This window comes from Streptosporangium lutulentum (assembly GCF_030811455.1).
Taxonomy (GTDB): Bacteria; Actinomycetota; Actinomycetes; order Streptosporangiales; family Streptosporangiaceae; genus Streptosporangium; species Streptosporangium lutulentum.
Window position 1 is genome coordinate 6,073,472 of the sequence record NZ_JAUSQU010000001.1, and the last position, 57,671, is coordinate 6,131,142.

At 70.2% G+C, this 57,671-nt stretch carries 48 protein-coding genes (2 of these 48 running past the window's edge); 30 read left to right on the forward strand and 18 right to left on the reverse strand.

What is annotated here, in order from left to right; translation table 11 throughout:
• On the reverse strand, nt 1-1,190 hold the 5' portion of the coding sequence (locus J2853_RS26985; protein WP_307562696.1) for an N-acyl-D-amino-acid deacylase family protein. It extends 334 nt beyond the left edge of the window; 1,190 of the gene's 1,524 nt are visible here — the first part of the coding sequence; its start codon is at nt 1,188-1,190; its stop codon lies off the left edge, out of view.
• Between the two features lie 135 nt (nt 1,191-1,325).
• Here J2853_RS26985 and J2853_RS26990 point away from each other — a divergent pair, with 135 nt between their 5' ends.
• Nucleotides 1,326-3,014, forward strand: coding sequence for a glycosyl hydrolase family 8 (locus J2853_RS26990; protein ID WP_307562698.1), 1,689 nt, complete (start codon nt 1,326-1,328; stop codon nt 3,012-3,014).
• A 144-nt stretch (nt 3,015-3,158) separates the two neighbouring features.
• Here J2853_RS26990 and J2853_RS26995 read toward each other — a convergent pair whose 3' ends face one another.
• From J2853_RS26995 to J2853_RS27005, 3 genes are all read right to left on the reverse strand, one after another.
• Complete coding sequence (locus tag J2853_RS26995) at nt 3,159-4,187, reverse strand: hypothetical protein (RefSeq protein ID WP_307562700.1); 1,029 nt, start codon at nt 4,185-4,187, stop codon at nt 3,159-3,161.
• Nucleotides 4,188-4,287: 100 nt separating this feature from the next.
• Nucleotides 4,288-7,752, reverse strand: coding sequence for a DUF4153 domain-containing protein (locus J2853_RS27000; RefSeq protein WP_307562702.1), 3,465 nt, complete (start codon nt 7,750-7,752; stop codon nt 4,288-4,290).
• A gap of 45 nt (nt 7,753-7,797) precedes the next feature.
• Complete coding sequence (locus J2853_RS27005; RefSeq protein WP_307562704.1) at nt 7,798-8,487, reverse strand: response regulator transcription factor; 690 nt, start codon at nt 8,485-8,487, stop codon at nt 7,798-7,800.
• A 461-nt stretch (nt 8,488-8,948) separates the two neighbouring features.
• On the opposite strand from J2853_RS27005, the gene J2853_RS27010 reads away from it, so the two are divergent.
• The 4 genes from J2853_RS27010 (at nt 8,949) to J2853_RS27025 (ending at nt 15,389) form a co-directional block, all read left to right on the forward strand.
• Nucleotides 8,949-10,523 (forward strand): serine/threonine-protein kinase, encoded by a 1,575-nt coding sequence (locus tag J2853_RS27010; protein WP_307562706.1) that lies wholly within the window; start codon nt 8,949-8,951, stop codon nt 10,521-10,523.
• Nucleotides 10,520-12,421, forward strand: coding sequence for a protein kinase family protein (locus tag J2853_RS27015; protein WP_307562708.1), 1,902 nt, complete (start codon nt 10,520-10,522; stop codon nt 12,419-12,421). The genes J2853_RS27010 and J2853_RS27015 overlap by 4 nt, the downstream gene beginning before the upstream one ends.
• A complete protein-coding gene (locus J2853_RS27020) occupies nt 12,414-13,940 on the forward strand; it encodes a serine/threonine-protein kinase (RefSeq protein WP_307562711.1) in 1,527 nt (508 codons plus the stop codon). Before J2853_RS27015 ends, J2853_RS27020 begins: the two co-directional genes overlap by 8 nt.
• Nucleotides 13,941-14,033: 93 nt before the next feature.
• Nucleotides 14,034-15,389: a serine/threonine-protein kinase gene (locus tag J2853_RS27025; protein WP_307562713.1), complete on the forward strand. Its 1,356-nt coding sequence runs from the start codon at nt 14,034-14,036 to the stop codon at nt 15,387-15,389.
• Nucleotides 15,390-15,432: 43 nt separating this feature from the next.
• On the opposite strand, the gene J2853_RS27030 is transcribed toward J2853_RS27025, so the two are convergent.
• The gene (locus J2853_RS27030; RefSeq protein WP_307562715.1) at nt 15,433-16,377 is read right to left on the reverse strand and encodes a winged helix-turn-helix transcriptional regulator; all 945 of its coding nucleotides are present in this window, start codon (nt 16,375-16,377) and stop codon (nt 15,433-15,435) included.
• A 470-nt stretch (nt 16,378-16,847) separates the two neighbouring features.
• Between J2853_RS27030 and J2853_RS27035 the strand changes: the two genes are divergently transcribed.
• Entirely contained in the window at nt 16,848-17,039 is a 192-nt protein-coding gene (locus tag J2853_RS27035) for a tail-anchor membrane protein (protein ID WP_307562717.1), read from the forward strand.
• A gap of 256 nt (nt 17,040-17,295) precedes the next feature.
• Here the strand turns inward: J2853_RS27035 and J2853_RS27040 are convergent, their stop codons facing one another.
• Nucleotides 17,296-17,613, reverse strand: a complete 318-nt coding sequence (locus J2853_RS27040; RefSeq protein WP_307562719.1) for a DUF3817 domain-containing protein — start codon at nt 17,611-17,613, stop codon at nt 17,296-17,298.
• A gap of 46 nt (nt 17,614-17,659) precedes the next feature.
• Entirely contained in the window at nt 17,660-18,412 is a 753-nt protein-coding gene (locus J2853_RS27045) for an SURF1 family protein (protein ID WP_307562721.1), read from the reverse strand.
• A 145-nt stretch (nt 18,413-18,557) separates the two neighbouring features.
• Here J2853_RS27045 and J2853_RS27050 point away from each other — a divergent pair, with 145 nt between their 5' ends.
• Nucleotides 18,558-18,725, forward strand: coding sequence for a hypothetical protein (locus J2853_RS27050; RefSeq protein ID WP_307562722.1), 168 nt, complete (start codon nt 18,558-18,560; stop codon nt 18,723-18,725).
• 209 nt (nt 18,726-18,934) lie between these two features.
• On the opposite strand, the gene J2853_RS27055 is transcribed toward J2853_RS27050, so the two are convergent.
• Both J2853_RS27055 and J2853_RS27060 read right to left on the reverse strand, forming a co-directional pair.
• Nucleotides 18,935-20,683 (reverse strand): gamma-glutamyltransferase family protein, encoded by a 1,749-nt coding sequence (locus J2853_RS27055; protein WP_307562724.1) that lies wholly within the window; start codon nt 20,681-20,683, stop codon nt 18,935-18,937.
• A gap of 431 nt (nt 20,684-21,114) precedes the next feature.
• Nucleotides 21,115-22,308: an RNA-guided endonuclease InsQ/TnpB family protein gene (locus J2853_RS27060; protein WP_307562726.1), complete on the reverse strand. Its 1,194-nt coding sequence runs from the start codon at nt 22,306-22,308 to the stop codon at nt 21,115-21,117.
• A 119-nt stretch (nt 22,309-22,427) separates the two neighbouring features.
• Here J2853_RS27060 and J2853_RS27065 point away from each other — a divergent pair, with 119 nt between their 5' ends.
• From J2853_RS27065 to J2853_RS27075, 3 genes are all read left to right on the forward strand, one after another.
• The gene (locus J2853_RS27065; protein ID WP_307562728.1) at nt 22,428-22,898 is read left to right on the forward strand and encodes a Uma2 family endonuclease; all 471 of its coding nucleotides are present in this window, start codon (nt 22,428-22,430) and stop codon (nt 22,896-22,898) included.
• 124 nt (nt 22,899-23,022) lie between these two features.
• On the forward strand, nt 23,023-24,060 hold the full coding sequence (locus J2853_RS27070) for a sulfite exporter TauE/SafE family protein (RefSeq protein ID WP_307562731.1): 1,038 nt from the start codon (nt 23,023-23,025) through the stop codon (nt 24,058-24,060).
• 100 nt (nt 24,061-24,160) lie between these two features.
• The gene (locus tag J2853_RS27075) at nt 24,161-25,573 is read left to right on the forward strand and encodes a tetratricopeptide repeat protein (RefSeq protein WP_307562733.1); all 1,413 of its coding nucleotides are present in this window, start codon (nt 24,161-24,163) and stop codon (nt 25,571-25,573) included.
• A 178-nt stretch (nt 25,574-25,751) separates the two neighbouring features.
• On the opposite strand, the gene ald is transcribed toward J2853_RS27075, so the two are convergent.
• Both ald and J2853_RS27085 read right to left on the reverse strand, forming a co-directional pair.
• Nucleotides 25,752-26,867 carry an alanine dehydrogenase gene (gene ald / locus J2853_RS27080; RefSeq protein WP_307562735.1) on the reverse strand — a complete coding sequence of 372 codons (1,116 nt, stop codon included), beginning with the start codon at nt 26,865-26,867 and terminating at the stop codon, nt 25,752-25,754.
• Nucleotides 26,868-27,036: 169 nt separating this feature from the next.
• Nucleotides 27,037-28,428, reverse strand: a complete 1,392-nt coding sequence (locus tag J2853_RS27085) for an aspartate aminotransferase family protein (protein ID WP_307562737.1) — start codon at nt 28,426-28,428, stop codon at nt 27,037-27,039.
• Nucleotides 28,429-28,725: 297 nt separating this feature from the next.
• Between J2853_RS27085 and J2853_RS27090 the strand changes: the two genes are divergently transcribed.
• Nucleotides 28,726-30,072 carry a M20/M25/M40 family metallo-hydrolase gene (locus J2853_RS27090; protein WP_307562738.1) on the forward strand — a complete coding sequence of 449 codons (1,347 nt, stop codon included), beginning with the start codon at nt 28,726-28,728 and terminating at the stop codon, nt 30,070-30,072.
• Nucleotides 30,073-30,129: 57 nt separating this feature from the next.
• Here J2853_RS27090 and J2853_RS27095 read toward each other — a convergent pair whose 3' ends face one another.
• On the reverse strand, nt 30,130-30,945 hold the full coding sequence (locus J2853_RS27095; protein WP_307562740.1) for an ArsR/SmtB family transcription factor: 816 nt from the start codon (nt 30,943-30,945) through the stop codon (nt 30,130-30,132).
• 313 nt (nt 30,946-31,258) lie between these two features.
• Between J2853_RS27095 and J2853_RS27100 the strand changes: the two genes are divergently transcribed.
• From J2853_RS27100 to J2853_RS27115, 4 genes are all read left to right on the forward strand, one after another.
• Complete coding sequence (locus J2853_RS27100) at nt 31,259-31,417, forward strand: hypothetical protein (RefSeq protein ID WP_307562741.1); 159 nt, start codon at nt 31,259-31,261, stop codon at nt 31,415-31,417.
• Nucleotides 31,418-31,480: 63 nt separating this feature from the next.
• Nucleotides 31,481-33,304: a substrate-binding and VWA domain-containing protein gene (locus J2853_RS27105; protein WP_307562743.1), complete on the forward strand. Its 1,824-nt coding sequence runs from the start codon at nt 31,481-31,483 to the stop codon at nt 33,302-33,304.
• Entirely contained in the window at nt 33,304-34,038 is a 735-nt protein-coding gene (locus J2853_RS27110; protein WP_307562745.1) for a hypothetical protein, read from the forward strand. The genes J2853_RS27105 and J2853_RS27110 overlap by 1 nt, the downstream gene beginning before the upstream one ends.
• Before the next feature lie 9 nt (nt 34,039-34,047).
• Nucleotides 34,048-34,794: a PspA/IM30 family protein gene (locus J2853_RS27115; RefSeq protein WP_307562747.1), complete on the forward strand. Its 747-nt coding sequence runs from the start codon at nt 34,048-34,050 to the stop codon at nt 34,792-34,794.
• A gap of 223 nt (nt 34,795-35,017) precedes the next feature.
• Here J2853_RS27115 and J2853_RS27120 read toward each other — a convergent pair whose 3' ends face one another.
• Nucleotides 35,018-35,542: a cysteine dioxygenase family protein gene (locus tag J2853_RS27120; RefSeq protein WP_307562749.1), complete on the reverse strand. Its 525-nt coding sequence runs from the start codon at nt 35,540-35,542 to the stop codon at nt 35,018-35,020.
• 75 nt (nt 35,543-35,617) lie between these two features.
• Between J2853_RS27120 and J2853_RS27125 the strand changes: the two genes are divergently transcribed.
• The 6 genes from J2853_RS27125 (at nt 35,618) to J2853_RS27150 (ending at nt 40,434) form a co-directional block, all read left to right on the forward strand.
• Nucleotides 35,618-36,523 carry a LysR family transcriptional regulator gene (locus J2853_RS27125; RefSeq protein WP_307562751.1) on the forward strand — a complete coding sequence of 302 codons (906 nt, stop codon included), beginning with the start codon at nt 35,618-35,620 and terminating at the stop codon, nt 36,521-36,523.
• Nucleotides 36,524-36,649: 126 nt separating this feature from the next.
• Nucleotides 36,650-37,327, forward strand: coding sequence for an ABC transporter ATP-binding protein (locus J2853_RS27130; RefSeq protein ID WP_307562753.1), 678 nt, complete (start codon nt 36,650-36,652; stop codon nt 37,325-37,327).
• Nucleotides 37,324-38,811, forward strand: a complete 1,488-nt coding sequence (locus J2853_RS27135) for a DUF6297 family protein (RefSeq protein ID WP_307562755.1) — start codon at nt 37,324-37,326, stop codon at nt 38,809-38,811. The genes J2853_RS27130 and J2853_RS27135 overlap by 4 nt, the downstream gene beginning before the upstream one ends.
• A 122-nt stretch (nt 38,812-38,933) precedes the next feature.
• Nucleotides 38,934-39,578 carry a LysE family translocator gene (locus tag J2853_RS27140; protein WP_307562757.1) on the forward strand — a complete coding sequence of 215 codons (645 nt, stop codon included), beginning with the start codon at nt 38,934-38,936 and terminating at the stop codon, nt 39,576-39,578.
• Nucleotides 39,579-39,760: 182 nt separating this feature from the next.
• Complete coding sequence (locus J2853_RS27145; protein ID WP_307562759.1) at nt 39,761-40,003, forward strand: ribbon-helix-helix protein, CopG family; 243 nt, start codon at nt 39,761-39,763, stop codon at nt 40,001-40,003.
• On the forward strand, nt 40,000-40,434 hold the full coding sequence (locus J2853_RS27150; RefSeq protein ID WP_307562761.1) for a PIN domain-containing protein: 435 nt from the start codon (nt 40,000-40,002) through the stop codon (nt 40,432-40,434). The genes J2853_RS27145 and J2853_RS27150 overlap by 4 nt, the downstream gene beginning before the upstream one ends.
• 156 nt (nt 40,435-40,590) lie before the next feature.
• On the opposite strand, the gene J2853_RS27155 is transcribed toward J2853_RS27150, so the two are convergent.
• Nucleotides 40,591-41,544 (reverse strand): aldose epimerase family protein, encoded by a 954-nt coding sequence (locus J2853_RS27155; protein WP_307562762.1) that lies wholly within the window; start codon nt 41,542-41,544, stop codon nt 40,591-40,593.
• A complete protein-coding gene (locus J2853_RS27160) occupies nt 41,541-42,512 on the reverse strand; it encodes a LacI family DNA-binding transcriptional regulator (protein ID WP_307562764.1) in 972 nt (323 codons plus the stop codon). Before J2853_RS27160 ends, J2853_RS27155 begins: the two co-directional genes overlap by 4 nt.
• Before the next feature lie 245 nt (nt 42,513-42,757).
• Here J2853_RS27160 and J2853_RS27165 point away from each other — a divergent pair, with 245 nt between their 5' ends.
• The 8 genes from J2853_RS27165 to J2853_RS27200 all read left to right on the forward strand — a co-directional run bounded on the left by J2853_RS27165 (nt 42,758) and on the right by J2853_RS27200 (nt 52,325).
• A complete protein-coding gene (locus tag J2853_RS27165; protein WP_307562766.1) occupies nt 42,758-43,672 on the forward strand; it encodes a carbohydrate ABC transporter permease in 915 nt (304 codons plus the stop codon).
• Nucleotides 43,669-44,550 carry a carbohydrate ABC transporter permease gene (locus tag J2853_RS27170; protein ID WP_307562768.1) on the forward strand — a complete coding sequence of 294 codons (882 nt, stop codon included), beginning with the start codon at nt 43,669-43,671 and terminating at the stop codon, nt 44,548-44,550. The genes J2853_RS27165 and J2853_RS27170 overlap by 4 nt, the downstream gene beginning before the upstream one ends.
• Nucleotides 44,551-44,649: 99 nt before the next feature.
• Complete coding sequence (locus tag J2853_RS27175; RefSeq protein ID WP_307562770.1) at nt 44,650-45,534, forward strand: NAD-dependent epimerase/dehydratase family protein; 885 nt, start codon at nt 44,650-44,652, stop codon at nt 45,532-45,534.
• The gene (locus tag J2853_RS27180) at nt 45,534-46,406 is read left to right on the forward strand and encodes a 5-dehydro-4-deoxyglucarate dehydratase (protein WP_307562772.1); all 873 of its coding nucleotides are present in this window, start codon (nt 45,534-45,536) and stop codon (nt 46,404-46,406) included. Before J2853_RS27175 ends, J2853_RS27180 begins: the two co-directional genes overlap by 1 nt.
• Complete coding sequence (locus tag J2853_RS27185) at nt 46,406-47,485, forward strand: mandelate racemase/muconate lactonizing enzyme family protein (RefSeq protein ID WP_307562774.1); 1,080 nt, start codon at nt 46,406-46,408, stop codon at nt 47,483-47,485. The genes J2853_RS27180 and J2853_RS27185 overlap by 1 nt, the downstream gene beginning before the upstream one ends.
• Nucleotides 47,482-49,518 (forward strand): DUF6807 family protein, encoded by a 2,037-nt coding sequence (locus tag J2853_RS27190; RefSeq protein WP_307562776.1) that lies wholly within the window; start codon nt 47,482-47,484, stop codon nt 49,516-49,518. Before J2853_RS27185 ends, J2853_RS27190 begins: the two co-directional genes overlap by 4 nt.
• A gap of 79 nt (nt 49,519-49,597) precedes the next feature.
• Nucleotides 49,598-50,914, forward strand: a complete 1,317-nt coding sequence (locus J2853_RS27195; RefSeq protein ID WP_307562778.1) for an ABC transporter substrate-binding protein — start codon at nt 49,598-49,600, stop codon at nt 50,912-50,914.
• Nucleotides 50,915-51,035: 121 nt separating this feature from the next.
• Nucleotides 51,036-52,325 carry a pectate lyase family protein gene (locus tag J2853_RS27200; RefSeq protein WP_307562780.1) on the forward strand — a complete coding sequence of 430 codons (1,290 nt, stop codon included), beginning with the start codon at nt 51,036-51,038 and terminating at the stop codon, nt 52,323-52,325.
• 233 nt (nt 52,326-52,558) lie between these two features.
• Here J2853_RS27200 and J2853_RS27205 read toward each other — a convergent pair whose 3' ends face one another.
• Nucleotides 52,559-53,185 (reverse strand): TetR/AcrR family transcriptional regulator, encoded by a 627-nt coding sequence (locus J2853_RS27205; RefSeq protein ID WP_307562781.1) that lies wholly within the window; start codon nt 53,183-53,185, stop codon nt 52,559-52,561.
• 189 nt (nt 53,186-53,374) lie between these two features.
• Here J2853_RS27205 and J2853_RS27210 point away from each other — a divergent pair, with 189 nt between their 5' ends.
• A complete protein-coding gene (locus J2853_RS27210) occupies nt 53,375-53,965 on the forward strand; it encodes an FAD-dependent monooxygenase (protein ID WP_307562783.1) in 591 nt (196 codons plus the stop codon).
• A gap of 354 nt (nt 53,966-54,319) precedes the next feature.
• Here J2853_RS27210 and J2853_RS27215 read toward each other — a convergent pair whose 3' ends face one another.
• Both J2853_RS27215 and J2853_RS27220 read right to left on the reverse strand, forming a co-directional pair.
• A complete protein-coding gene (locus tag J2853_RS27215; protein WP_307562785.1) occupies nt 54,320-55,804 on the reverse strand; it encodes an aldehyde dehydrogenase (NADP(+)) in 1,485 nt (494 codons plus the stop codon).
• 131 nt (nt 55,805-55,935) lie between these two features.
• Nucleotides 55,936-57,671, reverse strand: partial view of a CHAT domain-containing tetratricopeptide repeat protein gene (locus J2853_RS27220; protein WP_307562787.1) — the 3' end only. Its footprint extends 2,590 nt past the window's final position; 1,736 of the gene's 4,326 nt are visible here — the last part of the coding sequence; its start codon lies off the right edge, out of view; it ends in the stop codon at nt 55,936-55,938.

Here is a 57,671-nt window from a genome sequence, read left to right on the forward strand (position 1 = left end):
ACGTAGATGCCGTCGGAGCCGCCCGTGTGACCCGGATGGCGCAGGATCGCGCGGACCGACTCCTCCGCCTCGGGACCCTCGTCCGGCCGGGCCATCACGCATCCGGCCTCAAGCCGGGTGTCGATCAGGATCCTCCGGCAGAACTCGCCCGGCTCGACCCCGGCCTCGGCGGCGGCCACCGGAAGCGACAGGCCCTCGGCCCACCCGGCGCCCGGCACGTGGGAGAGGGTGATCCTCGGCCAGAGCGACTCGTCCCACTCGACGGGGTGGGACTCCAGCAGCTCCAGCGTCCGGTCGGTGTCGGCGGCGGGGATCCACGACGGCAGCGCGAGCATGGCCAGGATCGTGCTTCCCCGCAGGTAGGGGTAGGTGTCGAAGGTGATGTCGAGCCCTTCGAGGCGTGCCTCGTCGATCATCGGCAGGAGTGTGGACGCCGGGCCGTGGTAGTGGGAGACGTGCACGGCGGCGCCCGACCGCCGGGCGATGTCGGTCACCTCGGCCATGCCCGTCGCGGCCTGCGCGCCGTACCCGCGCATGTGCGTGACGTACGGCAGGACGCCCAGCGGGGCGCAGAGCGCGGCGATCTCCGCGGCGTCGGCATAGCGCCCGGGGGCGTACTCCAGGCCGGTGGACAGCCCTGCCGCCCCCTCCGACAGGCCGCGCTCGACGTGGGCGAGCATGGTCGCCAGCTCGCCCGAGGACGCGGCCCGCTCGGCGGCGCCCATCACGTCGTAGCGGATCGTGCCGTGCGGCAGCAGGTAGGCGGTGTTCAGCGCGGTCGCCCTGTCGTAGCCCGCGAGCAGCTCCCCGACGCCGAGCGGCCCGTCGGCCGACGGATGGACCCCGTTGACGGCCGCGAAGTAGCGGGTGGCGTAGGCGAAGGTCTCCGGGGTGGACGCGGGCGCGTAGGACAGGCCGTCCTGGCCCAGGACGAACGTGGTCACCCCCTGCCGGAGCGCGGCGAGCTGCACCTCCCTGTCGAGGACGAGGGCGTCTCCGTGAGCGTGGCAGTCGATCAGGCCGGGCATGACGCGGCGGCCGGCGGCGTCGACGACGGTCGCGGCCTCCGCACCGTCCAGGCGGCCCACGGCGGCGATGCGGTCTCCGGTGACGCCGACGTCGGCCCGGTGGGCCGGGGAGCCCGTGCCGTCCAGCACCCAGCCGCCACTGATCAACACGTCGAATGCCATGACCGGATTCAATCATTTCGGAGTCGCGGAAATTTGGGCCCCCACAACCCTTGACCGCGACATGTCAGGAATGATGCCATCCTTTCTTAATTAGGAACCTTTCCTAACTAGACGATCGCAGGAAGGGCATCCGCCGTGCACGCGAGACCCCGTCTTCAACGCCCCACGACCATCCTCGTCCTGGCACTGGCTCTGGCACTGATCGCATCGGTGTTCACGCTGGTGGCGGCCCCACCCGGCTACGCGGCCGACTCCCTGCTGTCCCAGGGCCGACCGGCCGTCTCCTCCTCCGACGAGGACTCCACCCTGGTGGCGGCCAACGCCTTCGACGGCGACGCCTCCACCCGCTGGGCCTCCATGGAGGCCCACGACCCCGAGTGGATCCGCGTCGACCTCGGCCGGTCCGCCACGATCTCCCGGGTCAAGCTGACCTGGGAGGCCGCGTACGGCAGGGCATACAGGATCCAGACCTCGTCCGACGGCTCCGCCTGGACCGACGTCTACTCGACCACCGCCGGCAACGGCGCCACCGACGACCTGACCCTGTCCGGCGCCGGCCGCTACGTGCGGCTGTACGGCACGGCTCGCGGCACCGCCTACGGCTACTCGCTGTACGAGATGGAGGTCTACGGCGCCGGCGGCCCGACCACGCCTCCGACCCCGCCCACCGGTGGTCCTAGCGTCCCGTTCGGCTCCCACGCGATCCCCTACGCGGCGGGGATGCTGCGGCCGAGCGGCGCGCAGGCCACGCTCGACCAGAAGGTGGTCGACTACTACACCCGCTGGAAGGCCGCCTTCGTCAAGCAGAACTGCGGCAACGGCTGGTACCAGATCATCTCCCCCGACGCCGACCACCCGTACGTGGCCGAGGCGCAGGGCTACGGCATGGTCATCACCGCCACCATGGCCGGAGCCGACCCGGACGCCAAGAAGATCTTCGACGGCCTGGTGAAGTACGTCCTGGCCCACCCGTCGTCGATCACCCCCGGCCTGCTCGCCGCCGAGCAGAACGCCTCCTGCCAGAGCGTCAACGGCGGAGACTCCGCCACCGACGGCGACCTCGACGTGGCCTACGGCCTGCTCCTGGCCGACCGGCAGTGGGGCAGTGCGGGCACCTACAACTACAGGCAGCTCGCGATCAACCACATCAACGCGATCAAGGCCGGCGAGGTCAACCCGACCACCAAGCTGATGAAGCTCGGCGACTGGAGCAGCTCAGGCGACGAGTACTACTGGATCAGCCGCTCGTCGGACTGGATGATCGACCACTTCCGGGCGTTCCGCAAAGCCACCGGCGACACGACCTGGGACACCGTCCGCACCAACCACCAGAACCTGATCGCCTCCCAGCAGGCGGGCTACGCCCCGAACACGGGCCTGCTGGCCGACTTCGTGGTCACCACCAACACCACCCCGAAGCCCGCGCCGGGCGAGGTGCTGGAGGACGCCAACGACGGCAGGTTCTGGTGGAACGCCTGCCGTGATCCGTGGCGGATCGGCAACGACGCGGTGACCAGCGGCGACGCCAAGTCGCTCGCCGCCGCGCGCAAGCTGAACACCTGGATCAAGACCAAGACCGGCGGCGACCCGAACAAGATCGCCGTCGGCTACTCGCTCAACGGCACGCAGATCTCCAGCGGTAGTGAGCCGGCCTTCTTCGCCCCCTTCGCGGTGGCGGCGATGACCGACTCCGGCAGCCAGGCCTGGCTGGACGCCCTGTGGAACAAGATGCTCAGCACCCCGTTCACGTCCGGCGACTACTACTCGACCAGCATCCAGCTCCAGGTCATGATCACCGTGACCGGCAACCACTGGGTCCCCTGATGTGATCGCGGTACGGCTCCCGCGCGGGCGGGAGCCGTACCGCTCGATCTCCGCGTTGCACGAGGAAGGGCGAGCGGCCGTCCCGGATCGTCCCGGACGAGCCGCGGGAGGCGGATCGAGACGCGCGGCCGTCACCGCGCGTTCTCATACTCGGGGGATTCTCCAGCGGAAGACGGTGTCGCCTTCGGCGGTGAGCCAGGTGCCGTCGGCGAGCGGACGCGCCCAGCCGGTCATGGGCAGGGGGTAGCGCACGTCGCCGCGGGGGGTCCCCGTGCGGGAGTCGATCAGGATGTGCCGGGCGTCCTGCGGAGTCGTGGCGTACGTCGTCGCCGTGGCGAGCACGGTGCCGGCGTCGATGTAGCCGCCCCCCGCGTCCCAGTAAGGTTCGTCGTCGCCGGAGACCGGACCCCACGCGTCCGCGGCGGTGAGCGTACGGATGAGGGCCCCACCGGGGAAGGTGTGCCAGGCGATCTCGTCCGGTGGCGCGTAGGTGAGGAAGGACAGTCCGTCCGGATGGACATCGGTCAGGATGCGGTGGTCGTCGTCGTGCGTCCACACGCGCAGAGCGCCGTCTTCCAACCGGCCCCAGTACACATGCGCGCCGTCCTGGCCTTCCCCGACGCCCAGACCCATGTGCCGTCCATCAGGATGCGGCAGATGCTCACCACCGACGGCGGCGCAGTCCAGGGTCTCCCGCGACACCACGTGTCCGCTGTCGGCCTCCAGCACGAGCCACTCGTCGCCGAGGTAGAAGCCATCGCCGACCTCACCGACCAGCATCGCCCACACATGTCGCCCGTCGTCGGTGAACCGGCATGAGGACCGGTTCTCGTTCGGGCGGCGAAGGTCGCGGCCACGGTGCTCCCACAACACGGCGCCGGAGGAGGTGACCGCGCAGACGGCGTCGTCTCCGCAGAACACACCGACGTCGCCGTCGGGGCTCACCGCCGCCTCCCACGCGTGCCCATCCGGCCACGGCACCGTGAACGTACCGATCAATGAGGCTTCCGCGCCGAAGAACCTGTTCAGGTCGTGCAGCGTGAGGAGCGCGCCTTCTTGACGCAGCAGCCTCGGCGGCCGTCCCCGCCGGACCTCGACCGCCCACGGTCTTCCCATCCAGCGGGCCGCGTCCCGGATTCGTGCCTGACCGACCGGCGCCGCCCTGATCTCCATGGCGAGAAACTACAGGGGCGACCGGACGAGCCGCCCCTTCGGGTGAGCGGGGACCTGCCGTCGACGATCGCCCGCTGTCTGCGGATCGTGCCGCTGTCGCTCAGTCCCGGTAGGGAGCCTCCAGCCGGGAGAGCGTCTGCGGGCATGAGGCGTCCTTGAGCACCGGCCGCCGTTCCAGGACTTCCCTCGCCTGCCGTCTGGCGAGGTTCCAGCCGTTCCACGGGTCGGGCTCGGCGAGCTCGTTGGCCTCGACCACGTCCCGCAGCACGCAACTGCGGGACGGCTCCGGCAGCCGGTCCAGTGCGGGTACGGCCTCCGCCCCGAGGCCACCCAGGTACTCCAGGTCGATCCGGTCCACGCCGCGGACGCTGAGCTGGGTCTCCGCGACCCGGAGATCCGGATTCCACACCGCGAACGCCAGCAGGGCGGCACTCGTCATCACGACGGCGGTCCTGGGCAGCCATCTGGCGTTCCCGCGTCCGGTGAGCCGTACCGCACCGGCGATCAGGACCAGCACGAAGACCCCGCCCAGCCACCAGACCGTGGCCTCCACCGAGGCCCGCAGCCGGGAGAGCCCGTAGACCTCGGCGTACAGGTCCAGCCGGTGCAGCGCGGAGAACAGGATGACCATGGTCAGCGCGCAGAGCACGCCGAGCAGTCCGGCCATCAGCCAGCGGTCCAGGCCCCTGAGCTCGACCACTCCCGAGGCGACCGCCACGATGGCCAGCACGAACACGCTGACGACGACCAGCTGGAAGAACCCGGACCGCGCGTACTCGGCGTAGGTCAGCCCGGTGGCCGACGCCACCCAGTCGGTGCTGCCGAACAGCACGGTCAGCTGCATCCCCACGAAGGTGGCGAACAGCAGGTTGAGCGCGGTCAGCGGGGTCACCCAGAGGCCGCGGCTCACCGTGACCCGCAGGTTCGGCGTCTCGGGCTCGACGACGGGCCGCAGGCCGACCAGCACGGCGGAGGCGACCACGAGCCCGAAGACCACGAAGATCAGGATCCGCAGCGGCACCGTCCCCGCCCAGTCCTGCGCGCTGAACACCCGCTGGACGGCCTGGGCGAAGATCGCGTCCGCCGAGGCGAACAGCGCGCCGAACACCCCCACGAGCACGACGGTCAGCCCGCCCCCGATCAGAAGCGGCGTCAACCGCCTGCGGACCGCCATCCCCTTGACCTGCGGCCCCAGGAACCACGGCACCGGCACCAGTCCCAGGATCACCGACGCCCCGCCCCTGATCACACCGAGCCAGCCGCGCCCGGCCCCCGACAGGGCGAGCGCGGCCGTCAGGAATCCGGCCAGCAGGAGCAGTCCGACGAGCCAGTTCGCGTCCCTGAACATCGCCACCGCGACCATCCCGTACGCGATCGCCCCCATCGCCGCCGACCAGGGGGTGATCCTCCCGCGCACCGCGGGAAGTGCCGCCGCCCCCATGGCGACGGCCACGAGCACGAGTCCCAGCCCCGCCCTGCTGTACGGCACCGCGAACGCGGCCAGCAACCCGACGGCCGCGATCACCGGCAGCACCCACTTGGGAGTGTCCGGCAGGTCCGGCCGAGGAAAGATCGGCGGAGCCTCGTACCCTCCCGAACCGCCGGAGGTCCAGGGATCCCGGGGGCTTCTCAGCTCTCCGGTCCCTCCTGACGTCACGGGCGACGCCTCGGACATCACGGACTTCTCGGACGTCGCAGGCGTCCTCGACGCTCCAGGACCCGCCTGTCCGCCCATGCCTCCCGGCGGCTGTGCCGTCTCTCCCGCGGTCTCCCGGGGCGGCTCGCTCTCCGAACGCCTCGGACCCGGCCTCGGTACGGTGACCGTCGCGCCAGGTCCTCGCGCCGGAGGGCGGTGCGGGAGCGGCGTCTGATGACCGCTCCAGAATTCGGCGGCCGGGGTGGTGGCGCCGATGACCGTGCCGACGAACGCCCCGATCACAACGAGGGCGGAACCGGCCAGCAGGCCCGCCCTGAGGTCCAGCATCGCGAGGCCGAGACCCGCGACCCCACCGCACACCAGGCCGAAGACACCGCCGACGACGAGTCCGAGGAACGCTCCGAGCCAGTTTCGCACCCGCTCCTGCCGCGCGCCGCCGGGCCGGTGGGCGTCCCCGCCGGACATGAGGACCGGCGTGGGCGGAAACCTCGGCGGCGTCACCTGCCGCGTGGCAGGCGCCGCGGCTCCGTGCGCGGGGGGCCCGGGATCCGGGGAGGCGAACACGGGCTCGGACACCGCGCGGGTTCCGGGCCCCTCGGCGGTCGCCAGGGCCCCGTGAGACACGAACGCCTCACCGGCCTCGGCCGCTTCCCGCGGCCCGGACGGATGACCGGCCGCGAACACGTCACGAGGCTTGGACGCCCGGACCGCTCCGGCCGTTTCCCGGAGCTCGGACGGATGACCCGCTTCGCCCCCCGGCACGTCACGGGGCCCGGACGTCTCGGCGGCCTCGGGTGGCGTGCCCTCCGAGGCCGGCACGGAAGGCGCGGGGACCTCCGGGTCCTCGGAGGCGTGGTCCCCCGCCGGTGCGGGGGAACCCCTCCCCGTCGAGGCAGGGGAGGGCAGGGGGGTGTCCATCATGATCCTTCCTGGGAGGTCGGCCACGATCTGGCAACCGACACCGTCTTCGACGTGGATGGAGCCGCCGTGGAGTTCGACGATCTCCTTGGTGATGGCCAGGCCCAGCCCGGCGCCGCCGTCGTCGGCCGCCCGGCCCGCGTCCAGGCGGGAGAAGCGTTCGAACGCCCGCGCCCGGTCCTCGACCGGGATTCCCGGCCCCCGGTCGGTCACGCGCAGCCGTACGCCGTCTCCCTCGACGGCCGCGGCCAGCACCACGACCCCGCCCTCCGGGCTGTGCCGTACGGCGTTGTCCAGCAGGTTCGCCAGGACCTGCGCCAGCAGGTCGGAATCGGCGCGGAGGCTCAGCCCCTCGGGGACCTCGCAGCGGGCCGTGACCCCCTCCCTGGCCAGTACGGCCTCCCGCAGCGCCTGCTCGCACAGCGGCCGGAGCTCGACGTCGTCAAGCTCGATCAACCGGGACCCCGACTCCAGCCGGGACAGGTCGAGGAGCTGCGCGACCAGCCGGCCCAGCCGCTCGGTCTGGGCGAGGGCGGTGCCGAGCGTGACGGGATCGGGGTCGGAGACCCCGTCCACCACGTTCTCCAGCACCGCCCGGAGCGCGGTGATCGGCGTGCGGAGCTCGTGGCTGACGTTGGCCACCAGTTCCCGCCGCTGCCTGTCCACCTCTCCCAGGTCGGCCGCCATCGCGTTGAAGGCGCGGGCGAGCTCGCCGACCTCGTCACGGGAGGTCGCGGTGACCCGCAGGCCGTACCGGCCCTTGGCGATGGTCTGCGCGGCGGCGGCCATCTCGCGCAGCGGTTTGGTCATCCCCCGCGCGAGCAGTTGCATCATGATCAGGGCGAACACCACGGCCACCGCGACGCGCACGTTCCGCGAGTAGCCGGCGTTGATGCCGACCTCGTTGACGACGAACGCCGCCGCGACGGCGAGCAGGATCACCATCCCGAGCTTGACCTTGATCCGGCCCAGGAAATCGAGGGGTCTCAATAATCGACGCATCCCAGTCTTGGAGTAGGGGAAAGGGGGATCGGTTCACGGACGGACGAGGGCGTAGCCGACCCCGTGAACCGTCCGGACGATGCCGGTGCCGAGTTTCCGGCGCAGGGCCCGCACGTGGCTGTCGACCGTGCGGGTGGCCGCGGCCTCGGAGAAGCCCCAGATGTCGGCGAGCAGCCGTTCCCGCTCGAAGACCTGCCCGGGGCGCTCGGCGAGGCGGCAGAGCAGGTCGAACTCGGTCCTGGTCAGCTGCGCCTCCGCGCCTCGCACGTAGACCCGGCGCTCGGCGGTGTCTATCTCGATGTCGCCGACGCGGATGACCGTGTCGTCCACGGCCAGCTGGGAGGCCCGCTCGACCCTGCGCAGCAGGGCGTGCACCCGGGCGACCAGTTCGCGCATGCTGAACGGCTTGGCCATGTAGTCGTCGGCCCCGACCCCGAGCCCCACCAGCAGGTCGGTCTCCTCGCCGAGCGCGGTGAGCATGAGCACCGGCACCGGCCGGGCCGCCTGCATCCGGCGGCACACCTCAAGCCCGTCGAGTCCGGGCAGCAGTCTGTCGAGCACCACCACGTCGGGTCCGGTCTTCGCGTAGGCCGCGAGCGCGGCCTCCCCGTCCCCGGCGATCTGTACCTCGAAGCCCTCCGCGACCAGCCGGTGCCGTACGGCCCGCGCGATCGTCTGATCGTCCTCCACCACGAGGACGCGTCGTTGCTGGGGAGTCGCCATGCCGGGCAGCGTAGACCGGACCTGTGCAGATGACCCGAGGTGAATTGTGCAGGTTTTGCGCACCCCCGCCGGGTGGGGCCCCCGAGGGAGCGGGGACCCCACCCGGCTCAGGAGACGATCGGCCTATCGATGCCTTCATTTCTGCATCAACTGGATACTCTCCCGTCGTATCGTGACGAAGTGGTCGACGTCAGCGCCTACCCACACGGAGTCAGAGGTCAATGAGTCCATCGAGCACGGAAGCGGCCGCACCCGGCACCGTGGAACGTTCGAAAGCACCGGCCCGGCCTCCGGCGACCGCCTGAGATCCGGCGCCTGCCGCCCCACGGAGAAGCATCGAACGCCGAAGATGCCGGATCTAAGGGGCGTAAGAGACATAAGACCCATAAGAGGATCCCTCTTCATTGGTCCATATGCCGCTAAGTGACTATGTTGCTGTCCGCGATCAGATAGCGAACGGGGTGAGCGGGATCGACACTCGAGTGCTGGCAGGCCGCTACCGGCTGCTCAACCCCCTCGCCGAGGGCGGGACGGGCACCGTGTGGCTCGCCGCCGACGAGACGCTCGGCCGTGACGTGGCGGTCAAGGAGATACGGCTCCCGCCGGACCTCGGCCCCGTCCAACGGCAGGAGATCTACGTCGCCGCGCTCCGGGAGGCCAACCTGGCCGCCCGGCTCAAGCACCCGTCGATCGTCACCGTCCACGACGTGATCATCGAGCAGGATCGGCCCTGGCTCGTCATGGAGCGGCTGTCGGGCGCGACCCTGGAACAGACCGTCCGCGAACGACGGCCGCTGCCGGTCCACCAGGCGGCCAGGGTCGGCGTGGGTATCCTCAGCGCGCTCGCCGCCGCACATTCCGCCGGGCTGCTGCACCGCGACGTCAACCCGGGCAACGTCTTCCTCACCAGGGCGGGCAGGGCGATCCTCACCGACTTCGGCCTCGCCGTCGTCGACGGCGAGGCCACCTCCGGGCGCACCGGCCACCTGGTCGGCACACCCAACTACGTCGCCCCCGAACGCCTGCGCGGCGAGCGCGGCAGTCCCGCCTCCGACCTGTGGTCACTCGGCGCGACCCTCTACTTCGCCATCGAGGGCCTGCCGCCGCATCCGGCCGCGACCTCCATCGCGGTGATCAACCGGGTGCTCACCGAACCCGCCAGACCGCCCGAGCGAGCGGGCGCGCTGGGCCCGCTGCTCATGCTCATGCTCGACCCCCTGCCCGAGGCCCGGCCGTCCTTCGACACCGTGTCGCGCGTTCTGGGAGAGGTCGCCACCGGACACCCGGCCACCGCCCCCGCCCCCGCCCCCGCGTTCGTGCCCGCGCCGCACCGCCCGCAGCCGGCCCCCGCCCTCCGCGGCGTCGTCCAGCCCAGGGGCGCGGCGCTGTGGGCCGCCGTCGAGGTGGGAGTGGTCGCGGTGGTCATCGGGGCCACGATGGGCGTGGTCCATCTGTCCGCGGACCCGGCACCCGTCGAGAAGCCCGTCACGTTCAGCGAGAAACCGGGCGCCTTCACCACCCCTGTGGACATGTGCAAGCTGCTTCCCGTCGCCGACGTCAGGCAACTGCTCCCGGCGCTCACGTCCGAGGGAGAGCCGACCAGCACCGGTGGTTGCCAGTGGGTGATCAGCGGCATGGGACTGGAGATGAGCCCCTCGGGTCTGAACAAGCAGTGGGGCAAGAGCCCGCGCCAGGCTCACGAGCTGTTCGTGAACGAACGCAACAACGTTATCCCCAACGGCCAGGTCGCCTGGAGCTGGTCGGACATCGACGCCGGCATCCGCTCCGCCCGCTCCACGGGTCCGCTACCGGTCAAACCAGCCGGAAGCGAGGCTTTCGGCTATGACTTCTACGAAAACCGGAAGACCGGCAGGCTCGAACAGAGCCACGTGGTCTTTCGCGTCGACAACCTGGTCGTCGACGTCGCCTACACGGTGGTGGACGGCAGCAAGGACGGCCCCGCGGTCCAGGCGGGTGCCCACACCGCCGCCGTCTGGGTCGCGAACGCGCTGAACAAGCAGAAGGCTGGCGGATGAACCATCCAGACACCCCCCGATCGCAGGGCAGGCACGCCGGCGGTCCCACGGATCTCAGGCCCGAGGCCGGAGCGGAGGTCCCGTCGGTACTGGAGCAGGCCTCGCTGGAACAGCTGATCGGACGGCTCGGGCCGATGCCGCCGCAACGGGCCGCCGTGGTCGGCCTGGCCGTGCTGGACCAGCTTGTGGCCGTGCACAACCGCGGGATGCTCCACGGTGACGTACGGCCGGGCTCGGTGCTGCTCGGTCCCTACGACCAGATCATCCTCACCGGGCCGAACCTTCCCTCCCCGGCCTTCACCGCTCCCGAGGGGGTGACGAGCCCCGCCGCCGACCTGTGGTCACTCGGCGCGACCCTCTACACCGCCGTCGAGGGCCACCCGCCGGCACCCGGCGGCGCCCTGAACAACGCGGGCCCGATCGCCCCCATCCTGTTCGGCCTGCTGTCGGGAGATCCCACGCAACGGCCCGCTCCGGGGATCGTGCGCAGCACCCTGCTCGACATCGCGCACACCCGCGCCGAGCCCTCGCCCCTGTCGTCCTCCGTGGACTCGTTCCCTCCGCCGTTCGCGGAGCCGTTCACCTCGCCGCTCGCGGAGCCGCCCCCTTCGTTCGGGGAACCGTTCGCTCCGCCGTTCGGGGAGAGATCTCCCTCGCCGTTCGGGGAACCGTTCGCGCCCCCGTTCGGGGAGAGGTCCCCGTCGCCGCTGCCGGCTCCTCCGCTGCCCGGCCCCGCCGCGTTCCCCCCGCCCCCCAGGTCGTTCGGGTCCGAGGCGTCCGCTTCCGCGCCCTCCGGCCCCGAGACCACACCGCCTTCCGGCCCCGAGGCGTCCGGAGGCTTCGGTCCCGACACCGCGCCGTTCAACCTGAGGATCTCCGGCACGTCCGGCCCCTTCAACGGTGACGCGACGCCCTACGGCCTCAGAACCTCAGGCGCCTCCGAACCCCTCACTCCCCAGGCACCCGAGACGTCCGATCCCCTCGGCTCCGGCAGCGCGCCCGGAACGTCCGGACCCGGCGGCTCCGAGGCGACCGCGTCCATCTCGCCGGCCCTCCACGAGCAGACCTCCACCCTCCACAACCCGACGCTCCTCTCCGCTCTGCCCTCCCCCGGCGATTCGTCCCTCCCGGACGATCCCCCCTCACGTGAGCCGGCCCCGGGCACCGGCACAAGGCGTGACATCCCCCTCGCCTCCCCGTCGCCGACCGGCCCCACCGAACGCTCCGGTCTGCGCACCGGAGTGCTCGTGCCCCGCCCCATCGTGGCGCTGACCGGCGTCCTGCTCGTCGCCATGGCGGTCACCATCGGCATCCTGCTCCCCCAGACGCTCGGCGGCGCGGACGAGAACGACCCCGCCGCCGACGCGGCCGCTCCCGGGGCCAAGGGACTCTTCGCCGCCGCGCCCAGGGCGTGCAGCCTGCTCGACGACAAGCAGGCCGCCGAGGTCGTTCCGGGGTTCAAGAGCTCGGAGGTCGAGGTCTCCGAGTGCAACTGGCTCAACTCGCACGACTGGCGCAAGCCGAGCGTGGAGAAGTTCGACCTGCGCGTACGGCTGGTCGCCCAGAAGCAGGACGGCTCCGAGCTGGCGAGGGCCAAGGAGTATCTGTCCGGCAAGAAAAGCGACTTCGCGGAAAAGGTCGAGTTCACCACCCCGAAGCCCGCCCCGCCCAAGGACCTGAAGGGGATAGGCGAGGGGGCCTTCTCCTTCGGCAGCTACAACACGATCAATCTGTACGGAGGGTCCTACAAGGTGACCGTGGTCTTCCGGGTCAGCAACCTGGTCGCCGAGGTCGAGTACGAGCGGGGTGGCGTCAAGACGGACTCCAACGGCAGGATCGCGGCGAACGCGGAGAAGGTCGCCCGCTGGATCACCGAGTCCCTGAAAACCCATGGCTGACCCGTCACTCCCGGTGCTCGCGGGCCGATACCGCGCGCTCGAACGCCTCGGGGAGGGCGGGATGGGCGTGGTCTGGCAGGCTCGCGACGAGCTGCTCCACCGCGAGGTGGCGATCAAGGAGGTGCGGATCGACCCGCACCTGCCCGAGGCGCATCGCGTCGAGATGCGAGAGCGCACCCTCCGCGAGGCTCGCGCCGCCGCCCGGCTGAGCCATCCGTCCATCGTGGCCGTGCATGACGTCATCGCGCAGGACGGTCGCCCGTGGATCGTGATGGACCTGGTCAGGGGCCGGTCACTGGGCCAGGCGATGCGCGCGGACGGACCGCTCCCGCCCCGATGGGTGGCCGCGATCGGGCTGGCCGTGCTCGACGCGCTGGCCCTCGCGCACAGCCGGGGCATCGTGCACCGGGACGTGAAACCGGCCAACATCATGCTCGCCCAGGACGGCGGGGTGCTGCTGACCGACTTCGGCATCGCCACGCTTGAGGGCGAGGTCCAGCTCACCTCGCCGGACGCGCTGGTCGGCTCCCCCGGTTACATCGCCCCCGAACGGCTGCGCGGCACCGGCGACGGCCCGGCCGCCGACCTGTGGTCCCTGGGCGCCACCCTGTACGCGGCCGTCGAGGGCCGGGGCCCCTTCCAGCGGGACACCCCGGTGGCGACCCTCGGAGCGGTGCTCACCCAGGAGACCCCGTTCCCCTCCCGGGCGGCGACCCTGGCACCCGTGCTGCTCGCCGTACTGGCCAAGGACCCCAGACAGCGTCCCCGGGAGTCCTGGCTCCGCGCCGCCCTGCACCAGGTCGCCCAGGGGCTTCTCCCGGAGCCGCTGCCGACGACCGGGCCGCAGGAGGGAACGACCGCGCCGCACGCGCGGACCTCGCCACCGAGGCCACGCCGCACCGGGCTGATCGCCGGGGCCGCGCTGGCGGTGGTCGCGGCCGGGGCCGCCGGAGCCGTGCTTCTGTCGACCCTCGACGAGCCGGCGACGCCCACGGCCTCGCCGAGCGCCCCCGACCCCCGTGCCGGACGGTTCCCCACCGCTCCCGACCCGTGCACCCTGCTGACCAAGCCTCAGAGCCTGCTCGTGGTGCCGGACTCGTCCCCGATACTTATGGAGCCGGCCGACGGTGAACCGTACTGTTTCTGGGACAACGACAAGGCCGACAAGCGCACCCTCCGGATCGCCGTCGGTCACAAGGGCTCCGTACCGGGGAAGAGCGGCCCCGACGCGGCCCACACGTTCTTCATCGCCGAGCGCACCGCGATCGTCGCCGACGAGGGAACCGGCCTTCTCGGCTCGACCGGCCCGCTGAGGAACGTGGGCCGGGTCGGGGCGGAGTCGTTCTCCTACGACAGCGTCGCCCTGGACCAGGTCAACGCGATCATTCGTTTCCGGGTGAGCAACCTGCTGATCCAGGTCAACGTGTCGGAGAAGGGCGAACGGGCGAGCACCGAGCTACGCCGGCACGCCCTGCACGTCGCCCGTCAGGTCTCCGAGGAGCTGAACAGCCGTGACTGAGGACTCTCGCGTCACGCGAACCGCGACGGGACGACCGGCGGGGGCGAGCAGCCAGGCGGGGAGAGCACGACCGGCACGGGCGAGGCGACCGGTATGAGCGATTCCGGCCTCCTCGCCGGGCGGTACCGCATGCTGGAGCGCCGGGACCCCACCGGAACGAGCTGGCGCTCGCGTGACGAGCTGCTCCACCGCGACGTCACGATCTCCGAGGTACGGCTCCCGCCCCCGGGCCCGTACCGCGACCGGCTCCTCGGCCAGATCCGCGCCACGGCCGGTCTGCGGCATCCCGGCATCACCGCCCTCCACGACGTGGTCTCCACTCCCGACCGGATGTGGCTGGTCCTGGAGTCGGTCGAGGGCCGTTCACTGCTCCAGACGGTCCGCGCCGACGGCCCGTTCGCCCCGGAGCGCGCGGCCGAGATCGGCCTGCGCGTGCTGGACGCCCTGGCCGCCGCCCATGAGCGGGGCGTTCACCTCGCCGCCACCCCCGACGCCGTGCTGCTGACCCCCGGCGGCCGGGTCGTCCTGACCGGCATCGCCTCCCCCGTTCCCCCCGACGAGCTGCGCGACCTGGGCGTCACCCTGTTCGCCGCCGTCGAGGGCCGGATGCCGGACACCGGGCCCCACGCCGGTCTCCGCATGGCGGACGGAACCCCCCTGGCCGATCCCGTCACCGGATCGACCCGCTCGGGCCCGCTGACCCCGCTGCTGGACGAGCTGCTGGCCACAGAGCCCGTCCGCCACCCCGACGCCACCTCGGTCCGGCTGACGCTGGAGAGGATCGCTCCTCGCCCCGCCCGGCAGGGCCCCCGCCGCGGCCCCCTCGTCGTCGCCGCGGCCGTCACCGCCGTCCTGGTCCTGGGAGGCGCCACCTTCTGGCTCTGGCCCCGCTCAGCCGACCTCACGCTTCCGGCCATGGAGCCGACTCCAATGGCCGAGCCCGCATCGTTCCGTGCGATCCCGCGACCCTGCGGTCTGCTGTCGAAGGAGCAGCTGGAAAAGCTCTATCTCAAGACTGCCAACCCCTTCACCGAAACCTCCACCAAATGCGGCTGGGGAGCAGCTAACGATGGCCAGCCGGAGAATCTCAATCACCTGATCTCTTACGAGATCGCGATCTTTCCCACCCAGAATGACGAACCTGGAAGACAGAGGGCACACAAAGCCTTCACAGACCGTCTCGCGTCGGCGAGACTGTCCACCGGGACTGACACCGCGGGCGCTACCCGAACCCCGCCCGCCCCTGTCCGTGGAGTCGGTCAGGAGGCTTACACCGGAACGCTCGACACGAGCGAGGAACACGCCGTGGCGGTCGTCGTCCGGGTGAGTAATCTGCTGGTCTCGATTGAATATCAGCGTGGCGCGGGCCCGAACAGTTCGGGTCAGACGGAGAAAGGCGCGATCGACGCGGCGAAGTGGATCGCGGAAGCGCTGGCTCGCCAGAGGTGAGCAGACATCTCCTCGTCCAATAGAACAAGCTCACCGATGCTGATCACCGGGCTGTCTCCGCGGTTCCTTCTCCGGACAAAATGAAGCGGACCTCGTGGCGCCGGAGTGGCCGGACGCAGGCCGTGCACAGCAGGACGGGGTCGAACGCGGCGCCGCACGGCCTGTGGGTGATGGACAGGGCCGATCCCTCGGGGCCGGGAAGCTCGCCCTGGGCCCAGTCGACCAGGAAGGCGAAGACCTCGAAGAAGGCCAGGCCCTTGTCGGTGAGACCGTAGGAGCCGTCGGGGCGGGGGTCGAAGACGCCGAGCTCGACGAAGCGGCGCAGGCGGTCGGTGAGCACCGAGGGCGCGATGCCGAGCTCCGACTGGAAGTCGACGAAGCGGTGAGTGCCCAGGAAGGCCGCGGAGAGGATGCTCGTGCTCCAGCGGTCGCCGAGGATCTCCATCGAATCCGGGCAGTAGCCGATCAGATCGGACTCCGCGACGGGGTGGACCGTGCGGCGGTGGCGGCGGGACGGGCCGCTCCGGGAGAAGACGGCCCGCGGGCCGAACTCGGTCCGGGTGTCACGGGCGCTCATCGAGGCCAAACAGGAACCGCACCCGAGGTACGGGTTCGCGTCCTCGCCGCACAGGTCGTGGCGGAGCGGCTGCAGCTGCCTCCGGTTCGCCCAGACCCGCTCCCACGTGTGGATGGCCACCAGCAGCGCCCACAACCGCAGTCCCCGCCCGGTCAGCCGGTATTCGTAGCGGGTCCGGCCGTTCCGGTAGGCGGCCAGCTGGAAGATCCCGTGGCCGACCAGCTCCTTGAGCCTGGAGGCGAGCACCGACTCGGAGATGCCCAGCGCGTCCCGCCACGCGGCGAAGGTCCGGATCCGCAGGAGGAACGCCCGCTGCAGGATCAGCAGCACCCATCGATCCCCCAGGATCGCCAGCGCCTGCCCGATCGCACTGAGCTCGGCTCTCGCCGGCTCCTGCTCAGCGCCGTTCACAGCCTTTCCTCCCCATGGTCGCCGTGGTCGCCGGCGAAGCGCCAAACCAGCCAGTCCCGGTCGGCTTAGACAGCTTTCCTTACTCTTCCGTAAAACGATCACCGCGAAACGCCCATTGATGCGCTAACTTCTTTCCTCGCGGCCGTCGGCGTCTTCCGAAAACCCCCGGTGACAATGGGTGAATCGGACAGGCCGAATCCGTGCCCGCCGGATGTCCGCGCGCCGGCCCGAACCAAGATCATGGACCGGAGGTCCGCGGTCGCCCCGGGGACTCCGAGGGATCTCAACAGCGTCTTCCCTCAGGACGGACCGGCCTCGCGGCCGCCGGACGGCGTCACGCCCTCACGGCGACGATCGGATAATCACGATATATCTCGGCTGGAACCCTGGCGGTGGGCCCACACGTTGTACGGACGACGCACAATGAACAACAGATGGGGCGTCCGCCCCGCGTTCGGAGGATGTTGAGGATGTCGCCCATCCAGAAGTACGCGATCGGCGCCGGGGCCGTGGTGTTCCTGTCCTGGATCTTCCTGCCGGGTCTCGTGACCCTGCTGGTCGTCCTGGGCGTCATCGCCGCCCCGGTCATCGGATACATGATGCTCGACCCGTCCCAGCGCGAGCGGCTCAAGCGCGCTCGCAGGCGCGGCCTCGGCCGCTGAGCCGGCGCATGCCACACGCCCGTCCCTCACTCGGGGGGGCGGGCACCCGGCATGCCCTCACGAAGCCCGTAGCCCACGTCGAGGACGGGTGAGGCCCCAGATCAGATCGATCAGGGCCCGGGCCGCCCCGGAGCCGAACCGGTCAAGGGCTTCGGGCCGCCCGAAGGCCGGGCCGCGCAAAGGCCGGACCGCTCGAAGCCTGGGCCGCTCAAAGGCTGGGCCGTTCAGAGGCCCAGCCGGTCAGGCGACGCTCCGGTCAGGCCGGTGAGGCGGCGAGCTCGGTCTCCACGCGCCGGGTGACCTTCCGCTCGAACACGAACGACAGAAACGGCACGGTGCCCGCGAGCATCACGCCCACGATGTACTGCCACGACCAGCGGGACTTCATGCCCAGGTTCATCGTGGCCACCAGGTAGAGCATGTAGAGGAAGCCGTGGATCGGGGAAACGATCTTTGAGGGCTGGTCGATGCCGAAGCCGTACCTGAGCACGATGCAGGTGCACAGGACGAGCAGCATCGTGCCGACGATATACGCCAGGACGCGAAAGGGCTTGAGGGCGGATTCCACGGTCATCTACCTCGGTCTGGGAGTTCGGGCACGGTAACGATACGTCGGGGACTCACGCGGCGGCCGGTTCGGGCTTGCGATTCTGCTCGTCCGTACGGCCTTGCAGGGCGTCACGGACGAAGTGCCACCACATGAAGACCGCGAACAGCCCGAAGATCCACCACTGGGCGGCATAGGCGAGATTGCGCCAGGTGAACCCGCCGGGCTCTGTCGGGGCGGCCACGCTCACCGGCTTGACGGCGACGGCCGGAGCGGGGGACTGCCCGGTGGCCACCACATACCCGTTGCGCAGCTTCACGCCCCGCCACACGTTGATCAGTTCGCCCGACGACACGGTCATCACCTGCCCGGGAGGAAGCTGCCGGGGCCGGCTCACCACGGTGTCGAGGTTCTCCGAGGGCTGCAGCCGCCCGGTGACCGTCACCTTGCCCGACGGCACGGCGATGGCCGGATCGTCTGCCGTGGCCACCCACCCGCGCACGACGGGGATCGAGGTGCCGTCGCCGAGGTCGAGCGGGGCGAGCAGCCACAGACCGTTGTCGCGCTCGGCCACCAGGAGCTGCTTCGACGCGTCGAAGGTCCCCTCCGCCGTCACCTGACGGCTGACCGCGTCGGTCGTCATCTGCCTGCCGGGCACCGTGAGAGTGCCGACCGCCACCGGCGCGGGATCGAGCACCGCGTGAGGCTTACCGGAATCCTCGAAAACGCCGAGCTGCCAGCGGCCCAGCAGCCCGCACGCGACAAGCGCTCCTATCGCGATCAGGTGGAGCGCCACCACGCGCGGAGAGAAAAGGATCCGGAACATGACACCACGCTATCCGCCCTGCACCTCGGTCCTCTCCGCAGTACCGCACCTCAACCCTCCGCGAAGGCCTCACGGGGCATGAAGTATCCGCGAAAGTGTCACAAACTGGTGTTGAGAAGGCCCCTGATGTCGCTAAAGTCGACGCATGTCTGATCCTCAGATTGACCCAGCAGGTAACACCCAGGCGTTTCGTGCGTTCGCGCAGGGGAAGGAGGCGGAGGCCGTCCCCCAGAAGCGGTCGTACACCCTGCCGATAGTGGCGGTCGTCGCGGTGCTGGTCATCGTCGTCATCGCCGCGTACCTGCTGCTCTAACAGTCAAACAACCGACAGCGCCGACGGCACCGCCCTCGGCGCTTTTCGTGTTTCCCAGACCTGGCTTTTTGTGTTGCCCGGACCCGGCATGGAGTACGGCCTCCAGCGGATGACCGCTCCTGTCGTGCTCCCCCCGGCCCTCAAGGTTCCGGTCCGCACCGGCAGTGGTCGCCGCTGACCAGCGGATCCGCTGGTCAGCGGCGACGGCCCTACCTGCGCTCGCTCATCACCAGGGCGCTGCCGCCACCCCTCCTGACGGGTTCGGCCACCGCCTGGATCCTGCCGTGGCGAAGGAACTCGATGGCGGTGGCCGCACCGATCTCGGGGGTCGGCGCGAAACTGTGCCCCCTGAGCGTCAGCTCGGCCCCGTAGCGGTCGATGAAGCCCTGCTCGGCCTGGGTCTGGGCGGTGTTGCGCTGGCTGGCGCGAGGAGCGGCCAGCGCCTCGGGCAGGGACATGCCGAAGTCCCAGCGGTTGGCCAGGATCTGCAACACGGTCGTGATGATCGTGGCGCCACCGGGCGAACCCAGCGCGAGCAGCGGCTTGCCGTCCGCCAGGACGATCGTCGGGGCCATCGACGAGCGGGGCCGCTTACCGGGCGCGGGCAGGTTCGGGTCGCCGGGGGCGGGGCCGAAGGTGAAGTCGGTCAGCTCGTTGTTGAGCAGGAACCCCCGGCCGGGAACGACGATGCCGTTGCCGCCGGTCGACTCGATCGTGATGTTGTAGGCGACCACGTTGCCCCACCGGTCGGTCACGACCAGGTGGGTGGTCTCGGGGCCTTCGGCGGGCGTCTCGGTGGCCTTCACCGACGGCGCGGCCGGGCAGGGCCCGTACCTCCCGTCGGGGTCGCCCGGCGGGGCCGGGTTGGGCATCGCCCGCTCGCCGATCAGGCAGGAGCGCTCCTTGGCGAACCCGTCGGACAGCAGTTCCTTCAACGGCACCCCGGGGATGTCGCCGACGTACTTGCCCCGATCGGCGAAGGAGAGCCGGGACGCCTCCAGATACTCGTGCAGGCCGACCCTGGGCAGGGCTTCGAGGATGTTGAGCGCCTCGCCGACCGTCGAACCGCCCGAGGACGGGGGCGCCATGCCGTACACGTCCATGCCCTTGTAGGTCATCTTCGTGGGCGGCCGTTCGAGCGCGCGGTAGGCCCTCAGGTCGGACGCCTCCATCAGGCCCGGCCGCACCTTGCGGGTGGACCCGGGCGTGACCGGCGGAGTCTTCACCGTGGCCACGACCTCCGCGCCGAGAGACCCCTTGTACAGCCAGTCACCACCACGTTTGCCGAGCTGCCGGTAGGTCTCGGCCAGCTCGGGGTTGCGGAACGTGGACCCGACCGGCGGCGGGGCGCCACCGGGAAGGTAGAGCTTCGCGGTGGAGGTGAAGTCCTTGAACCGGGCGGCGTTGGAGGCGGTCTGGTCGTAGAAGGTCTGATCGATCTTGAACCCCTTCGAGGCGACCTCGATCGCGGGGTCGAGCGCCCTCTTCAACGAGAGCGTGCCGAACCTGCGCAGCGCCAGCTCCCACTGCGCCACACTGCCCGGCACTCCGGCGGACAGCCCGCTGGTCACGGCCTCCTCGAACGGGATGCCCTCCAAAGACGTCGGGCCCATCGCCCGCGGCGCCGTCTCACGGCCGTCGATCGTGTGGACCTTCTTGTTCCGCGCGTCGTAGTAGACGATGAACCCGCCCCCGGCCAACCCCGCAGAATAAGGTTCGGTCACACCGAGCGTGGCCGCCGCGGCGACCGCCGCGTCCATCGCGTTGCCGCCCTGGCGCAGCACGCCCAACGCGACCTTGCTCGCGTCCAGGTCGACGGTCGAAACCGCTCCGCCGTACCCTTCGGCGACGGGTTTCTTCTCCACCCCGGGTGGCGACGCCACCGCGGGTTGCACGAACAGGAAAGAGGTCCCGGCCAGGATTCCGGCAAGGGGAACGGCGATGCGATGAGTGATCATTAGGCCTCCCGCAGACAGCTTGACTCAGCCTGTCCGTCTTGTCAGCCCCTCTCTGACGATTCAGCCGCCTGACGTATCGACCGTTCCCCACGACCGGCGATGTAGTCTCCCCCGCCTCCCCCGTCTCCCCGGACGACGGCCGGGTCGATCCACCGGCATCCCGGCAAAAACCCTCGTACACCACCACCTCGAATGGGACACTCAACGTGTTCACCGGAACACGGAGGGGCATACGATCATGGTCATGACATCGCGACGGAGCCACGCGGTTCTGCGGCCTTCACCCGAGACCGAGTCCAAGCCCTTGCCGGGTACGGCGCGCGAGCTCTTCGACGCGCTTCCGCAGCTTCCCGGGCTGCGGACCGAAGTCATCGACGGGAGATTGATATTGACATCCTCCTCTGCCTGAAGGCAGAAGATTCCAACGGCACCTACCCCACCAGGAGAAGATCACGTTGAGGTTCGCGGTTCACCGGCCCGCCCAACGGCGAGCCTCCCCGCGCAGCCACCGCATATCCCTCGGCGGTATCTCGAAGGTTCTTCGCCGCGTTGACGTCAGCGTTGTCCCGATGCCCGCACGCCACGCACGAGAAAAGCGCTTGGCTCTCACGACTCTCCCGGGCGATGTGCTTGCAGGCGTTACAGGTCTGCGACGTATACCGCGGATCGATCTTCCACACCCGGCCCGGGGCCTTGTGCTCCAGCCGGACCGCCAACCGCCCCCACCCGCTGGCCAAAATGCCCCGGTTCAATCCCGCCTTCTGCCGCACCTTCCGGCCCGGCGCCTCCAGAGTGCCTTTCGCCGACCGGGTCATCGCGGAAATCTTCAGGTCCTCGACGCCGATCACGTCGAACCGGCGGGCCAGATCGGTGCTGGTCTGCTCCACCCAGTCCTTGCGCCGATCACCCTCCCGGGCTTTCAACCTCGCGATCGCGGTCTTGACCTTGGCGCGGCGCTTGGACCCGGGCTTGGCCCGAGCCAGGGCGCGCTGCAGTCGCAGCAGTCGCTTCTTCTGCCCTTGGCTCAAGGTGGGAACGGTCAGCGGCTCACCGGTGGACAACGTCGCCGACACCACCACACCCCGATCCACCCCAACGGCCGCACCCGTCCCCGGTCCGGGGACCGGCGCGGGAACGATCGCGAACGCCACATGCCAGCGCCCCGCCGCATCCCGGGTGACCCGGAAGGACTTGGCCTCCCCCACGGGGCGCGACCACCGGAACCGCACCCAGCCCACCTTGGGGATGCGCACCTGGCCGACCTTCCGGGAGAGGCGGCGCACATCACCCGGTTTGACCGCGACGATCCGAAACCCCTCACCACGACCGCGCCGACGCCACCTCGGCCGCCGGTGGGTTTTGCCGAAGAAGTTCGCCATGGCCTGGTGGAAGTCCTTCAGTGCCTGCTGCTGGACGATGATCGACCCGGCGGCCAGCCACGCGCAGGCGTCGCGGGCCTCGGTGAGCTGACGGCACTGCTCGGCGAACCCCGGCGCCGGCGCACGCCCGCCCCGCCAGTGGGCGTGCTGCTCCACCGCCAGATTCCACACATACCGGGCGTGCCCGCAGTGCTCCAGCAACGCCGCCTCCTGGGTGGGCGAGGGGTGCAGCCGGTAGCGGGACACACCGAGCAACCTACCGATTCTCACCGACAGAAACCGGAGACCACCATGGGTGACCGTTCCGCGTTTCCTGCCCGCCCTGAAGGACGAGACCTCCACGCTGCAAGTGCCCGGTGAGCCCGGTGGGCACCCCCGAGCACGCCAGAATCGCGATGCGCCTTTACAGCGCTCTCCTTCCGCTCATTGAGGAAAGGGGGTGGGACGGTTTCAGTGGCAACGTCGACGTCTGCATCGACGGGCCCCGCGATCCGGTCGAGCCCGACTTCGTCCTGGCTCCCGCCGACTGCCCGCGCGGGGGCACCCGCGAGCTGCTCTCCTCCGGCCTGCTCATGGTCGCCGAGATCGTGTCGCCCGGGAGCGTCGTCGACGACCGTGACCGCAAGCCCGGCATCTACGCCTCCGGGCTGGTCCCCGTGACGCTCCTCATCGACCCCGTGGCCGCGCCCGCCACCGTGACGGTCCTCAGCGACCCGAAGGAGGGGGAGTACCGGACTTCCACCCGCGTCGCGGTGGGCTCTCCGCTGCACATCCCCGATCCGGTCGGTTTCACCCTGGAGACGTCGGTCTTCGAGAAGGCCCTGGGCAAGGCGTGACGAGGTCCGTACGGCGCACACTGTGTCGAGGGGCGGCGCCTCGTGGCCGTACCGTCCGGGCAGCATGATCCAAGCACAAAGTGAATATATTGGTACTGTCGGTTCCCATCTGGCGTAGTTAGCTTTGGTCCGTGGGGATCTGGATCGCGACTCTGGCCGTCCGCTGAGCGCGGGCCCGGCCGCGCTGTTCGCCGGAGGACTCGCCGCCGGGCTGGTGGCCGGCACGGCCTCGTGTACGGCCGTGCAGGGGGGCCTGCTCGCCGGGCTCGTCTCCCGTGGAGGCCCGGCCTGCGACGGGAGCCGCCGCACGTCCCGGGAGCCGTCGGGTCCGGCGGCCGTCTCGCTGTTCCTCGCCGGGCGATCCGGCTCGCACCTGGTGGCCGGGGCGCTGCTCGGCCTGGCCGGCTCCGCCGTACAGCTGGGACCCGAGGTGAGGGCGGCGCTGCTCGTCGTGGCGGGGGTCGCGGTCATGGTCTTCGGGGTCCGCATGTTCGGTCGCGAGCCGGCCGGATGCGCCCCGCACCGGGCCGTCTCCCCCGTGACCGTCCCCGGTGGAAGAACGATCGCCTCCGGGGTCGGGGCGATCGTTCCCGGGGTCAGGGCCGTGCTGCTGGGGGCGGCGACGATCCTGCTGCCCTGCGGGGTCACGCTCAGCATGGAGGTGGTGGCGGTCTCCAGCGGATCCGCGCTGGGCGGGGCGGCGGTAATGGCCGGGTTCGTCGTGGGGACGGCTCCCGCGTTCGCGCTGCTCGGGCTGGCCCTGCGACGGGCCGCCACGACCAGGCTGGCGGCGCTGGCCGGGATCGTCGCGCTGGCCACCGGCATCTGGACGGTCACCTCCGGGCTGAGCCTGGGCGGCTGGCTCCCCGGCTCCGGCGGCTCTCCCTCGGCGGCGGCGGCCGTGCGCGCCGACGGCACCCAGCGGATCGACGTCTGGGCCACCGGCCGCGGTTACCGGCCGGGTGTGGTCACCGCCCGCGCGGGTGTGCCCGTCGAGATCGCATTCCACCTCGGGGACGCCCCCGGCTGCACCCGTACGCTCACGATCGACGGCCGCGACATGGCACTGCCCGCCACGGTACGGCTCGATCCGCGCCCTCCCGGATCGCTGCGCTATGTCTGTTCGATGGGAATGTACGTGGGCTTCGTCACCTTCCGCTGAGCGCGTCCGAGAACCGAAGTCGGTAATAACACTCCGCTGTCGCACGGTTACGTGTCAGTCTGTGCATTATCGGCTGTGCGCTGTCGGCGAGGAGGGCGACATGGGGTGGTGGCCTGACGATCGGGAGACGGCCGCGGCCTTGATCCCCAACCCCCGGAGCACCGAGCACGAGAACGACACGGACGGCGAGACCGCGTTGCTGCTCGCCGCACACGGCGGTGACGTGCAGGCCGCGCACCTGCTCGGGCGCCACTTCGCGCAGCACGGCGACCGCTCGGCGGCGCGGCACTGGTGGGAGCGGGCGGCGGTCGCGGGCAACATCGACAGCGCCTACAACCTCGGCGTCTGGCACGAGAAGCACGGCAGCCTGATGGAGGCCGTGCAGTGGTACGAACTGGCCGCGGACACCGGTGACGCCGAGGCGGCGACGAACCTGGCGACGCTCCTGCTCGAACAGCGCGGTGATCTGCCGTCCGCCCGGCGGTGGTTCGAGAAGGCGGCCGTGGCGGGCTCCCGGCCCGCGGCCCGGCGGCTCGCGCTGATCTGCGAGGACGGCGGCGAGACGAAGGCCGCCTGGGAGTGGCACCGCAGGGCGGCGATGGACGGCGACCTCGCCTCCGCCAACGACCTGGGATTCCTCGCCTACGCCTGCGGCGAGGAGGAGGAGACGCTGCGCTGGTGGGAACTGGCGGCCCGGGGCGGCCACGCCGACGCGGCCTACCACCTGGGCCTGTTCCTCCAGGCCAACCGAGACCCGGAGGGCGCCGAGGCGTTCTACCGGCTGGCCGCCAAGAACGAGCACCCCGGGGCCGCGTCCCAGCTCGGTGGGATCGCGCTGTCCCACGGGAACCTGCGCGCCGCTCGCGCCTGGTTCGAGCGGGCCGCCCACACCGGGCGGGTCGACGACCAGCGGATGGCCGGTTTCGTGTGCGTGGAGATGAGCGACTCGCAGGCGGCGGGCCATTGGTTCGGCCGGGCCGCGGCGGGCGGCGACCCGGAGGCGGCCTTCAACTTCGGCCTGCTGCTCATCGCCGAGCACAACGATTTTCAGGGCGGGCAGCACTGGTTCCGCCAGGCGGCCCGGGCCGGGCACCACCGGGCCGCGGTCGAGCTGGCCTCGCTGCTCTCGGCGGCCGGTTTCTCCCGTGAGGCCGAGCTCTGGCTGTCGGACCCGCCGTTCCCGATCTGGGACCGGACCACCGAACCCGAGCTGGTCGCCCGCGCCGAGCTGGCGGCGGCCTCGGTGTCCCGCCGGGGCGGCACCCCGCTGAAGATCGGTGACCTGACCGAGATCCTCGGCACCTGGGACCTCGTCACCCGGCCGTTGCGCGACCACACCGACGTCGTGACCTGGCTGATCGAGCAGAGCAGGCAGCCTCAGGGGGCGATCGAGCACCTGGCCCGGGTCCGGGCCACACTGCTGCGCCCCGGCAGCGCTCCCTGGCCGAGCCCCGCCGAGATCGGGCACGTCCTGGTCACCGCACGCGCCCTGCGTTCGGGTTTGGCGCCATAAGGCTGGTCCCTGCCCGTTCCTCCGGGCGTTGGAGATGCCCGCCCATCGCCGGGCACCGCCGAACGACCGGCCCTGTCACCCCCACGGGCAGCAGGCCGCAGGAAGGCTCGTCTGATGTCCGTACGGCCCGCGCTCCGCACTTCGGTGAGTGCCGGGCGCAGGCCGTACAGGTGCCTGATCAGGCGGCGATGACCTCGGAGACCGGCACGGCCGGCAGGTCGAGCGCGAGCGCGACCTGGTCGTTGGTGAGCAGGCCCGCGTGGGTGTTGAGGCCCAGCGCCAGGGCGGGGTCCTGCTGCAGCGCCGTCTTCCAGCCCAGGTCCGCCAGCTTGACGGCGTAGGGCAGCGTGGCGTTGGTCAGCGCGTAGGTGGAGGTGTTGGCCACCGAACCCGGCATGTTGGCCACGCAGTAGAAGATCGAGTTGTGGACCTGGTAGGTCGGCTCGGCGTGCGTGGTCGGGCGGGAGTCCTCGAAGCAGCCGCCCTGGTCGATGGCGATGTCGACGAGCACGGAGCCCGGCTTCATCCGGGAGACCAGCTCGTTGGAGACGAGGGTCGGGGCCTTGGCGCCCGGGATCAGCACCGCGCCGATGACCAGGTCGGCCTCGAGGACCTCCTGCTCGATCGCGTAGGAGGTCGAGACGAGGGTCTTCAGGCGGCCCTGGTAGATGGCGTCGATGAAGCGCAGCCGGTCGATGTTGAGGTCGAGGACGGTGACGTCCGCGCCCATGCCGACCGCGATCTGCGCCGCGTTGAGACCGGAGACACCGGCGCCGATGACGACGACCTTGGCGGGGGCCACGCCGGGCACGCCGCCGGGCAGCACGCCGCGGCCGCCGTTGAAACGCATCAGGTTGTAGGCGCCGACCTGCGGGGCCAGACGGCCCGCGACCTCGGACATGGGGGCCAGCAGCGGCAGGGTGTTGCCGACCTGGACGGTCTCGTAGGCGATGCCGGTGACCTGCTGCTTGAGCAGGGCGTCGGCGCACTCGCGGCCGGCCGCGAGGTGCAGGTAGGTGAAGAGCACCTGCCCGGCACGCATGCGGTGGTACTCCTCCGCGATCGGCTCCTTGACCTTGAGGATCATCTCGGTCTCGCCCCACACCTCGTCGGCGGTGTCGAGGATCTTGGCACCCGCGAAGAGGTAGTCCTCGTCGGGGAGGTGCGAACCGAGGCCCGCGCCGCGCTGGATGTAGACCTCGTGGCCGTGGCGGACCAGCTCGTGCACGCCCGCGGGGGTCGCGGCGACGCGGTACTCGTGGTTCTTGACCTCGGCAGGCACGCCGATCTTCATAACGTTTCCTTTCGGGATGTCAATTTCAAGATTTCACAGCGGACGCACCGCCTGGTTCGGCGGATACGGTCACGCCTCGGTGAGCCATGAGCCCCGTGTGCGTGGCTCGGCGGCCGTGAGACCGCCGGCCATGTACGCGGCTCGACGGCCGCGTACATGGCCGGCGTGCTCAGAGCCGGCTCCATGCCTCCGTCAGCACGGAGCGGAGGATCGACTCGATCTCGTCGAACTCCTGGGGACCGCAGATGAGCGGCGGGGCGAGCTGGATGACCGGGTCGCCCCGGTCGTCGGCGCGGCAGTACAGGCCCGCCTCGTAGAGAGCCGTGGAGAGGAACCCCCGGATGAGGCGCTCGGACTCCTCGACGTTGAAGGTCTGCTTGGAGGCCTTGTCCTTGACGAGCTCGATGCCCCAGAAGTAGCCGGAGCCGCGCACGTCGCCGACGATCGGCAGGTCGAGGAGACGCTCAAGGGTCGAGCGGAAGACCGGCTCGTTACGGGTCACGTGCCCGAGCAGGTCCTCCCGCTCGAACAGGTCGAGGTTGGCCAGGGCCACGGCCGAGGACACCGGGTGTCCGCCGAAGGTGTAGCCGTGGGCGAACATCTGGGTGCCGCTCTTGAACGGCTCGAAGAGGCGATCGGAGGCGATCATGGCGCCGATCGGTGAGTAGCCGCTGGTCATGCCCTTGGCGCAGGTGATCATGTCGGGGACGTAGTCGAACTTCTGCCCGCCGAACATGGTGCCGAGGCGGCCGAAGGCGCAGATGACCTCGTCGGAGACGAGCAGGACGTCGTACTCGTCGCAGATCTCGCGCAGGCGCTTGAAGTATCCGGGCGGCGGCGGGAAACAGCCGCCGGCGTTCTGCACCGGCTCGACGAAGACGGCGGCCACGGTGTCCGGGCCCTCCATCTCGATGGCACGGCCGACGCGCTCGGCGGCCCAGTAGCCGTACTGCTCCGGCGTCATCCCGGGCACGCCGGTGATCTCGTCGGCCCGGTAGTGGTTGGTGTTGGGCACCCTGATCGAGCCCGGGACCAGCGGCTCGAACATCTCCTTGAAGGCCGGGATACCGGTGATCGACAGAGCGCCGTGCGGGGTGCCGTGGTAGGCGATCTGGCGACTGATGACCTTGTGCTTGAGCGGCTTGCCGGTGACTTTGAAGTACTGCTTGGCGAGCTTCCACGCGGTCTCGACCGCCTCGCCGCCTCCGGTGGTGAAGAAGACGCGGTTGAGATCGCCGGGGGTCTCGGCGGCCAGGCGCTGCGCCAGTTCGACGGCCTTCGGGTGCGCGTACGACCACAGCGGGAAGAACGCCAGCTCCTGAGCCTGCTTGGCGGCCGCCTCGGCCAGCTCGCTACGGCCGTGCCCGGCCTGGACCACGAACAGCCCCGCGAGGCCGTCGAGGTAACGCTTACCGTGCACGTCGTAGATGTAGGAGCCTTCGCCCCGCACGATCATCGGCACCTCGGCGCCCGCGTAGGAGCTGTGCCGGGTGAAGTGCATCCACAGGTTGTCCTGCGCGGCTTGCATGAGCGAGGCCACGTCGTTTTCAGGGTGCGTCATCACAATCTTCCCTCGTTGAGCTGAGCTCCCAACAGTCTGCATGCCAAAACAGCCCTTGCCAAGTGAAAACGTGGCAGCAGAGTGCAAGAACTCCGGAATCCGCAAAACCCTCTTGTAACAACAACGAAATCCGCGACCAAATTTCAGGAGAGTCCAGAGCATATGCGACCCGGTTTCGCGTGATGGAATCGCGGTGTGCTGGAATCAGGCACAGCGCACAGCGCGCCACACACAACGTGACCCTCCACCGGCTGTGATCCGATCGGACACACCAGATATTGAGATACGGGGAAAGACGTGACTCCCGATGAGCTCGAAGGCGCCGTCGCCGCCGGCATGCCCCAGGCGATCCAAGACCTCAAGCGGCTTGCCTCCATCCCCTCGATAGCCTTTCCCGGCCATCCCGAGGAGCCGGTGTACGCCGCCGCGGCCCTGACCGAGGCGCTGCTCCGCAGCGCGGGCCTGCCGCACGTACGGCAGATCCCGGTGGAAGGCAGCTTCCCCGCCGTCTACGCCGAGGCCCCCGCCCCGCCCGGTGCGCCGACCGTGCTGCTCTACGCGCACTACGACGTACAGCCTCCGGGCGACCCCGCGCTGTGGCGCACCCCGGCCTTCGAGCCGACGGAGATCGACGGTTCGCTCTACGGTCGCGGCACCGCCGACGACAAGTCGGGCGTCATCTCCCACGTCGCCGCGCTCCGCGCCTTCCAGGGCCGCTTCCCGGTGGGTATCAAGGTCATCATCGAGGGCCAGGAGGAATACGCCGGCGAGCGCCTGGAGGCGTTCGTCAACCAGAACCCCGAGCTGGTCCGCGCCGACGCGATCATCGTCGCCGACACCGGCAACCCGCGGGTGGGCGACCCGTCGGTCACCACCTCGCTGCGCGGCATGGGCGCCTTCACCGTCGAGGTGCGCACCCTGAAGGAGTCGCTGCACAGCGGCTCGTTCGGAGGCGCCGCCCCGGACGCGCTCGCGGCGCTGATCCGGATGCTGGCCGCCCTGCACGACGACCACGGTGACGTCCGGGTCCCCGGCCTGCCGCGCGGCAACTTCCTGGGCACCGGCCCCTCCGAGGAGGAGTTCCGGACCACGGCGGGCGTGCTGAACGACGTCTCCCTGGTCGGCTCCGGTTCGCTGGCCGACCGGCTGTGGGCCTCCTACTCCATCACGGTCACCGGCCTGGACGTGCCGACGGTCTCCGGCGCCATCAACGCGGTCCAGGCGGTCGCGCGCGCCCGGGTGACGGTCCGCGTCCCTCCGGCGGGCGACCCGAAGACGACGGTGAACGCCGTGGTCGACTTCCTCAACCAGGTCGCCCCCTGGGGCGTGCAGGTGAACGTCACCGACTACACGATGGGCACCGGCTATCTCGCCGACACCGGCGGCGCGGCCCGCACGGCGCTCAACCGGGCGATGGAGCGCGCCTACGGCCGTCCCCCGCGCGACGTCGGCGCGGGGGGATCGATCCCGCTGGTCTCCACGCTCGTCAAGCAGTTCCCGGCCGCCACGATCCTGCTCTTCGGCGCCGAGGACGACGGTGCGGCGATCCACGCGCCCAACGAGCGGGTGAACCTCGAAGAGCTCCACCGCACGGCCACCACGGAGGCCCTCTTCCTCCAGGAGTACGGCTCCACGACGATCTAGCGAGAGGCCCCCGCGGGGCGGCTCAGCGGAAAGACCTCACCCGCCGGACGGGTGAGGTCACGCACCCTGGGCCGCCGGCTCGGAGTCGGGGTCGGGCAGGGTCTCGCCGGTCTCCAGCAGCGTCTTGAGGCCGGACAGGATGTGCGGCCAGCCTCCGCTCACGCCCTCCAGCAGGGTGCTTCCGGGGTCGAAGTCGCCGTGGACGACGGTCAGCTTGACCAGCCGCCCGAGCGGCTCGATCTCGAAGGTCACCTTCGACCGGCGCTCGCCGGACCAGGTGCTGAAGATCTCCTGGCTGACCTCGGAGACCTCGGCGAGCTCCGGCGTGAAGGTGTGCCAGGAGTAGGACAGCCGGCGAAAGGGCTCGGACTCGAGGACGACCTGATCGGGATCGGCGACCTTCACGCCGCCCTGCTCCCAGGTCATCGTCGACCCCGCTTTCCAGTCCGACTCGAAAGCGACCCCCCAGTAGCGACGGGTGAAGGCGGGATCGGTCAACGCCTGCCAGAGCCGCTCGGGCGTGGTGTTGATGTAGGTCGTGTGGACGAACTCGTTGTCGCCCATCGGTTTCCGCTCCAATGCTCTCTTCAGGTCCGCGAGCACGTGCACGCGTTCGCGGTCGTACCGGCCGATCCAGCGCTCGGCGATGGCGTTGATCGGCGCCGCGTTGAGGTAGTGCAACTTCTCCCTGCCATGCCGCGCCGTGGTCACCAGTTCCGCCGCCTCCAACACCGCCAGATGCTTGCTGACGGACTGCCGGGCCATGTCCAGCACCGCGCACAGCTCGCGCAGGCTCTGCCCGTTGCGGGCGTTCAAACTGTCGAGTAGCCGTCGGCGGCTGACATCGGCCAGCGCCTTGAACACCTCGTCCATCTCATGCCACCTCAAACATGCAGCCGTTTGGCTGCGTGAGAAATATAGGCAGCCAATCGGCTGCACGTCAATGATCCCAGCGGGCCGCCCCGCGGATTCCCTTCAGCGCCCGTGATCCCCGGCGTCCCGTTCGTCCCCATGCCTCGACCACGCCCGCGCCCCATACCTCTTTCCAGGAAAAATGTTTCTTCTTACGATCAATTAGTGGTCCATCCCCCAGCACAACCTCGCCGACATTGTCCTGCGGTATCCGCCGCCCGCGGGGCCCGTCATCCCACTGATCGCCGGATCGCACCGATTCTTCAGCCCCACCGTGCCGGTCGCCGACGGCAGGCGGGCCTCGATCGTGACCACGCCCCTGGTCATCGCGACGCCCGAACCGATGGCCGAGGCCACCGACGGATCCGCCTATGACTTCTCGCGAGCCGACGCGATTGATCAGGTTTTTACCGATGCCATTTCCAATTTTTAACTGCCGCGAACTCTGACGACACTTCATTCGTCGGATAGATACCGACACGTCCAGGAGGCCGGATTGTCCCCACAGCCGCAGCGACGCAGGAATTACGCTCCGTTCATCATCGCGGTCATTCTCGCCGGGGCTCTGATCGTCGGCCTGCGGACGCTCTTCTCCGTGGGCCCGGAAGGGGAACCGGCCAGGGTTCAGGGCTCCGAGCAGGTCAAGGCGTGCGACGGCGACGGGATCACCCTGACCGTGGCCGTGTCGTCGGAGAAGGCGGAGCTGCTGCGGAGCATCGCCTCCGGCTACAACGGCAGGAAGGTCGGCGGGCGCTGCGCCGACGTGATCATCGAGACCAAGGCCAGTGGCGGCGCGATGCAGGCGCTGGCCCGAGGCTGGGACGAACGCGAGGACGGCCCGCGCCCCGACGTCTGGTCCCCGGCGAGCAACGGCTGGATCACCCTGCTCCAGCAGCGCGTCTCGGCAACCGACGCGGGCTCCGTCGTCGCCGCCGACAACCCGTCGATCGCCAAGACACCGCTGGTCATCGCGATGCCCCTGCCGATGGCCGAGGCCCTGGGCTGGCCGGACAAGAAGCTCGGCTGGTCCGACCTGCTGGAGCTGTCGGCCGGCTCCTGGGCCAAGCACGGCCATCCCGAGTGGGGAGATTTCCGTCTGGGCAAGACCAATCCCAACTTCTCCACCAGCGGCCTGAACGCCACCGTCGGCGCCTACTTCGCCGCGACCGGCCTGTCCGGGGACCTGTCGGAGAAGAACGTGGCCGATTCCAAGGCCAGAGACTTCGTGCGAGGTGTGGAACGTTCGATCGTGCACTACGGCGACACGACGCTGACGTTCCTGTCGAACCTGCAGCGGGCGGACGACGCGGGGGCGGGGCTCAGCTACATCTCCGCGGTGGCCGTGGAGGAGAAGTCGGTCTGGGACTACAACCAGGGCAACCCGACCGGCGACCCCGAAACACTGGGCGACCACGCCAAGCCCAAGGTGCCGCTGGCGGCGATCTATCCCAAGGAGGGCACCCTCTACTCCGACAACCCCTACGCGGTGCTGACCGCGCCGTGGGTCGACGAGGCCAAGCGCCGGGTGGCGGCCGACTTCCTGGCCCATCTTCAGGCTCCGGAGCAGCAGGAGCGGTTCGCCGAGTTCGCCTTCCGGTCGCACGAGGGCAAGGCGGGCAAATTGATCACCCTGGAGAACGGATTGCTGCCCGACGAGCCCAAGGCGACGCTCAGCCCGCCCGCCCCGAACGTGCTCGACAAGGTGCTCGCCAGCTGGGCCGACCTGCGCAAGCCTGCCAACGTGCTCATGGTCATCGACGTCTCGGGCTCGATGGGCGCCCCGGTGCCCGACACCGGAAAGAACAAGCTGGAGCTGGCCAAGCAGGCGGCGATCAACTCGCTGCCCCAGTTCGGCCCGCACGACAAGTTGGGGCTGTGGATGTTCTCCACGGAGCGCGACGGCGACAAGGACCACCTGGAGCTGTCCCCCCTGTCCGTCGTGGACGACGCCCAGCGCAAGAACCTGCGGGCCAGGCTCGGCGGCCTGACCCCCGACGGCGGGACCGGCCTCTACGACACCACGCTCGCCGCCTACGAGCACGTGCGCGGCCTGCGGAAGGGGGACGCGATCAACGCGGTGGTCTTCCTGACCGACGGCAAGAACGAGGACGTCGACAGCATCTCGCTGGAGAACCTGATCCCCGAACTGCGCGCCGAGAGCGGCCAGGACTCGGTACGGGTGTTCACGATCGCCTACGGCCAGGACGCCGACCTCGACGTGCTCAGGAAGATCTCCGAGACGACCAACGCGACAGCCTACGATTCCCGCGAACCCGGAAGTATCGACCAGGTGTTCACCGCGGTGATATCCAACTTCTGATGAGCCGCTTCGTCGAGGAACTGAAAGACGCGTGGGGACTGCTGCTCGGCGCGACCGCCGCCGGCTCCGCGTGGGCCGTCGACGTGCACCCCGCCGCCGCCGGGTTCGTCGGAGTGGCCGTCTGGCTGACGAAGGCGGGGATCGCCTCCTTCCAGAGCCGGGGCGAGAGCCGTACCGCGCCGGCCGTCACCCCGCGGAGCCAGGAGGCCGGCTGGCTCGAAAGGGCCCGCTCGGCCTCGCACCGCCTGGGCGAGCTGAGCTCCTCGATGAAACCCGGCCCGCTGGCCGATCGGGTCGCGCTGATGCGGCCCCAGGTGAACGACTCGATGGCCACGCTGGAACGGCTGGCCGAGCAGGCCTCGCTCACCGGCACGGCGCTGGCCGGATTCGACCTCGACAAGCTCAAGCACGAGCACGCCCAGCTGACCCGGGCCAGGAAGAAAGCCAAGGAAGAACTTCTCCAGGACCTCGACCGCGCCCTCGCCTCGCTGTCCTCCCAGCGGGCCGTGGCCGACCGGCTCTCCGGGACCCGCGAGCGGGTGCTCGCCCGTATGGAGTCGAGCACGATCAGCATCGAGGAGCTCCTCGCCCGCGTGGTGGAGCTGTCGGCGATGTCGGCGACCGGGGCCCTGGAGCCGACCGGGGCGCTGGACGAGCTCGCCGACGCCCTCGAGGGGGTCCGCCAGGGCCTGCACGAAACCGAACAGATCACGCGCGACGCACTGGATCGATAAGGAGCCCCCATGTTCACCGTCATCCGTCGTGCCTGGCGCTACGTGGTCTTCGCCCTGTCCGGCCGGCTGAACGAGCTGTCCGACCCCCGGGTCCAGATCGAGCAGGCGATCCAGGAGGCGAAGGAACAGCACCGGCGGCTGACCCAGCAGGCCGCCGCGGTCATCGGCAACGAGCGTGAGCTGGAGATGAGGCTCACCCGCTCGGTGGAGGAGACCGGGAAGCTCCAGGCCAACGCCCGCCAGGCGATCCTGCTGGCCGAGCGGTCGAGGTCCGCGGGTGACGAGCGCAAGGCGCTGTCCTACGAGGACTCGGCCCGCGCCTTCGCCTCCCGGCTGGTGGCGGCCGAGACCGCCCTGCAGGACGCCCGGCTGATGCACGAGCGGGCCCGGCAGGCTTCCGACCAGGCCCGCGCGGCGGTCGAGACCAACGCGATGGCCCTGCAGAAGAAGCTCGCCGAGCGGATGCGCCTGCTCTCCCAGCTCGACCAGGCCAAGATGCAGGAGCAGCTCAACAAGGCCATGGGCGACCTGTCCGGTCTCGCCCCCGCCGGGGACACCCCGACCATGGAAGAGGTCCGCGAGAAGGTCGAGAAGCGCTACGCCCGCGCTCTCGGCGAGGCCGAGCTGACCTCCAACTCCGTGGAGGCCCGGATGATCGAGGTCGAACGCGCCGCCATCGACGTCGAGGGCGCCGCCCGCCTGGAGGCCATCAGGGACGACCTCGGCCTGAACAGGAAGCCGGAGGTCGAGAGCTGATCGGCCCGGGGAGAACGGCGGCTCTCAACATGCCGGAGACCCACAGCGGTTCCCAACAGACCGGAGACCCCGCGACGGAGCGGGCCTCAGCGGACGGTGAACGGCGGAGCGGGCCGGAGACCTCACGGCAGGCGGGCTCCAACGGGCCGGCGGGCCGTACGGCGCCGGAGACCTCACGGCAGGCGGGCTCCAACGGGCCGGCGGGCCGTACGGCGAGTGGGTCTCAGCGAACGGGCAGTTCGTAGATGTGGCGGACGCTGCTCGGGGCGGCGCTGAGGTCCGCTCCGTAGATGTGCAGCGAGATGGCGGTCTCATCCCCGGTGTTGCGGACCCGGTGGATGTCGCCGGGCGGGGCGAAGCCGCTGACGTGGCCCACCTGGTTGGCCGTCCGGCCGATCTCGGTCAGGTGGTCTCCGTCGAGACGATAGAGCGTCTCGTACTCGACGCCTTGCAGGACCCCGAAGGCGCACCAGGCGATGTGATCGTGGATCACCGTCTCCTGACCCGGCAACCAGACCACGGCCAGGATCGAGAAGGCGTCCTCGGTGTACAGCGTGTGGCCCACGTAACCGGCGGCGTCTCCGGCCCGTTCCCTCTCGCTGAGGATCTCGGGAGAGGGCAGCCGCTCACGGAGCACGTCGGCCACGGAAAGGACCGTCGTCCTGGGGTCGGCGTACTGATGGGTGACCTCTCGAACCTCCTTGACCAGCTCCGACAGGCCTGGGCGGGCGAGTGTCATGATTTCCATAGTTCAAGAATGCGCCGAGCCAATACATAAGGTCCAATGCCTATCTATCTGGTTACCCATAGATAGAATTGATGGATGCTCGATGTCGTACGACTCCGGGTACTCGCCGCCGTCGCCCGGAACGGATCGGTCACCGCGGCGGCCAGGGAACTGCACTACTCGCAGCCCTCGGTCAGCCACCACCTCGCCAAGCTCGAAGCCGAGACCGGGGCCAAGCTGATCCAGAAGGTCGGCCGGGGCATCCGGCTGACCGAGGCGGGCCTGCTGCTGGCCGAACGGGCCACCGAGATCATCGGCCGCATCGACTCCGCGGCCTCCGAGCTGTCCGCGCACGTGGGCCTGCGTGCGGGCCGGGTCGGGCTGGCCGCCTTCCCCTCGGCCCTGGGCACGTTCGTGCCCAGGGCCGCCGCCCTGCTTTCCGAGAAGCACCCCGGCCTGCGACTGCGGCTGATCGAGACCGAGCCGCCCGACGCCCTGCGCATGCTCCGCGCGGGCTACGTGGACGTGGCGGTCATCTTCCGCTATGACGACACCGCCCCGGAGGACGACGGCATCCGCCTGACCCATCTGCTGGACGATCCCAGCTACCTGGTCACCACGGAGGAGACAGGCGATCTGCTCTCGCATCGGGGCTCCCGGTGGATCGGGGGCTGCGAACGGTGCCGGAGCCACCTGCTCGACCTGTGCGCCAAGGTGGGCTTCGAGCCGGAGATCGCCTTCACCACCGACGACAACATCGCCGTCCAGGCCCTGGTCGCCGCCGGGATGGGAGTGACGGCCCTGCCCGGCCTCGCCCTGCGGGCGCACCACCACCCGAAGGTCAAAGCGACCGAGATCCCCGGCTCCATCCGCCACGTCTACGCCGCCACCTACGGCGAGCCGCCCCATCCCCCGGCCACCGCCGCCCTGCTGACGATGCTGGCGACCTCGGCCCGCCCGGAGCGGCCCACGAGAGCGGAGCCCGAGGTGGTCGGTCCCTGATCCCGGCCCGTCCATGACGGCCTTCGCGGGCGGAAGCCGACCTTCTATCCCCCTGACCGCTTACGCGGGGGACCGATCCCTATTACGTTCTACGCGAAAGTGACTTTTAGTCGCTAACCTCTAACGGTGCCCATACCGATCATCAGGGTCCACGGCCTCGGAGTGGAACTCGGCGGCAACCCCGTTCTCAGAGACGTCGACCTGACGGCCGCACCCGGTGAGATCATCGCCGTGATCGGCGTCAACGGCGCGGGCAAGTCGACGCTGCTGCGCTGCCTGGCCGGGCTGCAACCACCGGGCTCGGGCGAGCTCCACGTCCTGGACGGCCCGCCGAGAGACGACCCCGCCTTCTGGCGGGACGTCGTCCTGGTGGGAGACGAACCCGCGTGGTACCCGGGGCTGACGGTCCGCGAGCACCTGGAGCTGGTGCGCACCGTCCACGTCTCGCCCCGTTTCGACGTCGAGGCGGGCCTGGAGCTGTTCGACCTGAAGGAGCGTGCGGACGCCTCGCCGCTGACCCTCTCCACCGGCCAGCGACAGCGACTCTCGCTGGCGGCGGCACTGCTCCGCCCGAGCCGGTTGCTGCTGCTCGACGAGCCGGAACGCGGACTCGACGCGGCCTTCCGGCAGCGCCTGGCGACGATCCTGACGGAGTACGCGGCGGCCGGCGGCACGGTGGTCATGGCGACCCACGACCACCGGCTCGCCGAGGCCACCCTGGCCCGCCAGATCGTGCTGACGACCGAGCACGTGGAGCACCTCGAAACCGCCGGGCACAACGATAACGCCGAGAACAGAGCATGAGCACCGTCCCGGCCGTCCGCGCGTTCATCCGGTCGCGTGGCCGTACCCCGGCGAGCTGGCTGGATCGCTACACCGTCCTCTTCGGGATCGCGATGACGGTCGCGGTGCTGGCCCGGCCCGTCTCCTCCGCGCTCGCGGCCGTCGTCCGGCAGGCGGATCCGTCGCGGATGGGAGCCGGAATCGCTCTGATCACGCTGGCCTATGCGGGCTTCCTCGCCATCGCCCGCGCGATCGGCCCCCTCGCGGTGCCGGCTCCCGACGCCGCCTGGCTGGTGCTGTCCCCGCTGGACCGTCGCGGCGTGCTGGGACGGACCGCGAGGATTCTGCTGGCGATCTCCGTACCGGTGGGGGCCGCGCTCGGGGTGGGCGCGCTCGCCGTCCTGGGTGCGCCGGACCAGTTGGCGATACGGCTGGTCACCGCCCTGATCGTGGGTCTCTCGGCGGCCGCCGGCGGCATGGCGCTGGCCGTGCTCTCGCAGGCGTCGCAGACCTGGAACTCATGGCTGCACGTGGTCCTCACCGCGGTCACGCTCCTGGCCGCGGTCATGGCACTGTCGGTTTCGGGCGCCGCGCAGCGGTTCCTCGTCGCCGCCGCCACCGCGCCCGTGACACTCGGCGCGACCCTCGCGGCGGTGACCGCCGCGACGGCGATCCTGCTCGTACGGCAGGCATGGGCGTCGCTGTCGCGGATTCCGGCGAGGAGCGTGCTGGCCGCCTCCACCCGCGCGGGTCATGTGGCCGGCGCGGCCGTCCTCATGGACCCCGGCGCCCTGACCTGGATCGCGGAGGACAACCATTGGCGAGGGCGCGCCCTGCGCTCGCGGCCGTGGCCGTCGCTGCCCGCCCCGGTGGCCCTGGCCTGGCAGGACTGGCGCCGCCTGGGACGGCGTCCCGGGCGGCTGGCCGTACTGTCCGGGACCGCCGCGCTGCCCGCGCTGGCCGCGCAGGCCGCCGGTGGCGTCACCGCGATCGTGACGGGCGTCGTGCTCGCCGGTGCGCTGGCCGCCGCGGTGACGGCGACCTGGGGCGCGCGACGCGACGCGGACAACCCGAGCCTCGCGCGCCTGCTCGGCGTCGACGCCCGTGCCGCCCTCGCCGCCCGCGCCCTGCTGCCCGCCTTGCTGGGGGCCGTCTGGCTGTCCCTCGCCCTGACCGGACTGACCCTGACCGGTGCGGTGACGGGACCGTGGTGGCTGTTCGGACCGCTGAGCGCACCCGCTCTGGCCGCGGGCGGCCTGCGGATGGCACGGCGCCGTCCCGTGGACCACGCGATGCCCGTCATCGAGACCCCATTCGGGACGATGCCCACCGGACCGCTCCTGTGGGCGGCGAACGGCGTGGACCTCGCGGTGCTGGGATGCCTCCCTCTGATGCTGGCGCTGACCACCCGGCCCGCCGTGCTGGGCGGTTTCCTCGTCGCCCAGGCCCTGGCCGGGGTCATTGTCCTGCCGGGTTACCTGCTTCTCGCGGCGAGGAACCGTTGAGGGGTTCGCCACCGGAAACCCGGCGCGCTTCGTGTCATCCGCTCCGAGCGGCCAAGCGCCCCAGGGGTTGATCTCCGAAAAACCCTGAGGCGGTCGAAGAACGGCCGAGCTACAATCCGAGCATGCCGGACCTGACCATCCTCGCCCTGTTCGCTGTCGCGACCCTCGCCCTGCTGCTCGTACCGGGCCCCGCGGTGGTCTACATCGTGACCCGCAGCGTCGCCCAGGGCCGGAGCGCCGGACTGATCTCGGTGCTGGGCATCCACCTCGGTTCGGTGGTCCACGTGGCCGCCGCGGCCCTGGGCATCAGCGCCCTGCTGGCGACCTCGGCGACGGCTTTCGCCGTGGTGAAGTATCTCGGCGCGGCTTACCTCGTCTGGCTGGGCGTCCGCAAGCTGATGGCCCGCCAGAGCGGGGACGAGGCCGTCGAGCCGCCGCTCGCGAGCCGGTCCCGGATGTTCTGGCAGGGCTTCGTCGTCAACGTGCTCAACCCGAAGACCGCCATCTTCTTCCTCGCCTTCCTCCCCCAGTTCACCGACCACACCCGGGGCCCGATCGCCCCGCAGATCCTGCTGCTCGGCGTGATCTGGATCGTCCTCGGCATGGCCAGCGACGGCGCCTTCGCCCTGCTCGCCTCGGCCATGGCGGGCCGCCTGCGCCGCTCCGCCCGAGCCCGCCGCCGCCTGGACCTCACCAGCGGCGTCGTCTACCTCGGCCTGGGCGCCGTGGCCGCCTTCACCGGCGAGAGCGCGATGGCCAAAACCTGACAGCCACTGGTAGACCGTCTCCGTGATCTCTCGCGACACATCCGAACAGCAACGGGGCTGAAGCACCGGTTACGAGTTCCGGGGTGGGTGCAGCGATTACTGGAACGAAAAAGGCGAGGGGATGCGAGTCCCACAATAGGCAGCTTCCGCTCCTGACATATGGCAGGTGGTACCCTATAAGGGTGCTAAAGACAACCGTCTATCTACCCGAGGAACTTGAGGTGCGACTGGATGCCGAGGCCGCGGCCACGGGCATCAGCAAAGCCGAACTCATCCGGCGGGGCATCGCAATGCTGCTCGACAATTCGGCGCGGCCCAAGCAAGCGCGAGCACTGCCTGTCTTCGACAGCGGACGCCCGTTGACCCCCGAGGCCATGGACGATGCGCTGTACGAGCACATCAAGGAGCGGGCGGCGCGTCGTTGATCATCGTTGCCGACACCTCCGCTCTCTACGCCGCTTTCGACAGCGCGCAACCTGAACACCGCGATGCCGTGGAGATCATCGAACGGGAAATCCTTGCCATCTCACCCCTGGTGATCACGGAGTTGGACCACCTCATCCATCGAGATCTCGGATTTCCGGCCGCGATGCAAGTCATGGAGGCGTTGAACGCCCGCATGGGAGACGGCCAGTACCGGCTGGCCGAGTTGAAACCAGCCGACCTCATCGCCGCCCATGCGATCCGCACGAAATACGAAGGGCTGCGACTGGACCTGGCGGACGCGGTGGGAGTGGTTCTTGCGGACCGCTACAAGACCGACCGTATCTTCACTCTCGACCAGCGTGACTTCCGGGCGATTGAGCCACTGACTCGCGGGCTCACCGCGTTTCGCATCCTGCCTGCCGACCGCTGAGCGCGGCGAAGCAGCCGACCTCTCCGTTCTCGCCGACGATCTGGATCGCCACCGGACGAGGCCTCCACCGCTCGACAACCCGAGGTGATCAGCGAATCACGGCCCAGCTGATCGCGCCGATTCTCCGCGTGCCAGGTTGGCTGTGACCAGGTGGCATCAGGGGAAGCGGTAGACCGTCGTGGAGGCGAACTCCTCGCCGGGGCGCAGGACCGTCGACGGGAAGTGCGCCTGGTTGGGCGAGTCGGGGAAGTGCTGGGTCTCCAGGCAGAGGCCGGCGTGCCTGCCGTACGCGGTGGCGACGCCGTCCAGCATGTTGCCGGAGTAGAACTGCACGCCCGGTTCGGTGGTGGAGACCTCCATGACCCGTCCGCTGACCGATTCGAGGACCTCGACGCCGCCGCGCAGGACGTAGCAGTGGTCGTAGCCGCCGCCCAGCACCGGGTCCTCGATCCGGGCCCCGACCTCCTGCGGGGTCGTGAAGTCGAACGGGGTGCCCGCCACCGGGGCGAGCTCGCCGGTCGGGATCTTGGTGGAGTCGACGGGCAGGTAGCGGTCGGCGTCGATGCGGACCACGTGCTTGAGGATGTCGCCGCCCCCGGCGAGGTTGAAGTAGGAGTGGTTCGTCAGGTTCAGCACGGTCGGCGCGTCGGTGGTCGCGCGGTAGTCCAGCCGCAGCGCGTCCTCGGTCAGCGTGTAGGTGAGCGAGACGGTCAGCGTGCCCGGATAGCCCTCCTCGCCGTCGGCGCTGACATACTCCAGCGTCACCGCCGAATCGGAGACCTCGGCCACCCGCCACACGCGGTTGGAGAAGCCCCCCGGTCCGCCGTGCAGGCTGTTGGGCTCGTTGTTGATCGGCAGTTCGTAAGTGGCGCCGTCGAGGGTGAACCTCCCTCCCGCGATGCGGTTGCCGTACCGGCCGACGACCGCGCCGAAGTAGCGGCTGCGTGTCAGGTAGTCGTCGAGGGCGGTGTAGCCGAGCACCACGTCGACCCCGGAGACCTCCAGGGACTGGAGGATCGCGCCGTAGCTGAGGATCGAGGCGCTCATCCGCCCGTTCGACAGCACGTGCCGCTCGACCTGCTCCCCCGACGGGGTGGTTCCGAAGTTCATCGTGGTGCCTCTCCAGTGGATTCGCGGACGATCAGGCTGGTCTCCAGGGTCGCCCGGGTGGGGGTGGCGCCGTCGTTGACCGACTGCAGCAGCAGGTCCACGGCCATCCGTCCCGCGGCGGCCGTGGGCATGGCCACGGTGGTCAGTTTGGGCCGGTTCAGCCGGCCGGAGACGATGTCGTCGACGCCGACCACGCTGACATCCTCGGGGACCCGCACGCCGCGCTCGTAGAGCCCGCCGATGAGCCCGATGGCGACCAGGTCGTTGTAGGCGAGCACGCCCGTCGCGCCGGAGGCGATCACCTCGTCGACGACGGCGAGGCCGCCCTGCTCGGTGGGCGCGTTGGGGCCGAGGATCACCAGGTCGACGCCGGCCGTCGCGGCGGCGGCCTCGCACATCTCCCCGCTGGTCCACGAGCCGCTCGGTCCCGAGAGCAGGGCGATCCGGTGGTGACCCAGCCCGGTCAGGTGCTCGATCGCGAGCCGCGCCCCCTGGCCCACGTCCATCAGCACGGTCGGCATCCCCTTCACCCGCCGGTTCACCACCACGAACGGCACGTCGGCGTGGAGGCGCTCTATCACCCGGTTGGACAGCCGGGGGCTGCAGAGCAGGACCCCGTCGACCTGCTTGGTGAGGGTCTGGATCAGATCCTCCTCCACCTGCGGGTCCTCGTCGGTGTCGGCCACGAACACGTGGTAGTCGCGCGCTCTGGCGTGCGCCTGGGCCGCCTTGATCAACGGCGGGAAGAACGGGTTGGAGATGTCGGCGACGATCAGGCCGAGATTGTGGGTCCTGCCGGTGGTGAGCGCGCGGGCGGCGCGGTTGGGCCGGTAGCCGAGGTCCTCGGCGACGGCGAGCACGCGGCCGCGCGTCTCGGCGTTCACCAGATGAGGCGCGGAGAAGGTTCGGGACACGGTCGAGACGTGAACCCCCGACGCCTGTGCCACGTCCCTGATCGTCGCTGCCACTGTGCTCCTTCGTCGCGCTCTGCAGCACATTAATGCAAGCGGTTGTAACCCTGTCAACGCCGGACCGTCGATCGGCCGGATCGTCGTACGACTGATTGAAGCACCTCAATCCCCTTAAATGCCGACGAACCGGCAGATGGGAAAGGGTTTACCAAATTGAGCCCTTGACGTTGCTCGGAGATGTCAGCAATGTTTCATGCAACCGGTTGCAGCCCGTGACGCCACCTCGGAAGGAGTTGCCGGTCATGGCAATCACTACGGCGAATCCCCGGAGACGCCGCCGTCCAGGCCGCACCGCCAGGACCCCCTACCTGCTGATCGCCCCCGCTGTGGTCGCGATGCTCGGCTTCCTCGTCTATCCGATGGCCAGCGTCCTCTACTACAGCCTGCAGAACTACAACGTCACCAAACCGTGGGACAACGGCTTCGCCGGGCTCGACAACTTCCGCAGACTGCTGTTCGAGGACCCGCTGTTCTGGCAGAGCCTCGGCTTCAGCCTCCAGTGGGTCGGCGTCGAGGTGTTCCTGCAGCTGATATTCGGCCTGGTCCTGGCGCTGATCGTGAACGAGAGCTTCATCGGCAGAGGACTCTCCCGTGCCCTGGTGTTCTCCCCCTGGGCGGTCTCCGGGGTGCTGACCACCGGCATCTGGGTGCTGCTCTACAACCCGACGACCGGGGTCTCGCGCTATCTCGCCGACCTGGGGATCATGCAGTACGGCTTCGCCCCGCTGGCCAACCCCGACACCGTCTTCTGGGCGGCCGTGCTGGCCGAGCTCTGGCGCGGGGTGCCGTTCTTCGCCATCCTGCTCCTGGCCGACCTGCAGAGCATCTCCAAGGAGCTCTACGAGGCGGCCTCGGTGGACGGCGCGTCGCGCTGGAGGCGGTTCTTCCACATCACGCTGCCCCACCTCAAGGACGCGATCATCCTGTCCACGCTGCTGCGCTGCGTGTGGGAGTTCAACAATGTCGACCTGCTCTACACGCTGACCGGCGGCGGTCCGGCGCACGCGACGACCACCCTGCCGCTGTACGTGGCGGCCAAGGCCGTCCAGTCCCATGACTTCGGGTACGGCGCGGCGCTGACGACCGCGGCCTTCCTGATCCTGACCTTCTTCTCGATCGCCTACCTGCGGCTGAGCAAGTTCGGAGCGAAGGCATGACACTCCAGACGGCCGAACGGCCACGCCTGCACGCACCCGCCCATGCCCCGAGGACCGGGCGCACAGAGAGGGACAAGGTCAGCCGCTGGCAGATCTGGGTCCCGCTCGGGCTCTACCTGGTGTTCACGCTGGTTCCCTTCTACTGGATGCTGGTGTTCGCGTTCCGGCCCAGGGGTTCGAGCTCGCTGCTGCCCTGGCCGATCACCTTCGACAACTTCGCGGTGGTCTGGAACGAGCTCGGCTTCGCGATCTTCTTCAAGAACAGCCTGATGGTCGGCGTCGCCTCGCTGATCATGACCACGGTGATCGCGCTGGCCGGCGGCTACGCCCTGGCCCGCTACGAGTTCCGCGGCAAGAAGCTGTTCATGGTGGGGATGCTCTGCACGCAGTTCATTCCCGGCGCCATGATGCTGATCCCTCTGTTCGAGATCTTCCGCACTTTCGGCCTGGTCAACTCGCTGTGGAGCCTGGTGATCGCCGAGACGGTCTTCCAGCTTCCCCTCTCCCTCATCCTGATCAGCGGCTTCATCAGGAACGTCCCGGTGGAGCTGGAGCAGGCCGCCTGGGTGGACGGCTGCAGCCGGCTGCGCGGCTTCTTCGCCGTGGTGCTGCCGCTGCTGCGCCCGGCGCTGGTCGCCGTCGGCTCGTTCGCCTTCATCCACAGCTGGAACAACTTCCTGTTCGCGCTGATGTTCGTGAGCGACCAGGAGAAGTTCACCGTGCCCGTCGGCCTCTCCTACACCCTGGGCGAGTTCAGCGTGGACTTCGGCGCCCTGGCCGCCGGCGGCGTCGTCGCCGCGGTGCCGGTCGTGCTGGTCTTCGCCTTCATCCAGCGCTACCTGGTGCAGGGCATGTCGGCGGGAGCGGTGAAGGGATGAGAGACCTCGAACGACAGTCCGCGGGGAACCCCTGCGGTGAATGCGGCCGGCCGGGAACCGAGACCGTCGGCGCGACGAATGAGGAGCGGTGAACGACCAATGACACGAACTCTCGTCACCGGGAGCGCGGGGCGGTTCGGCCGGAGCGTGGTCACCGCGCTGGCCGACGCCGGGCATGAGGTGATCGGCGTGGACACCGCGCCGGGCACCCCCGCCGAGGCCGCCGCCGTGCTTCCCGCCGACCTGACCGATCTGGGCGAGGCCTTCGAGGTGATGTCGCGGTTCCGCCCGGACGCCGTGGTGCACCTGGCCGCGATCGCCACCCCCTTCAGCCGGACCGACGCCTTCACCTACAAGGTCAACACCCAGCTCGCGTTCAACGTGTGCGAGACGGCCACCGGGCTCGGGGTCGAGCGGATCGTGATCGCCAGCAGCCCCACGGTCATCGGGTACGGCACGCCCGCCTGGGCTCCCGCCTACCTGCCGATCGACGAGGACCACCCGGTCGCGCCGTGGAACGCCTACAGCCTGTCCAAGCTGGTCGCCGAGCAGGTGATGGCCACGTTCGCGCGCACCTCGACGGCGAAGCTGGCGGCGATCCGGCCGTGCTTCGTCATCGCCCCCGAGGAGTGGGCCGGCGCGCCCACCCAGTCGGGACACACGATCGCCGAGCGGCTGGACCGGCCGAAGCTCGCCGGGGTGTCGCTGTTCAACTACATCGACGCCCGCGACGCCTCCGAGCTGGTGCTGACCCTGCTGGGCAGACTCCCCGAGCTGCCCAACGGCGAGGTGTTCTTCGCGGGCGCGGCCGACGCGCTGGCCCGCGAGCCCCTGGCCGAGCTTCTCCCCCGGATCAATCCCGCCACCGCGGGGCTCGCCGCCGGACTGACCGGCTCGGCACCCGCCTTCTCCTCGGCCAAGGCCGGACGGTTGCTCGGCTGGCAGGCGAAGCGGAGCTGGCGCACAGAGATCGGAGCCCTGTGATGGACCTCAGCGGAGTGCTGTTCTTCCCGGTCACCCCGTTCGGCGCCGACGGCGTCCTGGCCGGGGACGTGCTGGCCGAGCACCTGCGGCGCGGGCTGGAACACCGTCCGGGCGGGGTCTTCGTGGCCTGTGGCACCGGCGAGTTCTCCGCGCTGTCGGAGGCCGAGCACGCGGAGGCGGTGCGGATCGCGACCGAGACCGTGAACGGCCGGGTACCGGTGCTGGCGGGGGCCGGCGGCCCGATCGGCACCGCGCTCGCCCAGGCCCGCGCGGCCAGGGACGCGGGCGCCGACGGGTTGCTGCTCATGCCGCCCTACCTGGCGAGCGGCCCGCGCGAGGGGTACACGGCCTACGTCACGGCGGTCTCCGAGGTGCTGCCCACGATCATCTACCAGCGCGGGTCGGTCGTGCTGGAGCCCGAGACGGCGGTCGAGCTGGCTCGTCTTCCCGGCGTGGCAGGCATCAAGGACGGCGTCGGCGACATCGACCGCATGCAGCGGACGGTGCTGGCCGTACGGGAGGAACGGCCGGACTTCCTGTTCTTCAACGGGCTGCCGACGGCCGAGCTGACCATGCCCGCCTATCGCGGCATCGGTGTGGAGCTCTACTCCAGCGCGGTGTTCTGCTTCGCCCCCGAGATCGCCACCGCCTACCTGAACGGCGACGAGCGCCTGATCAAGGAGTTCTACGCCCCCCTCGTACGGCTGCGCGCGAAGGTGCCGGGTTACGCGATCTCCCTGGTCAAGGCCGGGGTACGGCACCGCGGCCTGGACGTGGGCGGGGTCCGCCCGCCGCTGGTCGACCCCTCCCCCGAGCACCTCGAAGAGCTCGTGCGGCTGATCAAGTCCGGTCTCACCCTGGTGGAGGACTGATGACGCGCGACGAGCGGCCGGTGATCACAGCGTTGACGACGACGCTCAGGACCGTGGCGCTGCCCCGGCCGTGGGGCGCCGACGTGCCCGCCAACCACGTGATCACCGTTGAGCTGACGCTGGCCGACGGGCGGAGGGGGACCGGGTTCTCGTGGACCCCGCAGATCGGGGCCCGAGCCGTACAGGCCCTGCTCGACAATGAGATCCGCCAGGCCGTCGTCGGCCTCGAACCGCATCCGGAGGTCGTCTGGGATCTGCTCTGGCGGCACCTGCGCGAGGCGGGCGGCGGCGGTCTGACCACGATCGCGATGGCCGGGGTGGACCTGGCGCTGTGGGACCTGCGCTGCGGTGCGGCCGGGCTGGTCGAGACGCTCGGGCGGCGGCGGGACAGCGTGCCGGTGTACGGCAGCGGCGTGAACCTGCACTACTCGCTTGAGGAGCTCGTCGCCCAGGCGCGACGCTGGCGGGCGGCGGGCCACCCGGCCGTGAAGATCAAGGTGGGCCGTGACGCGCTGAGCGAGGACGTGGCGCGGGTCGCCGCGGTCCGCGAGGTGATCGGCCCTGACACGCTGCTCATGGTCGACGCCAACCAGCGCTGGGACCTGCCGAGGGCGCGGCGGGCGATCGCCGCGCTGGCGGAGTACGGGCTGCACTGGGTGGAGGAGCCGCTGCCGGCGGACGACGTGACCGGGCAGGCCCGGCTGCGCGACGCCGTCGACATTCCGATCGCCGTTGGGGAAAGCGCTTACTCCATCTACGACTTCCGGGATCTGCTGATCGCCGGGGCATGCGACATCCTCCAGCCGAACGTGGTGAGGGTGGGCGGGATCACCCCGTTCCTCCGGATCGTCGAGCTGGCCAGGACGTTCGGGGTGCCGGTCTACCCGCACCTGCTGCCGGAGATCTCCGGCCAGCTCGCGCTGTCCCTGCCGCTGCCGTGCATGGCCGAGGAGGTCGAGGACGCCTCCTTCGCCGCGCTCGGCCTGATCGCGGAGCCGTACCCGGTCGCGGTGGACAAGTGCGAGCTGCGCGCCGGAGACCACTCCGGTCTGGGACTGCGCTGGAAGGTGACGGAATGAAACCGGTTCGCGTGATACTCGCCGGGGCGCACGGGCACGGCTGGTGGCACCTTCAGAACCTCAGGCGGCTGTCCGAGGCCGGGCTGGTCGAGTTCGCCGGGGTGTGTGACGTGCGGCCCGTCGAGGGGCTTCCCGACGGGGTGGGGTTCTCCGGCGACCTGGTCGAGTTGATCGGGCGGACCGGCGCCGAGGTGACGATCCTCTGCACACCGATCCAGACCCACGCCGAACTCGCGGCCAGAGCCCTGCGCGCCGGGTCGCACGTGTTGCTGGAGAAGCCGCCCGCCGCCACGTTCGCCGACTACGAGCGGATCGTCGCGGTGGCCGAGGAGACCGGGCTCGCCTGCCAGGTGGGGTTCCAGAGCCTCGGCTCCGAGGCGATTCCCGCGATCCGGAAGATGATCGCCGACGGGCTGATCGGCCGGGTCGTCGGGATCGGCGCCGCGGGCGCGTGGGAGCGCCCCTACTCCTACTTCAGCCGGGTCCCGTGGGCCGGGAAACGCGAGGTCGACGGGGTGGCGGTGGTCGACGGCGCCCTCACCAACCCGCTCGCGCACGCCACGGCGACCGCGCTGGCCATCTCCGGGGGCGACGTCGAGGACGTCGAGGTCGAGCTCTACCGCGCCAACGCGATCGAGGCGGACGACACCTCGTGCGTACGGCTGCGCATGGACGACGGGACCTCGATCACGGTGGCGGTCACCCTGTGCGCGGACCGGCGGCACGAGCCCTACCTGATCGTGCACGGCGAGAGCGGGCGGATCCGGCTGACCTACACCGAGGACCGGGTCGAGTTCGGCGGGACCTCCGAGGTGCACCCCAGGACCGACCTGCTGGAGAACCTGATCGCCCACATCCGCGAAGGCGCGGACCTGCTCGTCCCGCTGGAACGGACCGCCGGTTTCATGCGCGTCCTGGAGTCGGTACGGCTGGCGCCCGAGCCCCTCGCGATCGCGGACGGGTTCCAGGAGGTCGAGGAGGAGCGCCGGGTCCTCCCCGGGATCGCCGAGGTCACGGCGGCGAGCGCGGAGCGCCTCGCGCTGTACTCGGAGCTGGGGCTGCCGTGGGCTCCGGGCGCACCCGCACCCGCACCCGCACCCGCACCCGCACCCGCACCCGCACCCGCACCCGCACCCGCGACGATCATGCGGGACACCCGCCCCGGGACGACCACGCGGGACACCCGGTCCGGGACGCCGGAGACCTCAGGGGACGACGCCGCCGGGACCGTGGGACTCGACCTCTCAGGGACGCGGGTGGCCGAGTACGTCGTGCGGGCTCGGCTGCCGAGGACGTCGTCGCCCCGGCCCTACCTGCATCCGGTGCGGACACTGGGCGGAACGGTGGTGACCGAGGTCGCCCCCGCCGACCACGTGCACCACCTGGGAGTGAGCGTGGCGGTCTCCGACGTGGGCGGGAACAACTTCTGGGGCGGCCGCACCTACGTCCGCGACCGGGGACCCTCCTGGCTCGGGGACCACGGGACGCAGCGGCATCTCGAATTCTCCTGGCAGGACCCCTCCGGCTTCGGGGAGTCCCTGTCCTGGGAGGGGGCGGACGGCTCCGAGATCGCCCGCGAGGCGCGGAGCGTCCGGGCGGTGGAACTCGACGGGTGCTGGGCCCTCGACTTCTCCTTCACGCTGACGAACCTCACCGGCGAGCCGCTGACGGTCAGGAGTTCGGCCACCAAGGGACGCGCCGGAGCCGGATACGGCGGATTCTTCTGGCGGGCGCCCGGGTCGGCCACCGATCGCCGGGTCTTCACCGAGGACGCGGAGGGCGAGGACGCGGTGCACGGCTCCACCTCCCCCTGGCTCGCCATGACGTCGGCCGACTGGACCCTGGTCTTCGTCCAGCGGACGGATCCCTGGTTCGTCCGGGTCGTGGAGTACCCGGGAGCAGGCCCGGCGCTCGCGTGGGAGACGCCGCTGCTCATCGAGGGCGCCCTTACCCGAAGGATCGTCACCGTCGTGGCGGACGGGCGGTTGAACCGCGCCGACGCCGCGGCGCTCGCCTCGGAGGTCTCGCGATGACGGGCAGGTCGCGGGCGAAGTTCGTTGATTGCACGGTTACAGCGATGTCGGGGGACATGAAACAGAGAGGCAGGGAACAATGATCACACGCTCGAAGCACCTGGCGATCCTGACCACGGCGCTCATGCTCGGCGCGGGTCTGGCCGCGTGCGGTTCGGACGAACCGGAGTCCGCCGGCGGCAAGACCACGATCACGTTCTGGGACGACAACGGCGGTCCCGCCCGCACCCCGGTGTGGCAGCACATCATCGCCGAGTTCCAGAAGGCCAACCCGACGATCGAGGTCAAATACGTCGGCATCCCGATCGCCCAGGTGCAGCAGAAGTACGACACCGCCATCGCCGCCGGCGGCCTGCCCGATGTGGGAGGCGTCTCCACCGCGATGCTGTCGAGCCTGGTGGCGCAGAAGTCACTGGACGCGGTGGACGACCGGATCTCCGGCGGCGCGCTGAACGGCAAGCTGAACGAGCAGGTCGTCTCGACGGTCAAGGGGACCGTGCCCGACGGCAAGACCTACATGGTGCCGATGTCCACCAACATGGGCGTGTTCTGGTACCGGACGGACTGGTTCAAGGAGGCCGGTCTGGAAGCGCCCAAGAACTGGAGCGACTTCTTCACCGCCACGGAGAAGCTGACCGACACCGCCAACAACCGCTACGGCTTCACCATCCGCGGCGGCGCGGGCTCGATCGCGCAGATGCTGGAGGTGGTGTACGGCCAGTCCGGAATCGCCGAGATCTTCGACGCGTCCGGCAAGGCGACGGTCAACGACCCGAAGAACGTGGTGGCGCTCGAAAAGCTGGTCGGGATGTACAAGAAGGTCACACCCGAGGCCGACATAAGCAACGACTACGTGAAGATGGTCGCCCAGTTCGACGGCGGCAACATCGCGATCATGCAGCACAACCTGGGGTCGTACACCGACCACGTCGAGACGCTCGGCAAGGACAAGGTGGCGGCGATGGCCGTGCCGAAGTCCGACTCCGGCGTGCAGGCGATCCTGTCCAACCCGGTCGCGGGCATCGGCCTGTTCACGAGCGGCAAGCAGAAGGACGCCGCCTACAAGTTCGCCGAGTTCGCCGCCTCCAAGGCGATGAACAGCTACTGGGCCGAGAAGACCGGTGTGCTCCCGGCCAACACCGAGGTCGCCGGCGAGGCGTGGATCCAGCAGGCGCAGCACATCTCCGAGGCGGTCAAGGTGCTCAACGACCCGGCCACCAAGGTCGTGCAACTGCCGTACCACCTGCCCGAGTTCAACGCGATCACCAAGACCGACTCGGAGCCCGAGTTCCAGAAGGTCATGCAGGGCTCCCTGCCCGCCAAGGACTTCCTGGACGTGCTGGCGACCAAGCTGACCGAGGCGCAGGCCGCGTACAAGCAGCGCAACGGCGGCTGACCCATCGCTTCGGGCGGGCGCCCCCATCCCCTGACCAGGGGGGCGCCCGTCCGTTGTTCACCGGAAGGCTCTCGGGGGCCGTACGGAGCCTCCCTCCCACCTGACCTGTGGAGGATTCCCCATGAAACGAGCCATCGCGCTCACCGCCCTTCTGTCCCTGGCGGTCCTCGCCGCCCCACCCGCGTCCGCCGCCGGCTCCGCCTCCCAGAGCGGCCGGGACCCGGGCCGCCAGATCCTGCCGGCGAACGACGGCTGGGCCGCCGAGGGGTCCGGCACCACCGGCGGCTCCGCCGCACCGGCCTCGAACGTGCACACCGTGTCGACCCGGACCCAGCTGGCCGCCGCCCTCGCCGCCCCCTCACCGAAGATCATTTATGTGAAGGGGACGATCGACACCGACAAGACCTGCGCCGACTACACGACCGGCGGCTACACGCTGCAGGCCTACCTCGCCGCGTACGATCCGGCGGTGTGGGGCAGGACCACCGAGCCCTCGGGCCCGCTGGAGGACGCGCGGGTCGCCTCGGCCGCGCGGCAGACCGCGAACATCAAGCTCAAGGTCGGCTCGAACACCACCATCGTCGGCCTCGGCAAGAACGCGCGCATCCGCGGCGTCAACCTGCACATCGACAAGGCCGACAACGTCATCGTCCGCAACATCGGCTTCGAGGACACCGCCGACTGCTTCCCCCAGTGGGACCCGACCGACGGCGCCGAGGGCAACTGGAACTCCCTCTACGACAACATCTCGGTGACCGGCTCCACGCACGTGTGGGTGGACCACAACACCTTCACCGACGGCGACAACCCCGACTCAAGCCAGCCGCTGTACTTCGGCAGGCCGTACCAGGTGCACGACGGGCAGCTCGACATCACCAACGGCGCCGACCTTGTCACGGCCTCGTGGAACCGCTTCGCCGGGCACGACAAGACGATGCTGATCGGCTCGACCAACACCCCCGGTGCCGACGTGGGCAGGCTGAGGGTCACCGTCCACCACAACCACTTCGACGACGTGCTCCAGCGGCTTCCCCGCGTCCGCTTCGGCCAGGTACACGTCTACAACAACTACTACGAGGTGCCGGACGCCTCGACCTTCGTCTACGCGCTCGGCGTGGGCGTGCAGTCGCAGATCTTCGCCGAGAACAACTTCTTCCGCCTGGGCCGGGCGGTGGATCCGGCCACGCTCCTCTACAACTGGGGCGGCACGACCCTCACCGCCCGCGGAAACGTGCTGCGCGTCGGCGGCCACGTCACCCCGATCGACCTCATCGCCGTCCACAACGCGGTCAACGACCCCGACCTCGGCACGGACGCGGGCTGGACCCCCACCCGGCACACCGGGATCGACCCGGCGGAGTCGGTGCGGCTGTCGGTCTCCCAGCGCGCGGGCGCCGGAAAGATCGGCTGACCCCGCACGACGGAACGGCCGGCTGACCCCGCACGGCGGAACGGAGCACCCGACCGCGCTTCCCTCACTCACGAGAGGGCTCCCGCCCACGACGGGCCCTCCCGACGTCCCGAGTGACCATCCCGGAAGGGACTCCCGCCGCCGGCGGGAGTCCCTTCTCACGTCCCGGTCCGGGGTGAGGCCGTCCTGTCCGGCCATCGGGCCGCCCGCTCCGGCCCTGCGGGCTCATCCGGTCAGGCGTGCCCGTCGCCGTCCTGTCCGGCCTGGTCAGGTCCGACGGCCGGGGCGATGTTCGCCGCGACGGCCCGCAGCGCGACGGCCAGGTCTCGGCCGGAAGGGGCGCGTTCCGGGGCGACCAGCCACTGCCCCAGCACGCCGGTGAGCATCACCTGGTAGAACGCGCCGACCGCCGCCTGTTCCTCCTTCTCCTCGCCCGTGTCGAGGATGCTCTGGAACAGCTCGGCGAGCCCGAGACGCGCCGCGTCCACTCCCGCCGCGAGCAGTTCGCGCACCTCGGGCAGGTGGTCGGTCTGAGCGATGATCTCGAACTGGGTGACCCACAGCGGCCGGTGGGTGGTGAAGGATTCGATCACCCGGTCCCAGGCCGCCGCGAAGCGTTCGGCCGGCGTGGCTCCGGCGACGGCACCGGTGGTGAAGGCCCGTTCGATCTCCTCCCCCCACTCCTCCATCGCCTGGTGGAGCGCCGCGTTCATCAGGGCCTCCTTGGACCTGTAGTGATAGCCGATGGCTGCCAGGCTGACGCCGGAGGCCGTGGCGATGTCACGCGCGGTCGTACGCGCGTAACCCTTCTCGTACAGGCAGCGCTTGGCGCCGGCGAGCAGGTCCTCACGATTTCCCATGGCCCAGATCCTAACCGAGTCTGAAACATTTGTCTTGGACGTTTGTACTAGACGATCGTATCAAACAGTCGTACAGTCGGCGGAGCAGAGCAGGAACCGCGCCCGCTCAACCGAGACGTCACCACTCCCAACCACCGTGACCTGGACCGCTGGGAGCTGATGCATCCCGCACCGGGAAAGAGCGCCGGCATGTACAGCACGCGGCAGGACGCCCAGGCCAAGGCGATGTTCATCTTCGCCTCGGGATCACTCGCCTACGACCACCGGGACATCGCGCAGCAGAAGAAGATCCTGGCCGAGACCTTCGCCGGAGGAGGGTGGGACGTCCCGGTGTTACTGGACTCCATGTGGGACGCTCCGGACTTCTACTTCGACTCCATCAGCCAGATCCACATGGACCGCTGGTCCAGCGGGCGGACGGCGCTGGTCGGGGACGCGGGCTACGGCCCCTCTCCCGCCTCGGGCCAGGGCACGAGCCTGGCCCTGGTCGGCGCCTACGTGCTGGCCGGCGAACTGGCCGCCGCGGCCGGTGACCACCGTACGGCGTTCGCCCGCTACGAGGAGGAGATGCGCGACTTCGTCACCCAGAACCAGAAGCTCGCGCAGACCAACGTCAAGGGGATGGTGTTGACCTCCCGGTCACAGATCTGGATCCAGACCCGGATGCTCAGGCTGCTCCCCCACCTGCCCGCGTCCTGGAGCGACCGCGCCATCGGCCGCATCACCGAAACGATCCGCAAGGCCGCCACCGCCGTCACCCTCAAGGACTACCAAGCCTGAGAAACGTTGCCCGGCATCATACGGCCGAGGTGCGATCGGCACTCCGATCAGGAGATCCTTCCTGCGGGAGGGCGCGTCTGGCCTCAACCGCAGCGCGACCAACCGGACCATGCCGGGATTCGGCGGCGGCAACGAGCTCACGGAGGTTGTCGCGCTCGATCTGCCGGGCCGGCGCCTCGGAGACGTACGCAGAGAAACCGCCCCTACCGATGCGAGCTTGCACTGTTTCGGCACGTTCTTCAGAAATCGTGACGCTGAACTTCTTTGTCCCACCACTCGTGCTACCGACGGCACCGTCGATAGCACGAGCTGGAGGATGATTCCGTGCGGGGCCTCAAAAAGATCGCCGGGGCGTCAGGAGCGGCCCTCGACGAGGACTCCGTCGACGCGGCGGGGGATGCCGAGCGGGTTCTCGTCGCGCAACTCGACCGGGAGCAGTTCGGCCGGCCAGTCCTGGTAGGCGGTGGGAACCAGCCACCTGCCGATGGCCGCGGCGCCGACCGAGGTGTGGGCGGCGGCCGTGCTGGCGGGCCAGGGGCCGCCGTGGTGCATGGCCCAGCGGACCGCGACGCCGGTCGGCCAGCCGTTCCAGATCAACCGCCCCGCCTTCCTGAGCAGCACCTCGGCGCTGTCTCGCGCCTCCTTGGGATCCGTCGCGTGGATCGTGGCGGTCAGGGACCCCTCCAGCCGCTCCAGCACGGCGGGCAGCTCCGCCGGGTCACGGTAGACCACCACGACGGAGGCCGGGCCGAAGCACTCCTCCGAGAGGTTGTGCAGGTCGCTCGCGAAGGACTCCAGATCGGTGACGAACACCTGGGGAGTCACCGAGAAGGCGCCTTCTCCCGGCTGCCCCCCGGCCAGCAGGCTGAGCCCTTCGAGTCGCGCCAGCCCGCGCAGGAACCCGCCCTGCATCCGTTCGGTCAGCATCGGACCGCCCGTGGTCGCGGCGACCGCCTCGGCCAGAGCGGTCAGAAGCTCCGCGTCGTCGGGGACGAACAGCAGCCCGGGGTTGGTGCAGAACTGGCCGACCCCCAGCGTCAGCGAGGCGGCGAACCCCGAGGCCAGGCCCTCGCGTGAGGCCGAGGGCAGCACGACCACGGGGTTGACGCTGCCCAGCTCGCCGTAGAACGGGATCGGATCGGGGCGTTCGCCGATCAGGGCCTGTACGGCCTTGCCACCGGGAATGGACCCGGTGAATCCGACGGCCACGACGGCCGGGTGCCGGGCCAGGCTCCGGCCCGCCTCCAGCCCCCGGACCAGGCCGAGGAGCGCCGGATCGGGCAGGGCGCCCTGGATGACCTCCGCCGACAGCTCCGACGTGCGCGGGTGGCCGTCATGGGCCTTGACCACCACCGGGCACCCGGCGGCCAGCGCCGAGGCGGTGTCACCGCCCGCGACCGAGAAGGCGAACGGGAAGTTGCTCGCCGCGAAGACACCGACCACACCGGGCAGCGGGTGGTTCATCCGCCTCAGGTCGGGGACCGGCGGCTGCTCCGTCGCGTGGTCGATCACCGCCTCGACGTATCCGCCGTCCCGCAGCACCTGGGCGAAGAGCCGGAACTGCCCGGCGGCCCGCGCGACCTCGCCACGCAACCTGGTCTCACCCAGCGCGGTCTCGGCGTCGGCCGCCCGCCACAGCCTTTCGACGTTCTCCTCCAGCGCGCCCGCGATCGCGTCGAGCACCGAGGCCCGGTCGGCGGAACGCCAGGCGGGTCCCGCCGCGTGGGCCGCCCCGACGATCGCGTTCACCTCCTCGTCCGAGCTCGAAGCGAGGGGGTCGCCGAGAGATTCACCGGTCCGGGGGTCATATGAGTGAATCAACGCAGAGCCTTTCGTCATCGGATACGGCCATGCCGTCGTGCGGGGGCCGTCCTTTACGGTAGGGGCTTTCTGAGACGATGACCGCCCCCTGCCCGTGGAAGCCCCGGACCATTCTCACGGTCACGGACAAGGAGGGTCCGAGGGCCCCCTCAGATTCCGGCGTGGATGTGGGCGGCCCACAGGCTGGGGCTCGCGGAGTAGTCCTCACGGAGCCGGCGGGTGGCCTGGTGCAACGCCAGGGCCGCCTGCTCCGTACGCGGCGCGGTCCTCCCGCCGTCGGTGAGGTGGGTGTAGACATGGTCGGTGACCCGGACGGCGACGGCGTCGTCGATGGACCACAGGGTGCCGATGACGTGCCGGTATCCGGCGAGCTGGAAGGCGGCGGTGATGTGCACGGCCTGGTCCGCGAGGCGCAGGTTGGTGGTGGTGGTGCTGCACGCCGACAGGTAGGCCAGTTCCGCGTCGGGAAGCCGGATGCGGGACACCGCGACCACGGTGAGCGGGTCGGTGACGTGGTCGTGCAGCAGCAGCCTGCTGGAGGCGGGGGCGTTCCAGTCGTTGAGCCCGTGGCAGGAGAGATGGGCGATCCGGTGCCTGGGCAGCGCCTCCAGAACCACGTCACGCGTGGCCTCGGGCCCGACGAGGGTACGGACGCCCGGCAGGAGCTCGACCAGCCGGGCCGCCTCCGCACTGGCGCCCGGCAGCCGGAGTGCCTGCGGGGTCTCGGGCATCGCCACGACGAGCGCCACCGCGGACTCCGCGCGCGCCGCCTCCGACGGGGAGACCTCACGATCGTGCCGGGCGTAGCGCAGAGCACGGATCGTCGAAGCGTAGGAGGACACGGCACGGTCCAGCACCGACCGCCGCTCCTTCGATCCCGTGTCGCGATGGTGGCCGGCGGCGTGAAGCGGGAGGAAGGTCATCTCGCCGACGGGGCACCACCACAGGCGCGGCCAGCTCTCCCCCGGCCCGGGATGCCCGGTGAATCCGAGCTCCGCCAGAACCGGCTCGGCGACCGCGTCCCAGAGCCAGCCGAGCACGGCCAGCATCTCCCGCTGTCCCCTTCGCCGCTCTCCCATGGACCCGCCGGTCGCGCCCAGGGCGGTGTAGAACCGGGATACCTGCCCGGTCACGGCGCCGTCGCCGAGAGCGGGTAGCTCGACGACCCTTACCGGCAGGTCCGCGTCGGCGGTGAGCACCAGCGCGTCGCACCGATGCTCGCTCACGTTCACCATCACCACCGGGCCGTCGACGGCCTGCCGTCGCAGGTCGTCGATGGAGGGCGGGAGCAGAAATCCCTCGAAGCCCGGCACGTCGCGTATCCGCCCCAGCAGCCCGTCCCAGTCCAGCGCCAGTCGCCAGCGCCGCTCGGCCAGCCGCCGGGCCGCCTCATACGGAGCGGTCCGGGCCGCGACGCTCACGGTCTCGTCCCCCGATCGCGGCAGGATTTCCGGCGCCTCCGACACCAGGACTCCGAGCCCGAACTCGTCGGAAGCGGTGTGGTCGGCGGCGTCCAGCTCGTCACGGAGCCGCCCGAACTCGGCCGCCAGCGCAGGTGCCCGTGCCCGCAGGTCCCCGAGATCGCCGCGAGCGTCCATCGCCTCACTCAGCAACACCCCGCGAGCCTGTTCCAGCAGTTCCACCGCGCGTGCCGGCCGCCCCGCCCGAAGGGCCGCGGCCGCCACCTCGGCGGCCAGTCCGTTCATCTCCCCCAGGACGTGCTCCCGATCCATGCGTGCGAGTCGTCGCGACGACACCTGCGGCAACAGGGCGACAGCGTCCTCGTACGCGGCGAGCGCGGCGGCCCCGTCCCCCGCCGCCATCTCCATGCCCCCCAGACCTCGGCTCGCGCGTATCCGTTCCTCCACCGGCGCGATCATGGATC

Coding starts and splice junctions, on each gene's coding strand:
- J2853_RS27125 (WP_307562751.1), top strand. CDS start 35,618: ATGCTCGATGTCGTACGACTCCGGGTACTCGCCGCCGTCGCCCGGAAC.
- J2853_RS27085 (WP_307562737.1), bottom strand. CDS start 28,428: ATGACGCACCCTGAAAACGACGTGGCCTCGCTCATGCAAGCCGCGCAG.
- J2853_RS27195 (WP_307562778.1), top strand. CDS start 49,598: ATGATCACACGCTCGAAGCACCTGGCGATCCTGACCACGGCGCTCATG.
- J2853_RS27055 (WP_307562724.1), bottom strand. CDS start 20,683: ATGATCACTCATCGCATCGCCGTTCCCCTTGCCGGAATCCTGGCCGGG.
- J2853_RS27170 (WP_307562768.1), top strand. CDS start 43,669: ATGACACTCCAGACGGCCGAACGGCCACGCCTGCACGCACCCGCCCAT.
- J2853_RS27005 (WP_307562704.1), bottom strand. CDS start 8,487: ATGGCGACTCCCCAGCAACGACGCGTCCTCGTGGTGGAGGACGATCAG.
- J2853_RS27155 (WP_307562762.1), bottom strand. CDS start 41,544: ATGAACTTCGGAACCACCCCGTCGGGGGAGCAGGTCGAGCGGCACGTG.
- J2853_RS27215 (WP_307562785.1), bottom strand. CDS start 55,804: ATGACGAAAGGCTCTGCGTTGATTCACTCATATGACCCCCGGACCGGT.
- J2853_RS27040 (WP_307562719.1), bottom strand. CDS start 17,613: ATGACCGTGGAATCCGCCCTCAAGCCCTTTCGCGTCCTGGCGTATATC.
- J2853_RS27135 (WP_307562755.1), top strand. CDS start 37,324: ATGAGCACCGTCCCGGCCGTCCGCGCGTTCATCCGGTCGCGTGGCCGT.
- J2853_RS27075 (WP_307562733.1), top strand. CDS start 24,161: ATGGGGTGGTGGCCTGACGATCGGGAGACGGCCGCGGCCTTGATCCCC.
- J2853_RS27020 (WP_307562711.1), top strand. CDS start 12,414: ATGGCTGACCCGTCACTCCCGGTGCTCGCGGGCCGATACCGCGCGCTC.
- J2853_RS27110 (WP_307562745.1), top strand. CDS start 33,304: ATGAGCCGCTTCGTCGAGGAACTGAAAGACGCGTGGGGACTGCTGCTC.
- J2853_RS27050 (WP_307562722.1), top strand. CDS start 18,558: ATGTCTGATCCTCAGATTGACCCAGCAGGTAACACCCAGGCGTTTCGT.
- J2853_RS27045 (WP_307562721.1), bottom strand. CDS start 18,412: ATGTTCCGGATCCTTTTCTCTCCGCGCGTGGTGGCGCTCCACCTGATC.
- J2853_RS27025 (WP_307562713.1), top strand. CDS start 14,034: ATGAGCGATTCCGGCCTCCTCGCCGGGCGGTACCGCATGCTGGAGCGC.
- J2853_RS27165 (WP_307562766.1), top strand. CDS start 42,758: ATGGCAATCACTACGGCGAATCCCCGGAGACGCCGCCGTCCAGGCCGC.
- J2853_RS27115 (WP_307562747.1), top strand. CDS start 34,048: ATGTTCACCGTCATCCGTCGTGCCTGGCGCTACGTGGTCTTCGCCCTG.
- J2853_RS27095 (WP_307562740.1), bottom strand. CDS start 30,945: ATGGACGAGGTGTTCAAGGCGCTGGCCGATGTCAGCCGCCGACGGCTA.
- J2853_RS27200 (WP_307562780.1), top strand. CDS start 51,036: ATGAAACGAGCCATCGCGCTCACCGCCCTTCTGTCCCTGGCGGTCCTC.
- J2853_RS26995 (WP_307562700.1), bottom strand. CDS start 4,187: ATGGAGATCAGGGCGGCGCCGGTCGGTCAGGCACGAATCCGGGACGCG.
- J2853_RS27120 (WP_307562749.1), bottom strand. CDS start 35,542: ATGGAAATCATGACACTCGCCCGCCCAGGCCTGTCGGAGCTGGTCAAG.
- J2853_RS27205 (WP_307562781.1), bottom strand. CDS start 53,185: ATGGGAAATCGTGAGGACCTGCTCGCCGGCGCCAAGCGCTGCCTGTAC.
- ald (WP_307562735.1), bottom strand. CDS start 26,867: ATGAAGATCGGCGTGCCTGCCGAGGTCAAGAACCACGAGTACCGCGTC.
- J2853_RS27140 (WP_307562757.1), top strand. CDS start 38,934: ATGCCGGACCTGACCATCCTCGCCCTGTTCGCTGTCGCGACCCTCGCC.
- J2853_RS27185 (WP_307562774.1), top strand. CDS start 46,406: ATGACGCGCGACGAGCGGCCGGTGATCACAGCGTTGACGACGACGCTC.
- J2853_RS27175 (WP_307562770.1), top strand. CDS start 44,650: ATGACACGAACTCTCGTCACCGGGAGCGCGGGGCGGTTCGGCCGGAGC.
- J2853_RS27190 (WP_307562776.1), top strand. CDS start 47,482: ATGAAACCGGTTCGCGTGATACTCGCCGGGGCGCACGGGCACGGCTGG.
- J2853_RS27015 (WP_307562708.1), top strand. CDS start 10,520: ATGAACCATCCAGACACCCCCCGATCGCAGGGCAGGCACGCCGGCGGT.
- J2853_RS27180 (WP_307562772.1), top strand. CDS start 45,534: ATGGACCTCAGCGGAGTGCTGTTCTTCCCGGTCACCCCGTTCGGCGCC.
- J2853_RS27210 (WP_307562783.1), top strand. CDS start 53,375: ATGTACAGCACGCGGCAGGACGCCCAGGCCAAGGCGATGTTCATCTTC.
- J2853_RS27035 (WP_307562717.1), top strand. CDS start 16,848: ATGTCGCCCATCCAGAAGTACGCGATCGGCGCCGGGGCCGTGGTGTTC.